Raw genomic sequence first — 56560 nt, forward strand, 5'->3', positions numbered from 1 at the left:
TCAACCAACCGTCCCGTCAGCGCAGGGAAAATGCCCAACCGGGGAAGCCCGCCGGTGTGGGCCGCCCCAGTGCGCGCGGTTGAGGCCGCGGGGTTGGGGCCGCGGGGGTGGCGCTGGCGCCAACCGCACCGCCAGGCCACAAGGGCCAGCGCGAGGCCGCGCACCAGATGCAGTCGGCGCAAACTCCGCCGCCGTGTGCAGGCCAACGCCCCAGACCTCCAGCAGCGGCACGGCGTTGCGGCATATCCGCTGGGAAGCAAGCCAACATGCAGGAATGCCATCCCCGGCGTTGATGTCGGTTTCGAATGGGTTCGGACAAGCCCATGCTATCGCGCAGCGTCCGAACGGCAGGTAGCAGATCTCATCGATGATCAGGAATTTCGGCTCTGCGAGATGGCGCCGTAGCTGTCCGGCAGCGCAGTCAGCTGATCGTCTCGGGTGGCGAAGGGTTGGAACTTCGCCGTAGCGTATGGCCAGTCGCCCTTGGCCAGTGGAGGCGGAACACATTGCGGCAAATCCGCTTTTTACATCCCGCTCCGGGAAGATGAAACGCACTGCCGTTGATGACAGCCGTGACGGCCGTCATAGTCCGCGCTGCAAACAGCAACGTGAGGACTTACACGGAAATGAGCAGCGAACGCATTGTCTTGAGAGTGGGTGAAAGTCTTGTGGCCGGTGGCCCGCCAGGCACGGCCGCTGAGCCGGAAGTTGCAATTGGTGAACTCGATGGACCACTTGGAACGGCCTTCGCGAACCTGCTGGGCAATCAGGTTGTCGGGCATTCGCGCGTTCTTGCGCTGCTGAATACCGACGTGATGATCCGGCCCGCTACAATCTGCGTGAGCAAAGTGACGGTGACCGACGAGCGCTACACCAACATTTTGATGGGCACCGTGCAGTATGCAACTGCGATGGGTGTTCTCGACAGCGTGCGAGCTGGCGACATTCCGAAGGAAAAGGCGAACGACCTCGGTATCATCGTGTCGCTGTGGCTGAATCCGGGCATCGTCGACGTGAAGGATCTGGATCACAAGATCCTGTTTGATATCCATCGTAAGGCGACGGCCCAGGCGATTCACAAGGCCATGAACAATCAGCCGTCAATCGATTGGCTACTCGAGAACCAGGACAAGATCGTTCACAAGTATTTCGAGCGTGGCCTGAAGGGCGAGATCTGATTTTGTCGGTCTTGCCAGAGCGTCGGGAAATATTTTCGAGCCGGTGAGCTCGCTCGGCGGTGAAACATTGCAGGCTGGATTTGCAGCGCGGAACTCGGTTGATGCCGAGCTTCGCGCTGTTCGTCTAATGGCTTACGTTGGCGCTGCAGTGAGCGCTGCTGAAGCGGTATGGCGTTGCTTGGTTTCCCCAACAAGACATGCGCAGCTGGTGTCCCCTGGAGTTACTTGTCGATAACGCACCACTCGCAAGGGTTGGTGTGTTGGAAAGATGCGCGCGGCGCGCTACTCGAAATTGGTTCCTACCCTGAGGGTTTATCAATTCGAGAGCGAGGGGCATGTGCATCAATCCCTAGGAATGTCAGCACCCACACTCGGGCAGAAAGCAATCATCGAATTTTCGCGCCGACTTGGCTTCGGAAATGGCGCGATCAGGAAATACGGCGGGCGTCTTGTACGCCAGTTGGGCGGGGAAAGAGTCGTCTACAAGTACCACGGGCTCAACCTGATACTCGATCCGTTGACCGGATCATCGCGCATCATGCTGATGACGCCATACTGGTACGACGCCAAAGAGCGTGAATTCATTCGGCATCGGCTGTCGAACGGCGGCGTGTTTGTGGATATCGGCGCTAACTCGGGCTTCTACTCATTCTTCGTCGCAGCGCACTGCCGGGAGGCGCGCATTTTTGCGTTCGAACCGATGCCGCATCACGCCGCGTTGCTGCAGGAGAACGTGGCGCTGAACGATTTGCAAGACCGTGTCACCGTGATGGAGATGGGGCTTTGCGATCGCGAGGGGGTGACGGATATCGACGGACACGCGGTTGCCTGCAACACGCTTCTCAATGCGGTGCAACGGCAAAAGCTCACGAGCATTGAATGTCTCAAGATTGATATCGAAGGTATGGAAGACAGCGTGTTGTTGCCGTTCTTTCGCGACGCGCCGCGCTCGCTCTGGCCCAAAGCAATTGTTGGCGAGCACATTTTTACCGATCAGTGGCGCGATCTGTGTCTGTCACTTGGCTATCGCCAGCACCTGCGCACCCAATACAACATTGCGTTGACGCTGGATTGAGCTTCGACTGCGTGTGCAGCGCATCGCTCGCGCCGGATGCGCACGGCGCAAGTCTGCCTGCGTAGCGTGAGTAGTGAGTGCGAATTATCTCGGACTGCGAGCGATCTTGAGCAGCCTGCGTGTTCGGGCGCGCGCAATCTCATGGGTGATGCGCAGGCCGGTGAGACCGCCGGTGACATTGCTGCGCAGAATATAATAGCGGAAGAACAGCACCGGATATTCAAACGGCAGCCGTGCGTAGGCATACCAGCGCGGCTTCTTCAGCTCTTTCGCTTGCAGATCGGTGTAGCGTTCCAGCTTGTCGCGAACATGTTTCAGGCTGCGCCACGAATAATGCAGCGCAATGCCTTTCAATTGGCCAACTGGGTGTGAGCCGGCGTCGACGGTGTCGTGCACCAGGCTATTGCGGAAACGTACTTTGCTGCGGTCGTAAAGCCGGATGTAGTTATGATAGTCTGCCCACAGACGCGGGCGTTCCTTGCCGGGATAGACTGTTACCTGACGGAACCTGTATGCGGGCAGACGATCAGCTTCCGGGATTTGCATCAGCGCGGTGATTTCCGCCGCAAGCTCCGGCGTTACGATCTCATCGGCGTCGAGGTTGAGGATCCAGTCATACTGGGCGCAATCCTCCGCGAAACGTTTCTGCGGACCGTATCCCACCCAATCGTTATGGAATATGCGCGCGCCCATGGCTTCGGCCTTGGCGAGCGTGTCGTCTATCGAGCCGGAATCGACGATGATGACTTCGTCGACGATGCCGCGAACAGCTTCGATACAGCGTTCGATGCGATCGGCTTCGTTGTGGGTAATGATGCAGCAGCTCAAGCCCATGCCATCAGCCCGACTGTTGGTCATTGCGTTTGAATGGCAGGCGCTTGGCAATCGAGCGCTTCAGGCGGGCAAGTAATGTCTTGGCGCGCTTGGGCTGGAAGGGATCGTGCGCGTGACGATCGTCGCCGATGTGATCGGCGATGCCGGGCACTACCATTGCGATGCGCATGCCGCGCTGCTTCAGGAACAGGCTGAGGTTTTCTTCCGTCACGAACTTGGCGAACGGGCCGACTTCGCGCCACAGCGACATCCGCGCGACCGATGGATTGAACGAATAGGAAAACCACTTCGGATGTGCGTCGGTATCCCAGACCAAGTAGTCGATGCCTTCGAAGGACTCCTGCCGCGCGCCCTTGGAAAAGCGCGGATCATAAATGCGGTGGGCGATGCAGACGACAGCAATGTCCTGCCGCGCTTCCAAAAAGCGCGTGACGCTGTCGAGGTCGATGCTGCGGGTGAAGCCCCAGTCGTCTTCGAGGTGCACGACGTAGGGCGTCGATAGCGTTGCGTAATGGGCATCGATGGAGCGCATCTGGCCCAGCTTGGGCAGGTTTACGCGGACATCGGCCACTGGATAGGCCTGCGCAAATTGCGCGGCGGTGGCGCTGTCTTCGGAATCCTCCGCAACGAGAATGCGATCAACTTCGAAGTGGCGCTGGAAAGAGGTGATTGTTTCGCCGAGCAGATCGAACCGACCGCAACTGGTGAGGAAGGTCGAGAATTTTGCCGGATCGATCTTGTATTTCATGGGGCCTGTCGCTGTCTGCACCCGCAGCGGCCAAGTCTGCGGCCGCCGTTATCGCCTCCAGCGTTAGTGGCTGAGCTGGCCGATGGCAAGCGCGGCGAGGCTGATGGCGCCGATCCACAACGCCAAGCGTGTCCAACGGTTGCGGCGTGCTTCCTCTGCCGCCAATGCGCGGACGGTATCGGGCGCGAGCCGCAGGCCATCGCGGGTCATGTCGGCCAGTGCCAGTGCGGTCTGCTGGCCCTGCGTCAGCAGATCCGGCAGGTCGGCCAATATGTTGCCGATTACGGATGCACCCTCGCCAGCTTCGCGCAGGCGGCCCATGGCGCCGAGGTTGCTTTCGATCCACTCCTTGGCCACCGGCTCGGCCGCGACCCACATGTTGAGCTCCGGATCGAGCCCGCGCGCAACGCCCTCCACAACCACCATGGTTTTCTGCAGCAGGATCAGTTCCGGCCGCGTCTGCATGTCGAACACTTCAGTGTAGGCGAACAACTGCCCGAGTAGGTCGGCCATCGATATGTCGCTGGCGGTGCGTCCATGGATCGGCTCGCCGATTGCGCGCAGCGCCTGGGCGAAGACTTCGACCGGATAGTGCGACGGCACGTAACCGGCCCAGAAATGCACGGCGGCAGCGCGTCTGTAGTCACGGGTGATGAGGCCGTAGAGGATCTCGGCGAGGAAGCGGCGTTCTTTGGTGCCGAGCCGGCCCATGATGCCGAAATCGACGGCGACCAGGCGGCCGCGATCGTCGACGAACAGATTGCCCTGATGCATGTCGGCGTGGAAGAAGCCGTCGCGCATCGCGTGCTTCAGGAACGACCGCATTACCGTGAGGCCAAGCGCCTTGCGGTCGATGTCGGATGCGGCAATGGCTTTGTGATCGGATAGCTTGATGCCGTCGATCCATTCGACGGTAAGCACGCGGCGCGTGGTGCGCTGCCAGTCTACCTGCGGCACGCGGAAATCGTGATCGTTGGCGGTATTCTCCGCCATCTCCGAAATGGCCGCCGCCTCAAGCCGCAAATCCATCTCAAGCTCTGTCGAGCTCTTGAGCATGTCGACCACAGCAACCGGCTTCAGCCGCCGCGACGGCGCGTGCCAGCGCTCGATCTGGCTGGCGGCGAAATAGAAGGTTTCAAGGTCGCGCTTGAAGCGGCGCTCGATGCCGGGACGCAGAATTTTGACGGCAACTTCCCGGCGCTGGCCGTTGGCGTCGATCACGGCGGCCCTGTGCACCTGCGCGATGGAGGCGGCGGCGACCGGCGGGCCGAATTCGGCGAAATGATCTTCGACCCGGCCGCCGAGGGATTCCTCGATGGCGCGGCGCGCCTCAGCCATTGAAAATGGGGGCAGGTTGTCTTGCAGGCCGGAAAGCTCGCCGGCGAGTTCGGGACCGATGACATCGGCCCGCGTGGCCAGGAACTGGCCGAGCTTGATATAGCTGGGGCCGAGGCTGGTCAGGGCGCTTGAAAGGCGCTTTTCGCGCGGCAGACGGGGGGCGGCCAGCCATCCGATCGGAGCGGTGAGCGCGCTGGCAAGGCGCAGCGGCAGCGGCACCGGCATGCCAGCGGGCACAAAGCGCACCCCATGCTGGGCCAGCACCAGACCGGCGCGGGCCAGTCGCAAACTGTTCTTGATGGATCCGGCCATCGGCGCGGTTCAGTCCTTCTGCATGGCTTTGGGCCGTTTACGGCACGGAGTCGGGCGCAGATTGCCCCTATCGCGTGCCCGGTCAAGTGGCGGCCGGCCGGTGAGGGGTGTCCGCGGCCAGTAACCACCCCGCACCTTACAGGAGAGGGAGTTTCGATCCGGCAACCGCGGCAGTGGGGCAATGCAACTTAAGGAGCAGGCAAAGGGGGTGGCCTAAAGCCGGTGCAGTGGTATTTTTGAAACGATTTACACTGCGCGTGTCGCATTGCGGATTGTTGGGGGGAGCCTCGCGATAATTCGCCACCTGCGGCCTCAACGCGGCCATCCAGGAGCCTACCCGTGCCGACCAACATTCTCATCGTCGATGACCATCCGCTGTTCGTCGAAGCGCTGGAACTGGTGATCCAGAACGCATTTTCAGATGCGGCGATTTCGAAGGCCGTTTCTATCGAAACAGCTCGCGCGGTGCTGGATGAGGAAAGCGGTTTTGATCTGGTGCTGCTGGATCTGTCGATGCCGGATACGCGCGGGCTTGAAGGGGTGATTGAACTGCGCACCCGCTATCCCAAGGTTCCAATCGTTGTGGTGTCGGCGCTGGAAGATGCGCGCATCATTCACGAGGTGCTTCAGTGCGGCGTGGCGGGCTTCATTTCAAAGTCGACCCGGGGCGGTGATCTGGCGCGGGCGCTGCAGGATGTGATGGACGGCGCAGTCGTGGTGCCGAAGGGCTATCAGCCGCCCGCCGCTGCCGGGTCGGATGCCAGCGAACTGGCCACGCGCATTGCAACGCTGACGCCGCAACAGGTGCGCGTGCTGCACATGTTGCGTCAGGGGCTGCTGAACAAGCAGATCGCCTATGATCTTGGCGTCGGGGAAACGACGGTGAAGGCGCACGTATCGGAAATATTGCGCAAGCTGAAAGTGTCATCGCGCACGCAGGCGGTTATCGAAGCATCGAAGATCGATTTCGATTCCATTCTCAGCAGTGCACGCGACGAGTAAGCTGGTGTTGTCGCGCGGTGAGCGCGATGCGGAGCCAAGCCAGCGCGGTTAGCTCAGCTGATGTTGAAATGGGATGCGCCTGACAGCAGGTGCACCATCAGCGCGCGCAGCTTGGCGGGTTTGGCCGGTTTCAGCATCAGCTCGCAATTGAAGCTGCGCGCCGCGTTGGCGATGCCCTCGGTGTGATCAGCAGTGATGACAATGGCGGGGATCTCGCGCCCCGATGCAGCCCGCAGTGCGCGCACGGCATCAAGGCCGGTGCGCTGATCGTCGAGATGGTAGTCGGCGAGGATGATATCGTGACGGTGCGGCGCTGATGCTTTCTGCAGCTCGACAAGGCTGCGCGCTGAAATCACCTCACAGCCCCATCGCTCGACCAGCGCATGCATGGCTTCCAGCACGCCGGGGTCGTTGTCGATGACTGCAACTTTGGCGCCGACCAGCTCAGCCCCGCCGAGAGCAACGGCTGTATTTGAAGCGTTGACGGCAGCGGATGACGAATGCGCGGCCAGCATCGGCCGGTTCACATAAGGCGCGGAAACGGAAAAGCGGGTGCCATGGCCAACGCGCGAGCACAGCTCAAGCTGGTGGCCAAGCGCTTCGGCCATGCGCTGCACGATCGACAGCCCAAGTCCAAAGCCGCCGATCGACGGCCGATCGGTGGCGGAGCCGCGCTGAAATTCTTCAAAGATGGTTTTGCGATCCGCTTCGCCGATGCCGGGGCCGGTGTCCCACACTTCAATGCGCACCTGTCCGCCGCGGCGGCGGGCCAGCAGGCGCACGCGTCCCTTGGCGGTGTACTGCACGGCATTGGCGGTGAGATTTTGCACGATGCGCCGAAGCATGAGCGGATCGGAAACAACGTTGAGATCGCAGGGGCGATAGGACAGCGACAGCCCCTTGGCCTTTGCCTGCGGATCGAGATCGACGCAAAGCGCAGCGAAAACTTCATCCAGCGCGACTGGCCGCAACGCCGGCGTGATGACGCCCGCTTCCAGCTTGGAAATATCCAGGATCGATTTCAGCAACTGCTCGATGGTTGTCAGCGCGTGCTCGATGCGCTCGGCGATGACGCGCTGTGCCGGTGAGCTTTCCGCTTCAGCAAGCGCGCTGGCGGAAAGGCGCGCAGCGTGCAGCGGCTGCAGCAGGTCGTGGCCGACTGCGGTGAAAAAGCGGGTTTTGAAACGGTTCGCCTGTTCGGACGCATCGCGCGCCGCGCTCAGTTCATCGTTCGTGCGCTCCAGCCGCGCGAGCGTGCTGGTCAATTCTTCAGTGCGCAGCCGAACCTGACTTTCCAGCGCGATAGCGGTCTGGAAAAGCGAATAGGCGCTGCCCTGCTGATCCATCGAACGCTCAACGCGCTCGATGAGCGCGGCGTTGATTTTCTGCAGTTTGACAATGCGGCGTTCGAGGTCATGAGGATTCGATCCATGCGGATCGTTCTCAAAAAGAGAAGCCATCTATCAGGCCTCCGAGGGGACCACGCGCTGCCCGAACGCAATGCCGGTCAACGTTTGATTGAGATGCATGGCGTTGAACTGCTCACCATAGGTATGGAAACCGGTAACGCCATACTTCCTGTACAATGCATCCATCTGATGTCGGATCTGCCGGGATTCAGCGTCAAGTCGGCGCAGGATGCAGTCGAAACCGACAACCAGATCGACACCACCGAGCGCCTGATCGAGCTCACTCAACGCCGCTTCGGTAGCACTGAGAATGTCGCGCGGCCGGGCGACCGTGAATACTAGACCTTCGTCGATAGCGCAGAAGAACGACAGGCTGCCGTCCGGATTCATGTTGCGTATCGAGCGGCAGTAATAGTCGCCGCCAACCTTTACGACGAGCGGATGCGAGGCAAAACTGAACGGGCCGAGGTCGTCAGTGCGGATGCCGATCGCAGCGGCATATTCACGCGCGGCGGGTTCGGCATTCAACTCATGTACAATGCGGTTCTCGCTGTCGGCACCGGTGACGACCAGCTTGGTGCCGGTGGGCTCGAAGTTCTGCGTCTTGAATACGCGGAAGGGATAATCAGTCTCGACAAGCATCAGCACTGCGGAGCGCTGTTCGACGCGGCCGTTATGGATCAGCGCCGTGCGGTGGAAGCAGATGCCGTCGCCCGCAGAACCGCCGATCAGCTCGACATCATCCAGCGCCCAGTTGATGGCAGCGACGATGTTTTCCTCGGCGTTGGAAAGTCCGTCGACCAGCAGCAGCGCGAACGTGGTGTCGCGCGACAGGCGTTCTGTGCCGGGCGAGAAGCGCGATTTGATCTCGCGCACCGCCTGGGTTGCACGCTCGACACCGAAGTGTGCGATGTCGGTGAGGAGCTCGCTATGGATGCGAAAGCCCTTATGCGGAAATGCGATCAGTATCAGCGCGCCTTGCATCATGCCGCTGGGGCCGATTTCACCCGCGGTAGAACAGCCGCAGACCGAGACGCCGGGAAAAGCTGCGGTGAGTGACTGCGACAGCGCTTCGGCATCATGGTCGATGCCGAAGAAAGCGATGATGTGCTGATAGTCGCCGGGGCCAAGCGCTGCGCGCGCTTCAAGCACGGCATCACGCGTTGACGGCAAGGCGCTTGCCGCAACCCGCACCCCGCAGGTGCTTTGCGTGACGTTTGTTAAAGCCGGGTCGATCATTTTCCTCCGCCGCGCCTTCTTTGTTGGGCGCTGCTTGCGACAGAAAGTGCCACAGCGCGGAGGGCGCGGCAAATTCTTCGGCGGGCGGGGCGTGGGGGGAGTGGTTCAGCCGCCGGAAAGAAGCGGGTCGTTGGGCAGCAGCGGTCGCGAGAAGCGGACACCGGCAGAACTGCCGCTGCACCAGGCTACGGAGCCAGTGAACCGGCGTCCGCTTGGCAGCTCGATTTGTACTATAGTCGTAGGGATAAGCTGAGGTACGCGCTCAAGGCCGAAGCCGCCGGGCGAGACGTCGCGCACGAACGCCTGACTTTGCTGGCGGTTGTACGTCAGGGTGCAGGGCTGGCACACCGTTCGGCGAGCCGACTGACGGCGCTGGGGCAGTTCGGGCAGTGCGATAGCGCCACGCGCATCAAGGCACGGCGAGCCACCCATGATTGCATCCTGCAGCAGATTGTTCAGCAGCTTTGAGTTGCTGGTGTATTGCGCAGGCAGACGGTGAATGTCGGATTGCAACTGCCGGACGGCCAGCAGAGCATCCTGGCACGAACGCCGCCAACTGGTGGAAAGCGTCAGCAGATTAAGCGTGACGGCCCGTTCCGCGCCGATGGCGTTGGCCTCGGAGAAATAGTGCTCAAGCGCCAGGCGCGCAGGGGTGAGATCGTCGAACAGCTGAATGACGAGACGGACGGTGTCGGCGTTGAGGTCTGTCTCCAGCATGCCGTTTCGCAACACCGAAACGATTGCCGGCTCGCCCGGAATGTAGGGCCGCAGCTCAGCCTCACCGAGACCGCCGTGGGTGCGCTTCATAGCGTTGATGGCACTGGCGATGGTTGCCGTCAGCAGTGCGGAGGAATGCACCTCGCACACCAGCGCCTCAAGCATGGGCATGCTTGCATCCGGGTAATCGTTGAGGCGCTCCCGGCTGTGCAGACCTTCAGGCGCCGAGGCGAAGGCCGGCCGGGGAAGTTTGCTGAATATCGGCACAGCATAAACCCAAGGCTGCTTTTTGGTTGGCTGGAGGGTAAGCGGCCAAGGGCTAACGTCGCGTTAGCCGAGACATGTCGAGTGGAAGGGCTATGGTAACCAAATCAGTGAGCTGATTTTTAATCGGGGCAATCGCTCGGCAGCTCGACGAGCGCTCAGAATTTGGCCACGCCAGAAGAAACCTGAGCCCGCGCTCCATTCAATGCCGGAGCAACTCAAAGCCGCGTGCGTACAGGCTGCGCGCTACTAAAAGTGCGCGGCCCGGTGTTGGCTTCAAATATGGCCGTGCGATTAACGGGTCAGCACGATGAAATCGGTGTACTCGCCCATTTCATAGCTGCGCGGGTGATCCGACACGATCAGCGATCCGCCGGTCCAAAGCAGTTCGCCGATCAGTTCCCTGGCTCCTTCCGGCATTTCAATGCGATCGAGTGCGCCGGTTGCGGTCTCGGGGGTGAATGCTGCTGAAGGCTCGCTTGCTTCAGCCTTGGAGCTCTTGCTGCCGCGACGGGCTGGTTGTTTTGACTTGGCGGTTTCCGGCGGCATGGAGATGGCGGTCCAATGAACCTTGGAGCCGTCCGTCTCGACATCGACAGCGGTATAGATGTGGGTGCCCAGAAGGCGCTCCGGATCGCGGATCGTGATGGGCGCTTCCCAGACAGCCTTCCAATCCTGGCGAACGAAAATCTTGCCTTCCTTCTTAGAAACAAACACCGAGACCTGTTTCCGGCGCCGCTCGGCCTCTGAGACACGCTCGGCCGCATCCTTCGCTGCTTCGTCAGCGCGCTTGTAAACCTCGACAGCCTCAAAGGCGGCCTGAGATTTCTGCGCGTCTAAGGTGCGCGCTTGCTCCAGCGCCGCGCGGGCCTTGTCCACATCGGCCACAAGCTCAGGTGCCGGCGCAGTTGCTGCACCTGTGGAAGCGGTGGTTTCCGGTGCCTTGGCGCCGTCCTCCTGCGAAGCGGCGGCAAGCTTTTCTTCGGCCTGCTTCAGCGCAGCTTCGGCGTTTGACACTGCGTCCGTAGCTGCCCGCGCCTCAGCGCCGGTTTTCTGTGCGGTCTCCAGCGCAGCCTTGCTGGTTGCGTCGGCCGCCGATCTTTCAGCCTCAGCCTGTTTCTTCAGGGCCGCGGCATAGGCGATAGGGTTGAGCAACGTGGGCTGCTGATGGGCGTTGCCACCGGGCGTCAAAGCGGGCTCGGCTGCGGCTGCCGCTGCGGTTGCATTTGCTGCGTCTGAGGCATCGCTGCTGGCCAGCTCAACGGCAGCCTTTTCCGGAGCTGCGGCCTGCTGGGCAGCGGTGGGGGCCAACTGCATCTTGGGCGCTGGCAGGATTGAGTGGGTGATCGGCTCGGGCTTGACGTCGCCCGGGCTCACGATGATGCGCGCACCCATGTCGGTGAGCGAATACAACTTTGGCGCAAACGCGTTCGGCAATCGGATGCAGCCGTGCGAAGCCGGATAACCGGGGATGACGCCTGCGTGCAGGGCAATGCCGGACCACGTGATGCGCTGCATCCACGGCATCGGCGCGCCGGAATAAAGGTTGGAGCGGTGGAAGCGCTTTTTGCCGATGACGCTGAACACGCCCGTTGGCGTACGCTTGCCGGCCTTGCCGCTTGAAATGCGCGATTGGGCGATGCGGCCGGTGGCGTCATACACGGTGATGTGTTGATCAGGCAGCGAAACGACAGCGTAGACGGTGCCTTTGGTTTCGTTGGCGGGCTTGCTGGCTTCTGCTGGAGCCGCCTGTGAGGCCGCAGGGGTGCGCTTTTGCGGACGACACGCTTTTTCGCGGGCTGGTTATAGCTGAAGAGATTGCCGAACCCTTGCTGCGCGGCTGCCGGCTGTGGCGCAGCTGTCACCAAGGAGACTGCGGCTATCGACAACCCAGCTAAAACGAGCCTTGGCAGCCGGGGCGTCTTGGACGGCGCTGAGCTGAGGATTGATCTGGCGGCAGGGGCGCGAAAATGGCTGGCGAGCACGGTAGCGAAGCTCCGAATCTTTTTAGATTGCAACGGTGAAAGTATAACTCGCGAAGATCCTTCGTGCGCGGATCTTTTTAATTGGCGTTGGCTAATGTGAAACATCTGTTGCAGCTCGGTTGCCCATTTATTGGGCTTTTATGTCGGCCAGGCATAAATGGTTAATTGGGCCAACTTGGAGACTGCATTTTGCGCACCATATAGGGGCGGGATATCGGCGCGAATGGACGATATGCAATCTGGTTGGCGCAGCAGCCGGATAAGCCGTGGCTTTGCAGGCGCGCCATGCCCCCAGTTCACGCCTCTGCGGCCTGTTCCAGCATCGCTGCAGAACCACAAAAAACGAAAGCAGTCTTTTGATGAAGCCGCTTAAGTCCGCTCCCCCAGCTTCAGCCACAGCCACCGACACCCCCGCAAAGCTTGGCGCAACTGCAACCGACGGAATTTCTGTCGGGGAATTTATCGCTCTGATCGCGGTGATGATGTCGCTGACGGCGATGGCGGTGGATGTGATGCTGCCGGCCTTGCCGCAGATCGGCGACGCGCTGGGCGTTACGGATCCAAACACGCGGCAGGATATCGTCATCATCTACATGCTGGGGTTTGCGGTTGGCCAGCTTGTGTATGGCCGCCTGTCCGACCGCTACGGACGTAAGCCTGTGCTGATGGTCGGTATGGGCGTTTTCGTAGTGGGGTCGTTAGCCGCCTCGTTCGCGTCCGGCTTCACGCTGTTGCTGCTGGCGCGTCTGGTTCAGGGGTTGGGCGCCGCCGCGCCGCGCGTGCTTGCAATCGCGATCGTGCGTGACCGGTTCTCCGGCCGAGAGATGGCGCGCGTCATGTCGTTCGCGATGGCATTGTTCATCATCATTCCCGTGCTGGCGCCTGGAATGGGGCAAGGCGTTCTGACGGTCGGCTCATGGCGTAATATTTTCGACCTGCTGTTAGCTGCGGGCGCCGTTGTCGCGTTGTGGGCCGCGCTGAGACTGCCGGAATCGGCACCTCTGATGGAAGAGCCAGTGCCCTTCGGCCGCTCGATCCGGATGGTGCTGGAAGACCGGCAGACCTTCGGATACGCGCTCGCCAGCGGGCTTATTTTTGGCTGCGTGCTGGCATACGTTGCTTCGGCGCAGCAGATATTCGTCGACATCTACCAACTCGGCGCAGCATTTCCGCTGGCGTTCGGTGCCATCGCCTTGGCAATCGGCACGGCATCGCTTGTCAACGCCAGATGGGTCGAGAGTCTCGGCATGCGCCGTGTTTCTCACTCGGCGCTGGTCGGCTTCACGCTGCTGGCGCTTGTGCTACTTGCGTTGGCGAAGTTTGGTGTTGCCGATATCGTGGTGTTCGCGGTGATGATGGCGGCGCTGTTCTTTCTGTTTGGACTGGTAGCGCCAAACTTCAATGCATTGGCGATGGAACCGCAGGGCGACAACGCCGGCATGGCATCTTCCATCGTCGGCTTCCTGTCGACTGCGGCTGGAGCGGCAGCGGGCGCGGTGATCGGTCATGCTTTCGACGGATCAATCGTCCCCTTGGCAACAGGCTTCGTCGCGCTGGGCGCCATGGCGCTTATTCTCGTTATCTGGATGGAAGGTGTGCGCGGCCTATTCCGCCACGGCAGCTGAGCGTTTGATGCTGCGGGCAACAAAGAGGGGAGCCTGCGAAGGCTCCCCGATTTGCTTGATGCTTCGTCGGGCGGTAGATCAGCGGCCCCAGTCGAACTTGTAGACGATCTCGCTGGTGGCTGTGCCGATAACCGGATCGAACTGCAATTCGAACACCGGGCTGATGCCAGTTTCCAAGCGTGCCTTCTTGCCGTAGTCGGCAAAGCGCGCTTCGGTGCGCCAGAACCAGCCGTCACGCATCGCAACTTCCAAGCCGCCGCCGATGAACCAGCCGCCGGCGCTGTAGCCGTGCAATTGCGCGCCCGGCAGTTGATCGCCCGTGTAGCTGTTATGCAGCGGAGCGCCGTCGAAGTGCGTGTGCGTGTAACCAACGCTCCAGTAATTCAGAACGTCAGGCGTCATCAGCCAGCCAAGGCGTGCACCGACGGCCCATGTTGAATCGTTGCTGGTCTTTGCAGTGGTGAATACCGCGTCGTTGGTGCGGCCCTGTATGTCGGAAAAGGCGTAGTTGAACAGCACGCCACCGACGATACGGTTTGAGAACTGATAATCGTATCCCAGGCCGACCTGCCCCAGCCAGCCTTTGCCGGAGTGATCCGTCTTGGCGCACGATACGCAGCGACCGCCGTCATGCGTGGTGGTCGATGCGCTCCACATGCCGTATCCGATGCCGGCGTTGGCGTAAAAGCCCGTCCATCGGGAAACTTCCACAAGCGCAGGAGCGCTGTAAGATGGCTGATAACCGTCGGCGCTGGCCACCTGTGTGGCGGCCATTGAGCAAGCAGCGATAACAACTAAAGCAAATTGCCGACGCATCTGTGTCTCCAAAATTCATCCGTCAGTGGACCATGCCCAAACGCTGGCGATTCTCGATTGGAGTCGATGGGAGGGGCCAACCATAGTTGGGGCTAAGTTTGCCCCGCTGACCCCTTGGAAAAATTTGTTTTGGAAAGCAGCGTCTTCGTCCGCTGCGTAAAATTGTGGATGCTGGTGGCAGGGGGCAATATGCAGGCGGCCGCAGAACGCGCTGCCACCGGGGCTCTGCGCGCGTGATCGACGCGAATCGATCTCGCGTAGAAAGGCGAGAGGTGGCATGAAATGGCAGGCGGCATTTCTGCCGCAATGGATCGTGCTCCTGATCACGATGGCAATTGGACAGCGTCGCTGCCGCCTGCCTCGTTCCTCTGGCGGCGTCGGTAACATTTGCGGCGCTGCTTAAATTCAAGATCGGGCGTCTCAACGTTTTGCTGACGAGGGAAGTGCTTGGCCAAGGATCACGACAGCAGCGATTGTGTTGATCCGATCATCGTCTGGTTTCGCGACGATCTTCGCCTTGCTGACAATCCTGCGCTTCACGCTGCAGCACAATCGGGGCGGCCTCTCATATGCCTGTTCGTTCACCAGACAGACGATGCCATCAGGCCGCTTGGCGGCGCCGCCCGCTGGTGGTTGCACGGATCATTGCTGGAACTTGACCGCGCCTTGCGCGCCATGGGCGGCGAGCTTCTCCTGTTCTCCGGCTCCGCAGCCGAATTGATTCCTCATCTCGCCGAAGTCTTCCAGGCGCATTCCGTCTTCTGGAACCGGAGATACGGCGCGGCGGAGCGTAAAGTTGACGAGGACATCAAGTCAAAGCTGAAGGCTTCAGGCATTGAGGCGAAAAGCTACAATGGCCATCTGCTTTACGAACCTTGGACAGTCGCCACTAAGGGCAACACTCCTTTTCGCGTCTTCTCGGCATTCTGGCGCGCCGCGTTGGCTGGCGGCGAGCCCGGGTCACCTTTGCCGGCGCCGTCCCGACCGGACTTTTTCAGCCGAGTCGGCGTAAGCGAGCCTAGAAGAACCAAGCTCACCGACCTCCATCTCGAGCCGACAGCGCCGGACTGGGCAAAGGGGCTGCGCGCGAACTGGCAACGTGGCGAAGGGGGCGCACAAAAACGCCTGGATGAGTTCCTGGAAGAAGGGTTCTCAAGCTACGCCGCTGCTGAGGATCGACCTGACCGGCCTGCTACATCCCGGCTTTCTCCTCATCTGCGCTTCGGCAACATTTCCGTTCGCCAGGTCTGGCACGCTGTTGCAGCACAGGCGATGGGATCGGGATCGGTCGAACGCGCATTCGAGAAGTTTCAATCCGAACTCGGCTGGCGCGAATTTTCCTACCATCTTCTCTATCACAACCCGGATATGGCTGAGCGCAATCTCCAGCCCAAGTTCGATAACATGCCGTGGCGCGACGACCGCGACGCGCTCAAGGCATGGCAACGGGGCATGACCGGCTATCCGCTGGTGGATGCCGGAATGCGCGAACTATGGGCGACGGGCTGGATGCACAACCGTGTGCGCATGGTCGTGGCCTCGTTTCTGATCAAAGACCTTCTGATCGATTGGCGGAAAGGCGAAGCTTGGTTCTGGGACACGCTGGTCGATGCCGATGCAGCGAACAATGCTGCGAGCTGGCAATGGGTCGCCGGATCAGGCGCCGACGCGGCACCCTTCTTCCGGATCTTCAACCCCGTGCTGCAAGGCGAAAAATTCGATCCGGACGGCGCCTATGTTCGCCGCTGGGTGCCGGAGCTGGCAAAGCTGCCGAATAGTATCATCCATCGCCCCTGGGAGGCGGCACCGAAGGACTTGCTTGGAATGGATAGCCCCGCCGTCAATTACCCGGCGCCCATCGTCGATCATCGGCTGGCGCGGGAGCGAGCCCTGGAGGCATTTAGAAGTCTTGGTTGATAGCTGCTAACGTGGCGGCGTGGTGATGACCCGATGGACAGCGGTGCCTTCGTTCAGCGCGTTGGGGTTGCCGACGATGAAGTCCGCATTATTTGAGTGTCACGCCGAGCCGTGATTACAGGCAGCTCTGGGAAGAAGCCGGGGTTAAAAAGCTGCCCACCTCCCTCGTCATACGGCGTTCGGGAAGTGCTCGACATGAGTCGCCGCCGTGCGCCCAAAATAGACCACCCGGCGCCCGGAAAATGAGACGATGTAGCCGGCGCAACCAGCGGCTTTCACCTTCCGGCAAAATCCCTTGTAGGTATAACCGGCTGCCCCGCTCTGGGCCTCGCGGATCGCCGCCTTGACAGTCTCGCCAAGAAACTCGGCTGCCACCGTCTCATCATCGGGCGGCAAGGGGAGTTCGATGCTGTCGCCATTGGGAAGATAATAGACGCATGCCTCGCGACGATAATCGACGGTGTATCCCTCAAAGCCTGCGGCGACCAGCGCTCCGACGATGGCAGGAAAATCCATCGTCGCATCGTATGCCGCGGCTAGGGATGCTTTGGCAGTTGTCGCCTGTTGCTCATTCATAATCTCCTCCTGGTTGGTCAGTGTCATTCCGATCAATCAACCGGGGTCTCATTCAGGCCATGGCGTTTGGCGATTTTTTCCAAAGCTCGCCGTAGCGCCGCCTGTTCTTCGGAGCTCAGCACGCCGAAAAACGATGCGTCGTTGGCGTCGGCCAATCTCGCCAGTCTGGGAACAAGCGCCCTTCCTTTCACCGACAGCCGGAGCGTGTGAGCCCGGCCATCGTCGAGGCTGTCGCTCCTCTCGATCAGGCGCTTGGCCAGTAATCTGTCGGAGAGCTTGCTGATCGCTCCGCGCGTCATACTCATGACGGTCGCGAGCTTGCTGGGAGCAAGTTCATCAACATCGAAAAGCGCCCGCAAAACAACCCACTCCGCAACCGTCACCTCTTCCGCCTCCAGCCTGCGCGCGAACGCAGTCGAGACATTATTGGAGACCAGCCTCAGCCAATAGCCGAGGTGATCGGTCAGTTCGGACACGGAAGTCTTTCGAGGCATCGTCCCTCAAGTAAGTTTACATGGAAACTATATCGCCAAACAGATTTCCTTGTAAACTACATTGGCGACGCACTTGCGGCGAAGCGAAGGCCGGCTTCCGGATCACGATTTGATTGATGCTATGCTGCGGTCAAATGGCCGACTGGCGCACCCGATAGGATTCGAACCTATGACCTCTGCCTTCGGAGGGCAGCACTCTATCCAGCTGAGCTACGGGTGCTTACACCGCGCTTGATAGCGCATTCGCGGGGTGCGGGCAAACCCGCAGACGCCCCGGTCCGACCGTTTTGCGTGCGCTTCTTCGTCTCCGCTCCGCCTTCGGAACCTGTTGCCGAAAGCCTGCACGGGCCGCAGCAAAGACGGCGTTGGGCAAATATTGCGCATGTTTTGCAATGACTTCGCTTGTCAGAATGCCTGTGCGACATGGCGTTGCGGGCGCGGATCTCGGCCCATGCCATCCCCATATGAGTGGTGCGCGCGGGCTGACCCGGCAGGACCGGGGCCCTATAGTCGGCGCTTGAAGCCGGGGCTCAAGATCAGATCCATGACCGAACCGCAAAACAACGCCGCCAAGGCCGCAGTATGCAGCGTGCCTGCGGGCGAACCGACGCCGATTATCAAGGGTAGCCATGTCTACCTCGTCGATGGCTCGGGCTATATCTTCCGGGCTTTCCACGCCCTGCCGCCGCTGACGCGTCCATCGGATGGGCTACCGGTCGGCGCCGTGCATGGCTTCTGCGCCATGCTTTGGAAACTGCTGCGCGAGTCCAAGGCTGCCGAGGCACCGACTCATCTGGCGGTGATCTTCGACGCTTCGCGCGATAATTATCGTAATGAGATCTATCAGGCCTACAAGGCGAACCGTCCGCCCGCACCGGAAGAGCTGGTGCCGCAGTTTCCGCTGATCCGCGATGCGGTGCGCGCGTTCAATGTCGCGTGTCTTGAGATGGAAGGCTTCGAGGCCGACGACCTGATCGCAACCTATACGCGGCAGGTGGTTGCAGCCGGCGGCGATGTTACGATTGTCTCATCCGACAAGGATCTGATGCAACTCATCCAGCCGGGTGTCGTGATGTTCGACGCCATGAAGAACAAGAAGCTGGGCCGGGATGAGGTGGTCGAGAAGTTCGGTGTGCCGCCGGAGTTGGTGGTGGATGTGCAGTCGCTTGCGGGTGACGCGGTCGACAACGTGCCGGGTGTGCCGGGCATTGGCATCAAGACGGCGGCCGAGCTCATCAACGAATATGGCGATCTCGATGCGTTGCTGGAGCGCGCGAGCGAGATCAAACAGCCCAAGCGACGTGAGCGGCTGACGGAATTTGCCGATCAGGCGCGTGTCTCGCGCGAACTGGTGCGGCTGAAGGATGATGTGCCGGATCTAATTTCCGCAGACGCGCTGGGCGTGCAGGACCCTGATCCGGCGCCGCTGTTGAGCTTCCTGCGTGAGATGGAATTCAACACCCTGACGCGGCGGATCGCCGAGGCGCTGGGCACAGAGCCCCCCGCGCCGGTTGCCGTGTCGGTGGGCAGCACGGTTGCATCGAAGCGGAAAGCCAGTGCGATTTCGGATGGTTCTGCTGGGGCGGGCGACGCAGATGCGCCGGTTGCGGAATCGCCCGCTGCTGGTGCGGAGCTGCTTGCCGCTGCAGCGCGTGCTCCGTTCGATCGCTCGAAGTATAAGACGATCACGACGCGTGAAGAGCTGGAAGCGTGGGTGACGCGCGCCTATGAAACCGGACGCGTTGCGTTCGACACCGAGACGACTTCGCTCGATCCGATGCAGGCGGAGCTTGTGGGTGTGTCGCTGGCGGTTGCGCCGGGCGAGGCGTGTTACATTCCGCTGGCCCATCGCGCCAGCGCCGACAGTTTCGATTTCGGCAGCCATGACGGCATCGAGCAGCTTTCAACCGTTGAAGCGCTGGCGCTGCTGAAGCCGCTGCTGGAAGATGCCTCGATCCTGAAGATCGGTCAGAACGTGAAATACGATCTGAACGTGCTGGCGCAGCATGGCATCGCGGTGACGCCGATCGACGACACGATGCTGATGTCGTACGCGCTGGATGCGGGCAAGGGCTCGCACGGCATGGATGATCTGGCGCTGCGCCATCTCGGTCATGTGTGCATGACGTTCGATCAGGTCGTCGCGACGCTGCCGGGCAAGAAAAAATCCGAGCGTACATTCGCGCAGGCGCCGCTCGATAAAGCGACGGAATATGCGGCCGAAGATGCGGACGTGACGCTGCGTCTGTGGCTGGTGCTGAAGCCCCGCCTTGCGGCGGAGCGCGTCGCCACCGTGTATGAAACGCTGGAGCGTCCGCTCATTTCCGTCATCGCGGGCATGGAGCGTGAAGGCATCCGCGTCGATGGCGGGATACTTTCGCGTCTGTCATCGACGTTCGCGCAGGCAAGCGCGCGGCTTGAGGAAGAAGTGAACGGCCTCGTCGGCCACAAGTTCAATCTCGCGTCGCCACGCCAGCTTGGCGAGTTGCTATTCGACCGGCTGCAACTGCCGGGCGGCAAGCGCACCAAGAGCGGCCAGTGGGAAACGCGCGCCGGGCTGCTGGACGATCTGGCGGCGAATGAAGATCTGCCGGACGATGCGCGCCGGCTGATCAACACGATGCTGGAGTGGCGCCAGCTGACGAAGCTACGCTCCACCTACACCGATGCGCTGCCGGGCTATGTGCACATGCGCACCGAACGCATCCATACCAGCTATTCGCTGGCGGCGACGACGACGGGGCGACTGGCTTCATCCGAACCCAACCTGCAGAACATTCCGATCCGCACCCGCGAGGGCCGCGAGATCCGCACTGCGTTCATCGCTGAAGCGGGCAGGCAGCTTATCTCTGCTGACTACAGCCAGATCGAGCTGCGCGTGCTGGCGCACGTTGCCGACATCCCGCAGCTTCGCAAAGCGTTTGACGACGGCCTCGACATTCACGCGATGACGGCGTCGGAGATGTTCGGCGTGCCGGTGGAGGGTATGCCGAGCGAAGTGCGGCGCCGTGCGAAGGCGATCAACTTCGGCATCATTTACGGTATCTCCGCGTTCGGTCTCGCCAATCAGCTTGGCATCTCGCGCGAGGAAGCCGCCGCGTACATCAAGACGTACTTCGAGCGCTTCCCCGGCATCCGCGCCTACATGGACGAGACCAAGCGCGTCGCGCATGAACGGGGTTTCGTGGAGACGATCTTCGGCCGCCGCATCCATTATCCGGAGATCAACACCAAGAACCCGTCGATGCGCGGTTTTCTGGAGCGCGCGGCCATCAATGCGCCGATCCAGGGCTCGGCTGCCGACATTATCCGCCGCGCAATGGCGCGCATGCCAACGGCACTGGAAGAAGCGGGCCTGAAGACGGCGAAGATGCTGCTGCAGGTGCACGACGAACTCGTGTTCGAGGTGGCGGACGCCGAGGTTCCGGCGACATTGGCGACGGTGAAGCGGGTGATGGAAGGCGCGGCGCTGCCGGTGGTGAAGCTCGCCGTGCCGATCCGGGTTGACGCCAAGGCGGCCGGAAACTGGGAAGCGGCGCATTAACGCGGGTTAGTGCCTCCGCACCGGCGGCGGCGGCTGGCTCCGCGGAGCGGAGTCGCCGGTGCGGATAAAGCGATCAAATCTGCATCAGCCACGCTTATGTGGCCTTCAACTAAAAGCGATTGGCGCTTATCCGTCTGATGGCTGCATAATCGCCGCGGTCGGGCGAATGGGCGCTCGACTCTAGTGGAGGAATACACATGAAGGTTTGGACCAAGCCCGCAGTACGCGAGCAGGAAGTTGGCCTTGAGGTCACCTCGTACATGCCCGCAGAGATCGACATCATCTGATGTCGCTTTCACCGTCTTCTGACGGAGCAGACGGCGGCCCTTCGGGGCCGCCGTTTGTTTATGGGTTCGAGTCGCGTGAAATTCGCCCATGCCGGGGCGGGCAGAAATCCTGCTCTGTTGGAGGATCAGCGGTCGTCGGTGACGTCGCCGATACCGGGATCAGGCACGACATCCGCGCCGCGCACATAAAGGACTGAGCCGTCCTCGCGCTCGGCTTTCATATATTTGTTGAAGCCCAAACCGAACTCTGGCTGTTCCAGCAGGCGCTCGCCGGAAAACAGGATGATGCAACCTTCCGGCGCCTGATCTTCGCGCCGCGAGTCTGCGGGCGCTTCGTCGGCATCGATCAAAGTCTGACGTTCATGGCACGCCAGCACGTTGCCGGACTTCACCATCCAGACGCTGTTGGCGTGGGCTGCGGCAGTGAGCGTGCAAAGAGCGAGCGGGATAATGGCCGCTCGCACAAGGTTTGCGTGTTTCAGGCGCTTCATGGCTGGGCCGATCACACCGGCGAAACGGCAAGCGCCGGATGGTGCACGCGGCGGGCCGTGCGCTCCGTTGGCGTTGAACCGCGCTCATATTCAACTGTGCGGATAAATTCGCGAATGCGCGGCTGAATTTCCGTCCGCCAGCGCGTGCCGTTGAACACGCCGTAGTGGCCGACGCCCTCCTGCATGTAATGCAGCTTCATGTCGTCGGGGATGTTCTCGCACAGGTCGTGCGCAGCCTGCGTCTGGCCGATGCCGGTGATGTCGTCGCGCTCACCCTCGATAGTCATCAGCGCGGTGTCGCGGATTTCTGAGCAGTCGACCCGCATATCCCGATGCATCATCGTACCTTGCGGCAGCGCATGATCCTGGAACACCGTTTTTACGGTCTGCAGATAGAACTCCGCAGTCAGATCCATCACCGAGAGGTATTCGTCGTAGAAGGTCTGGTGCTGCTTGACGCTGTCGCAGTCGCCCTGAACGAGATTTTTGAACAGATCGACGTGCGCATTCATGTGGCGCTCAAGGTTCATTGTCATGAACCCGGTGAGCTGCATGAAGCCCGGATATACGGGGCGCATGAAGCCTGCATGCGGGAATGGCACCGTGGAAATGACGTTCTTCTCGAACCACTCAATCGGGCGATCTTCAGCCAGCTTGTTGACAGCAGTGGGGTTGCGCCGCGTGTCGATGGGGCCGCCCATAAGGATCATCGATGCGGGCTGGCACGGATCGTCCGTTGCCGCCATGTGCGCAACGGCGGCCAGTGTCGGCACCGCGGGCTGACACACGCCCATGATGTGCGTATCGGGGCCGATGACGCGCAGGAACGAGACCAGATGGTCGATGAAGTCGTCGAGATCGAAGCGGCCCATCGCCAGCGGAATGTCACGGCAATCGGTCCAGTCGGTGATGTAGACCTCGTGCTCGGGCAGCATCGCCTGCACGGTGCCACGCAACAGCGTTGCATAGTGGCCGGACATCGGCGCCACGATCAGCACCTTCGGATCGTAGCGGCGGCCGGTGAGCGCGTTTTCCTCACGCTCGAAGTGCAGCAGGTTGCAAAACGGGGTCGATGCCACAACATGCTCGCGCACAGACACCTCAACACCGCCGACGTGCGTTGTCTTGAGGCCGAAGGCGGGCTTGCCGTAGCGTCGCGTGATGTTCTCGAACACTTCGCAGGCGGCGGAGAGATGTTTGCCGTAGGGCGTGGCGGCGAACGGGTTGAACGGCCAGTCGAGCGCACTGCGCAGCCCGCTTACGCCGAAGCGCATCGGAGAAAGGACAGCGTGGGCTAGCTCATAGGCATAGTAGTGCATCGCCGGGCCTCCTGCTGCAGTGCAGCGTCATTTCAGAGCTCCGCATGTCTCACGACATGGAATATGCATTTTAGAAAAGCATCACACTGGAGCTACTGCCAAGCGAAAATCATATAAGTTTTTTGTAGCCATGCTGTTTCTTTTCAGACACTTCCCGCAGCGCGGTGATATGGCGCTGTTACAACCAGGGGTGATGGTCGCCAGCGTCGCACCGCGTGGCCGCATCCCAAAAGTGCCGTTTAATTGTGGTTTTGTGCGCTGCCCGATCGGATTGCTGCGTTCGCTGCGTCCGCTTTCGACAAGCCAACAGAGGCCAATATGACGAACACCAGGCCGCCCGGCAGGGGCTCCCCGCATCATCCGCAGCGACCGGTTTATCCGGCTAATCCGCGTGGACAACAGGCCTACGGTGCAAACCTGCCCCATGGTTTTGCGGGTGAACGGCGCCCAATCCAGCCACCGCCGCCCCGTCGCGGCTCGCCGATTCGCTCGCTGGCGATCTTTGGCGGCCTGGCTTTGGTGGTGGTTGGCGGCGGCGCGGCGGCGTTTCTGGCCATGTCGCCACCGACGGATCTGCTGCAGCGGGAGATCATCGCGGCCGTGAAGCGCGAGACCGGCCGCGATCTGGTGATCGGCGGCGGCGCTTCGTTCACCCTGTTCCCCTCGGCCGGCGTGCGTCTTAACGATGTCAGCCTGTCGCCGCCCCCCGGCATGGAGGGCGAGCCGCTGGTGCGGATGACGAGCTTTGACGTCGGCGTGCGCCTTCTGCCGTTGCTCAGCCAGCAGGTGGTAGTGGACCGGGTCGAGCTGAACAATCCGGTTTTCGTGTTGCGCGTTGATGCCGATGGGCGCCGAAGCTGGGATATGGCAGCTGTTTCCGGGCATGACGTTCCGGCGTTGCCGGGCTCGGAAGGGCGGCGGCTGCGGTTCGGCGGCCCTCTGATGCGCAGCGGCGGTCTGATGGATCTGATTGTCAGCCCGGCGCATGCGGCTGCCCCCGGCCCGGCGGCGATATCGCTGAACGAGATCGTTATTCATAATGGCGCCCTGCGCTATCAGGACGATCGCAACGGCGCTTGGGGCCGGTTCGATGGGTTGAACGCGCACTTTTCCATGCCGGCCATGGATGCGCCGCTTAACGGCTCGGGTCTGCTGATGGCAGATGGCGAGAAGTTTTCATTCAAGACGCAGTTGACTACTCCGGCTGATCTCGCGGCCCAGAAGCCCGCCAAGCTGGCGCTTTCGATTTCCGGCACGCCGTTGAGCCTCACCTATGATGGCACGGTTGGCGGCGAGCAGGGCGCGGGCAGCATCGTCGCCAGTTCGCCTTCTCTTTCGGCCTTTGCCAACTGGTGGAGCAACGGCAACGCGAAGCTGCCGCCGCAGCTTGCATCCGGCGAAGTAACTTTCAGCGCCAACATGAATGCCAATCCGCAGGGCGTGGCGTTCTCAGCGATTGAGTTCAAGGCTGGTCCGGCTGCCGCCAAGGGGTCGGCAAGCTTTGCGGATCGTGCAGGCGAGAGGCCGCTTGTTACCGCCGATCTGGCGGTTTCCGGGCTGGACTTCGCGGTGCTCTCCCTCGCCGCTGACCTGCGCCAGACGGGCAGCGGTGCAGCTCAGGCTGCTGCGCCCCGGCCGACACCGCTAAGCTTTGATGACTTGCTTGGGCCGGGCGAGAAAGCCGGCGAAGAGCAAGGCTCGCCGCAGTCCATTGAGGAACTGCTGAATGCGCCGCATCCGGGCCCCCGCGTGCAGGGCTATACGCGCCGGGCAGGCTGGAGCGATGAGCCGATCGATATCAAGGCGCTGGGGCTTGCGGACGCGAATGTGCGGCTGGCGCTGGCGAACGTCACCTATAAGGAGACACGTATCGACCGCGCCCAGGTGAACATATCGGTCCGCGATATGGTGGCGAAGGTTAATCTGGCCGACGCGCAGCTCTATGGCGGCACCGGCAAGGGTGTGATCACGCTTGATGCCTCATCTCCGCAGCCGGCATTTTCATCCAATATCGATCTGGCGGGTGTCGATGCCGGGCCGATGCTGCGCGATGCGGCGGAAGTGGATTGGGTGAGCGGCCGGGCGAATGTGGCCTGGAATGTTTCGGGCACGGGCAACACCGAGGCGGCGCTGGTGGCCTCGCTCAATGGCACTTCACAGGCTTCGATCCGCGACGGCGCGGTGGCGGGCTTCGACATCGGCAGCGCGCTGGGTGCTCTGGCTAACGGCAGCGTGCCGAACCTTGAGCGCGATCCGTCGCGCCGGACACCATTCCGGTCGCTGACAGGAACGTTCACCATTACCAACGGCGTCGCCAGCAACAACGATCTGCAACTCGACAGCCCGCATGTTCATGCGAGCGGCGATGGCACGGTGAACCTGTCGCAGCGAACGCTGGACTACACGCTGCGCCCGAAGCTGGTGGCAGATCTCGGCGGCGATGGCGGCGAACGCAATGCGCTGGGTATCGAGGTTCCGGTGCGCATTACTGGCCCTCTGGATGAGCCGCGATTCGCACCCGATATCGCCGGCGCGCTGAACAGTCAGGGCACTGTCGACGCGGTAAAAGAGATCGGCCGCCAGTTGAAGGGAAAGAACGCGGGCGAAGTGGTGAAGGACCTGTTCGGCAAGGAAGAGGGCGGCGGTCCGTCTAAGGCCGAAAAACTGCTCGAAGGGCTCTTTGGCAGGCAGTGAGCCTCTCATGAGCCACATGGGCGGAAAGGGCCTAAAACAGGCCTCTAAATGGCTTTTTCGACCACTGAGCTTTACGGGCGAAACTGCGACATAGAATTTTTCGATTAGGGGCAAAATTTCGCTTGCGTAGGGGGGGGGTTGGCCTCATATGACCCCTCTCCGTTCGTCCACCTGCCCCTAAGGTCGAGGTTTTCCAGAACCCCCAAGGTAAGGAGCGGACGGGTCACCTCTATCTGCTGGTTGGGGAGGGTCATATGGCCTTTAATGACACCCTCTTCCAATTGGGGATGGACTTGACTCGTTCAAGCACCGCCCAAGAGGAAGATCATCGTGTGCCTGCGCCTGTTGTAGCGCACGACGATAGGAAAGACTATTTCATCGAGCGTGACGGGATGCGCTACGCAGGAACCCACCTTCTGGTGGACCTGTTCGGCGGTCGTCGTTTCGATGACATCGAGCACATTGCAAGCACGCTCAAGCGTTGCGCGGACGCAGCGGGGGCAACCCTTCTGCACACGCATCTGCACCACTTCTCGCCGCAAGGCGGAGTGGCGGGCGTTGCCGTTCTGGCGGAGAGCCACATCTCCATTCACAGCTGGCCCGAGGCTGATTATGCAGCCCTCGACGTCTTCATGTGTGGGAATGCTCAGCCGGAAAAGTGCATCGAGATCCTGCGCGAAGCCTTCAGCGTCCGCGAAGTCGTGGTGAAAACCCACCATCGCGGCACTGAGCTGGAAGACCGTAAGTGGCAGGCTGTCCGGCCCAAGCTGGCTCCTGTACAGATGAAGAGCGCGAGGCGATCGAAGCGCGCAGCCTGACGGCTGTCTGCTCGGATTGGCCCTCCCCGCTCTTCCGGCCTTGTTTCTGCCTTGTCCTTGGGCGACGCAGCGGTGAAAATGCCGCTGTGTCGCTCAGGATTCGGGTGGGTGGCCAAGCGCAGGGGACGATGGTCGTGATTCGCGCTCTCCTTATTGCCGTATTGTGCGCGCTGTTCAGCAGCGCGCCTATGCTGTTGCGCGTGCCGATCGCTTCGGCGCAGGAGCCGGGGCTCGGCGGCAGTTTCATCACGCCATTCCCAAGCAACGACATTTATCAGGTCCAGATCGTCGGCGATTGGCTGGCCGAAGGTGTGCTGGGCGGTCTCGCCGGCACGTTCAACGGTGGCCCAGGCGTATCGATCTCGCGCCGCCGCTATCCGTTGATGGGGCTGATGAGCCGTGGCGCGGCCTCCGAGCTTGCATCGCTTGAGCAGACATTTGCCAGCGATCCCAGCCATATCGCCATCGTCATGCTGGGCGTGCAGGATCGCTACAGCCTCAATCGCACCCGCAGCACCGCGGGCCTTGAGGAATGGCGTTCGAACTATGGTGCCCAGGTCGACCGCGTGATGAAGCTGCTGAAGCGGGGCAATCGCGCGGTTTATTGGGTCGGACTGCCGAATATGCGCCGCTGGCAGGACAACGAGCGCGCGCAGCGCATCAACGATGTCATCCGCGAGCGCGCATATATCAATGGCGTCCGCTACATCGATGCCTATGCCATTTTCCTGGATGAAGGTGGCGGCTACAGCGATTGGGGCCCGGATATCACCGGCAAAAGCGGCCGTTTGCGCGACCGTGACGGCGTGCATTTCACCCAGGCCGGTTATCTGAAGCTGGCTCACTTTGTTGAACGCGAGCTGAAGCGCGACGTAACGCAGGCGCGCAATGAGCGCGCAATTCCGCTGGCGGGCGATGAGGCCGAGCAGTCCAGGGTCAATCCTGACAAGGCCCGTCTGCGCGCCGAAACCGCCAAAGCAGAGGCTCGGGCGAAGTTGGCCAAGGGTGGCGCTACCGGCAATCAGTTGCTGGCCATCGCTGCCGATGATGGCGCGCGCGATCAGAAGCAGGAAACGGGCAAGGTCGATCTCCGGGTGACAGGGCCGGACGGCACCGAGCAGGTGGTGACGGTTGAGATTGTTCGCCCGGCCATTTCGGCCTCGGTTGTTGCTCTGGTCACGCGCAAGCGCAGCGACGACAAGGCCGCGCACATGGGCGACGTGCTGGTGGATCAGATCCCCGGTGGCCTGACAGTGATGAGCTCGATCGTTCCGCCGCGAGGTATGGACGGCACGCGTCGGCGTCTGTCTCCGACGCAGAGCCCCTATTTCCGGGTTTTGGAGCGCGGTGAGCGGTTACAGGCCAAGCCCGGCCGGGCCGATGATTTTGTCTGGCCGCGGCCTCAGTTCACCGCTGAGCTGCGCGGTATTGGTGATGAGCCGCCGCCGATGGCGGTTGTGCCGGGCGATGGTGCCACCGGCAGCGCTGGGCCCTGATCATTCTTTTCTGGTCTATTCTTCGTGGTGCTGTCCGCCCCACGGGCTATGCACGCGCATGCTCGCCCAGTTTAACGGCGGAGCTGGCGTCGGTGTCGGCGGATGCAGCCATCAAGCGAGCCGCGCCACTCATGCATCTGCGAAGAGCATGCGTAACTGGCGTGGATCCCGGCCGTCGTCGGGATGACGGTGCGGAGAGGGTAACGTGGGGCGCGCACCAATCAGCGCTGGCGGCCAGCTGTGCGGAGCACAGTCGCCAGCATCACCTAAAAAGCGCCAGCGGCCGGCTCCGCGGAAGCGGAGTCGCTGGCGCCAGAGAAGAAAACAATGGCGGCACACAGGCAGACTGCCCCCGCAGTTGTAACATTGCCTGCGGCCGCCACTGTCTCCGCGGCCCTGCCGGTGGCTGGACCGCGAAGCTTGAAACCTTGCCGTGCCGCGGGCGGGAGATTCCCGCCGTGGGTTCGTTAGCGCTGGCTCGGCAGGCGGTGCGCGCGCGATCAACCAATCATCGCGCGCTGCCGCCGCTCAGCGCGGCAGCGTGCTCGTGCCCATCAGGAACGTATCGATCGACTGCGCTGCCTGACGCCCCTCGCGGATCGCCCACACCACCAGAGACTGGCCGCGCCGGATGTCACCGGCTGCGAACACCTTCGGCTGGCCCGGCACGCGGTAGTCGCGCTCGTTGGCATCGATGCCCTTGAAGCGACCGCGCGGCACTACCGGCAGGCTGAGATCGCTTACGACGTCATCTTCGAGAGGGCCGGAGAAGCCCATGGCGAACAGCACGAGGTCGGCTGGCAGTTCAGCTTCGGTGCCGGGGATGGGCTGCATGCGGGCATCAACCTGCACGTAATGCAGTTTCGTCACCCGGCCGTTCTCGCCGGAAAAGCCCGTGGTCGAGACGGAGTATTCAACCGCAGCGCCTTCCGCCTGGCTGGTGGAGATGCGCAGCTTGAGCGGCCAGTGTGGCCACGACAGCGTTTTGTCCTCGCGCACGGGTGGCTTGGGCATGATCTCAAGCTGCGTGACCGACTTCGCGCCCTGGCGCAGCGACGTGCCGATGCAATCCGATCCGGTGTCGCCACCACCGATGACGATGACGTGCTTGTCCTTGGCGAGGATGTCGCTCGGATCGGTGATCGCGGGCGGGATCTCACCGGAGACACGGCGGTTCTGTTGTGGAAGGAAGTCCATCGCAAAGTGTAGGCCGGCAAGCTCGCGGCCCGGCGTGCTGACGAAGAAATCGAACGGCCGCTCCGAACCGCCCGCAAGCAGCAGCGCATCGTGCGTGTCGGCCAGCTCCTGCGTCGTGATGGTTTTGCCGACGTGCACGTTGCAATGGAACGTGACGCCTTCGGATTCCATCTGGCGCACGCGGCGGTCGATGACATCCTTTTCCATCTTGAAGTCAGGGATGCCGTAGCGCAGCAGGCCGCCCGGCTTGGCGTGCTTTTCGTAGACGTGCACTTCGTGGCCAACGCGCGCGAGTTGCTGCGCGGCTGCCATGCCAGCGGGGCCGGAACCAACGATGGCGATACGCTTGCCGGTGCGGCGCGCGGGCAGGTCCGGCGTCGTCCAGCCTTCCTCAAACGCGCGGTCGGCGATGGCGCATTCGATGGTCTTGATGGCCACCGGAGAGTCGTCGATGTTCAGCGTGCATGCGGCTTCGCACGGCGCCGGACAGATGCGGCCGGTGATCTCCGGGAAGTTGTTCGTGGAATGAAGGTTCAGCGCTGCCTGCTTCCAGTCGCCGTGAAAGACGAGATCGTTCCAGTCGGGGATCTGGTTATTGACCGGGCAGCCGGTATGGCAATAGGGCACGCCGCAATCCATGCACCGCGCGGCCTGCGTCTTGGTTGCGCTTTCGCCCAACGGTTCAACGAATTCGCCCCAGTGCTTCAGCCGTTCGGCGACCGGCGCATACTTGCGCTCCATGCGCTCGAATTCGAGGAAGCCCGTTACCTTACCCATGATCCCGCTCCTTTGTGCGGTGCCGAGCCCTTCGGGCTTCAGGCAGTGATGCCGGGCTCTGCGCCCGATTGTTGTTAGCGCGTGTACTTGCCGAGCCGGCTTCAGGCCTTGGGAGCCTTGAAGCCGATCTCGATTGTCTCAAGTCCATCCGCGTCTGCGGCCTGTGCCTTCGCCATCTCCGCCAGTGCCTTGCGATATTCCACCGGCATGACCTTGCGGAACTTCGACAGATACTCGCGCCAGTTCGCGAGAATGGCCTGCGCCTTCGACGAGTTGGTGTAACGGGCATGGCGCGAGATGAGCGCATGCAGGCGCTCGGCATCGTTGCGCGTCATGTCACGCATCACTTCAACGAGGCCGTGACTTTCAAGGTCGCCCTGCTGACCCATCAGCCGTTCCATGATCTCTTCTTCAGCCTCAATCGGCTCAAGTTCGACCATCGCCATGTTGCACTTGGTTTCGAAGTCGCCCGTTTCATCCAGCACGTAGGCGATGCCGCCTGACATGCCGGCAGCGAAGTTGCGGCCGGTATTGCCAAGCACGACGATGCAGCCGCCGGTCATGTATTCGCAGCCGTGATCGCCGGTACCTTCAACGACAGCCGATGCGCCGGAGTTGCGAACCGCGAAGCGCTCACCCGCAACGCCGCGGAAGTAGCACTCGCCGGTGATGGCGCCGTAAAGCACCGTGTTGCCGACGATGATGCTGCTTTCTGGCTTGATGCCGGAGTTGGGATCGGGCCGCACGATGATCTTGCCGCCGGAAAGGCCCTTGCCGACATAGTCATTGCCTTCGCCGACGAGATCGAGCGTCACGCCCTGCGCGGTCCAGGCGCCGAAGCTTTGGCCGGCCGTGCCCTTAAGCGTCAGCCAGATGGTATCTTCCGGCAGGCCCGCATAGCCGAAGCGCATGGCAACTTCGCCCGAAAGCATCGCGCCGGCGCTGCGGTTGACGTTGGTGATCGGCACATCGTGCTTCACCGGTTTACGCGTTTCCAGCGCCGGACGGCAAAGCTCGATCAGCTTCCGGTCCAGCACCTTCTCAAGCCCGTGGTCCTGACGCTCGGTGTGATAGATGCCGACGTCATCGGGCATGTGCGGACGATAGAAGATCTTCGAGAAGTCGAGCCCCTTCGCCTTCCAGTGCGCGATGGCGTTCTCCTTGTCGAGCACTTCGGTCTGGCCGATCATCTCGTCGAAGTTGCGGAAACCGAGCGCCGCCATGTACTCGCGCACTTCTTCGGCGATGAAGAAGAAGTAGTTGATGACGTGCTCGGGCTTGCCCTGGAACTTCGCACGCAGGACTGGGTCTTGCGTCGCGACTCCGACAGGGCAGGTGTTGAGATGACACTTGCGCATCATGATGCAGCCAGCGGCGATCAGCGGCGCGGTGGAGAAGCCAAACTCATCGGCACCCAGCAGCGCGCCGACGATGACATCGCGGCCGGTGCGCAGGCCGCCGTCAACCTGCACCGCGATGCGGCTGCGCAGTCGGTTCAGCACTAGCGTCTGATGCGTTTCGGCAAGACCGATCTCCCACGGCGAACCCGCATGCTTGATGGAGGTGAGGGGCGAAGCGCCCGTGCCGCCTTCAAATCCGGAGATCGTCACATGATCGGCACGCGCCTTGGCGACACCGGTTGCAACCGTGCCGACGCCCACTTCCGAGACCAGCTTCACCGAGACGTCGCTCTTCGGGTTGACGTTCTTCAGGTCATAGATGAGCTGCGCCAGATCCTCGATGGAGTAGATGTCGTGGTGTGGCGGCGGCGAGATGAGACCGACGCCCGGCGTTGAGTGGCGCACCTTCGCGATCACCTGATCGACCTTGTGACCGGGCAACTGACCGCCCTCGCCGGGCTTGGCGCCCTGGGCCATCTTGATCTGGATCATGTCGGCGTTGACGAGATATTCCGTCGTCACACCGAAGCGGCCGGAAGCGACCTGCTTGATGGCGGAGCGCATGGAATCGCCGTTGTCCATCGGCTTGAAGCGATCCACTTCCTCACCGCCTTCGCCGGTGTTCGACTTGCCGCCGATCCGGTTCATGGCGATGGCCAGCGTGGTGTGCGCTTCGCGGCTGATGGAGCCGTAGCTCATTGCGCCGGTGGCGAAGCGCTTCACGATGTCGACGGCGGGCTCCACTTCATCCAGCGGCACCGGCGTGCGGCCAAGCTCTTCGGCGGAGCGGATGCGGAACAGCCCGCGCATGGTCATGAGCTGCTCGGCCTGATCGTTCACCTGCTTGGCGAACGCGCGATACTTGTCCGGCAGGTTGCCGCGCACGGCGTGCTGCAGATCCGCCACGACACCTGCACGCCAGACATGCGCTTCGCCGCGCACGCGGAATGCGTATTCGCCGCCCACTTCCAGCGCGTTCTCCAGCACCTGACTGTCGCCGAACGCTGCCTTGTGGCGATCGACGGTTTCCTGGGCGATTTCGCGCAGGCCGATGCCTTCAATCTGCGTGTGCGTGCCGGTGAAGTAGCGCTTCACGAACGACGAACGCAGGCCAATGGCGTCGAAAATCTGCGCGCCGCAATAGGACTGGTAGGTCGAGATGCCCATCTTCGCCATCACCTTCATGATGGCCTTGCCGATAGCCTTTATGTAGCGCTGCTTCAGCTCATCGGCCGTGACGCCATCGGCGAACTCCGGCAGCAACTGCTCCAGCGTCTCGAACGCGAGATAAGGATTGATCGCCTCGGCGCCATAGCCCGCCAACGTGCAGAACTGATGCACTTCGTTGGCTTCGCCGGTTTCGACGACAAGCCCCACCGAAGTGCGCAGACCCTGCTTGATCAGGTGGTGGTGCACGGCGGACGTCGCCAGCAGCGAAGGAATGGGGATGCGGTCCGGCCCGACGGCGCGGTCGGACAGAATGATGATGTTGTATTCCTTCGAGCGAACGGCTTCTTCGGCTTCCGCGCACACGCAGTCCAGCGCCGGGGCCATGCCTGCAGCGCCCTGATCCGCCGGATAGGTGATGTCGAGCGTGATGGACGAGAACTCGTTGTCCTTCACCTCGCCGATCTGGCGCACGCGCTCCAGATCCTCGTTCGTCAGGATTGGCTGATACACCTCAAGCCGCTTCTGGCGCGACGTGCCCTCAAGATCGAGGATGTTCGGACGCGGGCCAATGAACGACACCAGGCTCATGACAAGCTCTTCGCGGATCGGATCGATCGGCGGGTTCGTCACCTGCGCGAAGTTCTGCTTGAAGTAGGTGTGCAGCAGCTTCGACTTGGACGACAGCGCCGAAATCGGCGTGTCCGTGCCCATGGAGCCGATGGCTTCCTGGCCGGTCTGGGCCATCGGCAGCATCAGCACCTTGATGCTTTCCTGCGTGTATCCGAATGCCTGTTGCAGATCGAGCAGGCTGACATTGGGCTTCGACGCAGAACCGCGCGGCGTCGGCAGCGGCAGATCGGAAACATGGATCTGCGTGCGCTTCAGCCACGTCTCATAGGGGTTGGAAGCCGCGATCTCAGCCTTCAGTTCCTCGTCGGAAACGATACGGCCCTTTTCAAGATCGATCAGCAGCATCTTGCCCGGCTGCAGGCGCCACTTCTGTACGATGGATTCTTCCGGCATCGGCAGCACGCCAGATTCCGACGCCATCACGACCAGATCGTCCTTGGTGACGAAGTAGCGTGCTGGACGCAGGCCGTTTCGGTCCAGCGTTGCGCCGATCTGGCGACCGTCCGAGAAGCACATGGCGGCCGGACCGTCCCACGGCTCCATGAGGCATGCGTGATATTCGTAGAAGGCGCGGCGCTTGCGATCCATCGTCGGATTGCCGGCCCACGCCTCCGGGATAAGCATCATCGCCGCGTGCGGCAGCGAGTATCCGCCCATCACAAGGAATTCGAGCGCGTTGTCAAAGCAGGCGGTATCCGATTGTCCTTCGTAGGAAATCGGCCATAGCTGCGAGATGTTGTTGCCGTACAGCGGAGACGACACCGAAGCTTCGCGCGCCGCCATCCAGTTGACGTTGCCGCGCAGCGTGTTGATCTCGCCGTTGTGGGCGACCATGCGATAGGGATGCGCTAGCTTCCACGACGGGAACGTGTTGGTCGAGAAGCGCTGGTGCACCAGCGCCATCGCCGAGATGACGCGCGGGTCGGAAAGATCGGTGTAGTACGCCTTCACCTGATACGAGAGGAACATCCCCTTGTAGACCAGCGTGCGCGACGACAGCGACACCGTGTAATGGCCGATGTCGCGATGCTTGTAGGCATCTTGAATGGCGTTCGAAACGATCTTGCGCGCAAGATAAAGCCGGCGCTCGAAATCGTCCTGGTCGAGGATTGACGAAGGCCGTCCGATAAACACCTGACGGTGTACCGGTTCGGTCTCGCGCACCATTTCCGACAGCGATGAATTGTCGATCGGGACGGAACGCCAGCCAAGCAGTGAAAGCCCCATTTCCTTGACGATGCGCGTCCACACACGCTCGCAGTGCGCGCGCAGACGTGCTTCGCGCGGCATGAAGATGTGCCCGACAGCATACTGGCCCGCTGGTGGCAGCGTGAAGCCAAGCTTGCGGCATTCATCCTTCAGGAAATCGTGCGGGATCTGAATAAGTATGCCGGCGCCATCGCCAGCGAGCGGGTCGGCACCAACAGCGCCGCGATGCTCAAGATTTGCGAGAATTTTCAGCGCATCTGATACGATGTTGTGCGACTTGCGCCCCTTGAGATCGGCGATAAAGCCAACGCCGCACGCATCGTGCTCGTGCGCGGGGTTATACAGCCCCTGAGCTTCGGGCATTCCACTGGCGGAAACGGACACACCACGGCTGTTTTGGTGACTCTGCGTCATTGCAGCGACCTTTCAAGGTTCGCAGCAGTTAAACACTGCTCGATCAGACGGAAGTTATTGGAGCCGCGTCAATCGCAATTATAGCGAGGCGGCGAATTCAGCGTCAGATTTTAAACGAGCTGATCCGGCGGCTTGCTTGTGAGCAGCGGCCGTTTGAAACCCAGCAGCGATTTAGCGGATTCAAACCGCATTCTCGTTAAACCTCGCTCGATCCCATCGGGACGGCGAACTGAGCCGAGCGTTTGCGCTCAACCCAGAGCAAGACAGAAAGGACAGCAGCACTGACCTTTCGACTGACATTGACAGATTTCTAATCGCTGCACAAGCACCAATGAACATGCGCACATTGTCCCTGCCTTCAATTTAGGCAGTACGCCGAAAAACTAATCAACACGCGCATAAAAGAACGGCCGCGGTGGGAACCGCTGACCGCTAAGTTTAAGGGGAGGGAAGTGTACGCAAAGGCTAGTGTCGTATCGCTTGTCGTGTGTTGGCTTAGACGGAAGTCGAAGCCTCGATCTGCTTTGGCGATGAGCCGATGGCGACTGTACGCGGCTTCATGCGCTCGGGGAGATTGCGAACGAGATCGATGTGCAGCAGTCCGTCAGCGAAGTCGGCGCCTTCGACCTCGACGTGATCGGCAAGCTGGAAGCGACGCTCAAACGAGCGAGCTGCAATGCCCCGATGCAGGAACACGCGCTCTTTCTCGTCCGGCTTCTTGGTGCCGGAAACCACGAGCATCTGCTCTTTCACCTCAATCTTGAATTCATCCTTGTTGAAACCGGCGACGGCCATTGTGATGCGATACTGGTTATCGCCAAGCCGTTCGATATTGTACGGGGGATAGGCATCGCCGTCATATCCGCTAGCGCTATCGAGCATCTGTGCCAGTCGATCGAAGCCGACCGTTGAGCGGAAGAGAGGAGCAAAATCGTACTGTCGCATAGAACATATCCTCCAGAGATTGAGCGACATGCGTTGCACCTGCCTAAGCGGCCAAGTGACAACCAAATGACTTATGTGCGCACCCCAATCGGGCATGCGTCACAGTTTTTCATTTAGGAAGCGGCCAGGGCGGTTCAAGGGCGCGTGAAACCCCCCCGCTGCTCCCCTAACAGAAATGTGAATAAGCTTTCAGCGGTGTGCCGTGGCGCGACAAACGGCAGGGCGGCGATGCCGAACAGCGGTTGAGCGCGGATGAGGCCATCGCCTCCGGCGTCATATGACTGTTGCGCCGTAACAGATCGTGACAGCCGTTTCATGTGCGGTTCATCCGCAGTTTGCCACATTTGCGTCCGTTGCTGTCTTCTCCATTCGCCCCAGACTCTCCAGTCTCTAAGGAGCTTTCATGCTTGCGTGCGCCCGTTCAGTAGCGGCATCGGCGCTTGCCGCCACGTTTGCGATTGCTGCGCTCCCCGCATCGGTCAGTGCGGCTGACCTTTATCCCTATGAAGCTTATGGCGGCGGTGAGCCCTGCGAGCGCTACAGTCAGTATGATGACGACGCGCTGTATGATCCGCCTGCGTACGGTCGCGGTGGATGTATCCCGCGAGAAGTCGCGCGCGACCGGCTGCGCGATGCCGGCTGGCGTGGCTTCCACGCGATTGAGCCACGCGGTGGCGTCGTGCTGGTGAAGGCGCGCCGTCCGGACGGACGGATGTACGATCTCACCATCGACCGCTGCTCCGGCGAAGTGGTGGATGCCAAGCCTCTCTATGGTCGCCGGGCTGCCGGTTATGGCTGGGGGCCGCCGCCCCGCCCAGAGCCGTGGGGGCGGGCCTATTGGGGCCCGCCGCGCTACTGACGCTCGCTGAATGCTCCCCTGTGCGACGCAGCGGTTAGATTGCCGCTTGCGTGGTCGGCGCGTCGCGACGCCTGTATGGTGAACATTGCAGAATCAATGTCGTCATACGGCGTTGCAGGCGCCGTCCCCGCAGGGCTGTGCCGCGTCGGCGCATCCCGGCGGTCGCTTGCGAGGAGCACGGGGCTGACATGGAACTCGTATCACTGGCCAAGAATCCGCTTCCAAGCGGAGGCATCGTTGGCACCTTCAGCGGTTATGACGGCGCTGAACTGCGCTTTGCGCGCTGGGATGCAACGCGCCATCCACGTCGCGGCACAGTGTGCCTGTTTCCCGGCCGGGCCGAGTTTATCGAAAAGTATTTCGAGGTGATCGCCGACTTGCGTCGTCGCGGATTTGCTGTTGCAACGCTGGACTGGCGTGGGCAGGGCGGATCGCAGCGCATGCTGGCAAATCCGCGCAAGGGCCATGTGCGCGGCTTCTGGGAATATGACCGCGACCTCGTTCGCTTCATGAAGGACGTGGTGCTGCCGGATTGTCCGCCGCCGTTCATCGGGCTCGGTCATTCGATGGGCGGCAACATCCTGTTGCGTAATGCCACGATGCCAGGGCTTTGGTTCGAGCGGATTATCCTGACGGCGCCGATGATCGCCATATCCGAGGCGACGTTAGGCACCACTACCGCCAAGGCGCGCATTTACGCCGAGCTGGCATCGCAGCTTGGCATGTTCACGGCCTACGTGCCGGGCGGGTCGGACGAGCTCTATTCCACGCAGAAGTTCGACGGCAACGTGCTGACGTCCGACCACGAGCGTTGGCTGCGCACCAAGGCCGTGCTGGAGCAGGCGCCCGGGCTGGGTCTTGGCTCGCCCACGGTTGGCTGGCTGCGCAGTGCGTTGCGGTCCTGCCGGATGCTCTGTGGTCACGACTATGCCGGTCGGATCAATGTGCCCTTGCTGCTGTTTGCCTCCGGCAACGACAAGCTGGTTTCCACGCGCGCCATCGAGGACTTTGCCGTCCGGGCCAAGCTGTCGTCGTGCATTCTTATGCCGGGCGCGCAGCACGAGATCCTGCAGGAGAACGACACGGTCCGGCTGCGCTTCTGGGCTGCGTTCGACGCCTATATGGGCGTCGAGGAGCCGGGGGCGTGAACTGGCCTGAAGTGGCCAGGCGGGCGATCAGCCCGCAGCGAGAACAGCCATGGCCTTGGCATGCAATTCCGGGTCGCCGGCCGCGAGGATGCGTCCGCCTTCGGTGGCCGGGCGGCCGTCCCAGGTGGTGATGACGCCGCCAGCGCCTTCGATGATCGGTATCAGCGCGACGATGTCGTAGGGCTTCAGTCCGGCTTCGACGACCAGATCCACGTGCCCGGCCGCCAGCATGCGGTAGCCGTAGCAGTCGCCGCTATAGCGGGTCATGCGAACGCGGGGGCGCAGGGCAGCAAAGCCGGCCGCCTCCTCGCCCGCTGCAAAGAGCTCCGGATGGGTGGAGGTGAGAATGGCCTGATCGAGGTCGGAGCAGGTGCGGGTGCGGAGCTGTCGCTCGCCATCCGGGGAACGGCCAAAGCTGCCGCTCTCGTCGGACCAGAACCGCTCGCGGGTGAATGGCTGATCCATCATGCCCAGCACCGGCGTGTTGCCGTCCATCAATCCAATCAGGGTGCCCCATAGTGGCCAGCCCATAATAAAGGCGCGGGTGCCGTCGATTGGATCGACCACCCAACGCAGGCGCGCATCGGGATTGCGCGTGCCGTGCTCCTCGCCGACGAAACCATGCTCCGGCCAGTGGGCGGCAACGAGATCGCTGATCACCTTTTCGGCGCCGCGGTCAGCTGCGGTAACGGGGTCAAATGCGCCGTCGCCACCCTTGTCAGCGACACTGATGGGCGCGCGAAAGTATGGGCGGATGGCCGCACCGGATGCGTCCGCCAGACTATGTGCAAAATCGACATAACGGCGAAGTTGGCTTTGAGATGGGATTGTCACAGTATTAGCCACGCTCCTTGGCAGTCATAATGCAGTAAAATTGGCGCTTAAATGACGCTTAGACATACTGTGTAGTGCAGTTGTTTCATGTTGTGGCCTAAATCCGCCAACTGTTGCGGCCTTGATACAGAGTAACTGTAATGCGCGACCAATTCGCCCTCGTTGGTTGATGGGCAGGCCGAACCGGCTCATATCTCGATAGCGCGGTAGCGTTGGTCGATCCAGGCTACCGTATTGCCCACTTGGGCGTTTCCTCCCTAGACTTGGGCCGTTCGCATGCGAACGGCCTTTTTTCCTGCCCAAAACGCTTCAAGTCATCTTGTCACTTTGTGCAGAGCCTATGTCGAGCTCGCCGAATGACACTTTCTTTGCCGCTATCGCGCTCAATAAAACAGACGCAAATGGCCTGATGTTGCGCGGGCACGCAGCGAAAGCTTGTGTATTGAGCAGTGGAATTGAGTTTTCACTCGCTTTTCTGCTCATATCCCTTTGTTTGGGCTCGCCCTATTTACGGTTTTGGCACTTGCTGCTGTCATTATAGGCAAACTGCTAATGCGATCTCTGATTTTGGTGGATCAGCCATGCAGAAAACGCAGTTGTCTTTGTTGCGGCGCACTAGTAGTTTTGCGATGCGACATGATGAGCTCTGCTCTCTGTCGTAGCCCTCCTTGGGCGTTTCCTCCCTAGACTTGGGCCGTTCGTGATCCGAACGGCCCTTTTTTCTTGCCAATTTCACAATGCGGCACAATCGCCCAGCAAAAGCGACTGGTTTGATGTCAGTCATGTTGGGGTTGGTGACATGTCGCAAGTGATGACATCGATCAATTGACCGACCAGATCGATCGTCAAGATGCGAAATGCTGCGGCGCAGCAAGGTGCTTTTTGCATGGCTGGAATAAGTATTGCAGCCATTGCGCATATGGCTTCACCGGCCTGCTATCGCCGGCCGGGCCCATGGGCAAGCCGACAATACCTGCACATAAGCCATCGCCTGAGAACACTGGTCACAAAAGCTGCGAAACTTATTCAGCTGCGGCGCGATATTCCAGCATTGCTGGCAATTCGTTCAATAGAGGCACAGCCAAAGTCTGCAAATCTCTTTGCAGCGTCGCGAAGCTCTTCTTGAGCCGCAAGGTGCGCTCATCAATGTAAAGGCCGCGATTGATCTCAATCTGCACGGCGTGGACGTTGCGGGCGGGGCGCCCGTAATGTTCGGTGATGTAACCGCCAGCATAGGGGCGGTTCATGTGCACTTTGTAGCCGAGATTGGTGAGCGTATCGCGCAGGAAGCGCGAGATTTTATTGTCGGCCGAGGCACCGAAGCGATCGCCCAGCACAATATCCGGCCTTGGTCCGCCGAACGATGCCATCGAAGATGACGGCATCGAATGGCAGTCAATCAGGATCGCATAGCCAAACTGCTGCCGTGTCGTTTCCACCAGCTCGCAAAGGGCGGCATGGAAGGGAATGTAGAGCTGTTGCACCCGTGCCAGCGCGTCGGCGAGTGAAATCTTGTGGCGGTAGATTTCTTCGCCGTCGGCAACAATGCGCGCGATGGTGCCGAGGCCGCCTGCGACGCGGACCGATTGCGTGTTCGCATAGTCCGGCAGTGGCTCATCAAAGATCTCGGGGTCGAACTCATAGGGTTCGCGGTTGACGTCCAGGAATGCGCGCGGAAATCGCGCGGAGATAAGCGGCACGCCAAGCTCTGCAACCGGAGCGATCAACTCATCGACGAAACAGTCTTCAGATTTTCGCAGGCATAACGGGGTCAGCCGCGATTGCGCGATGAAGCTCTGCGGATAGATGCGGCCTGAATGGGGTGAGCAGAATACAAACGGCGCGACCTGGCGCTCTGGCTCGCTGATCGTGTAGGGCGGCAGTAATTCCGCCGGTATTATTGGGATGTCGCGGGCAGGCATGCTTTTTGCGAGGTCTCTCTCCGAAGTGATCGGAAGCCTACATGGGCCTAACACTGCCCGCCGGACAGATTTCGTATGCTCAAAAAACGCGCTGTCGGGACAATGCGTCCCAACTCTTATCGTCAGCCTTGCTCACTGTGCCAAGGTCGTCTCAATATGTCCACTGGGGGACAGTAAGCTAGCAGTCTTGCTGGAGGGGGAGGGCTCTGTTTTGCGGGCCAAGTTCACCTCCCGTTTACCGTAGTAGAACCAAAGTCGCGCCGATGCAGACATTCGGCCGACGCGTCGAACCGATAGTTCCAGAGTAATCAATGACCGCAAAGCCTTCCAGCGTAACGCTTTCCCGCATCCTTCTCGCCGAAGACGATGATTCGATGCGTGGCTTCCTTGTCCGGGCTCTCAAAAAGGCCGGCTACGATGTCATCGCCTTCCCGAATGGCGAGGACGCCTTTGAGCGGCTTAAGACCGAGCCATTCACGCTTCTGCTCACAGATATCGTCATGCCGAAGATGGATGGCATCGAACTGGCGCGCCGGGCCAGCGAACTCGATCCCGATCTCAAGATCATGTTCATCACCGGGTTTGCGGCCGTTATTCTCAATAACGACGAGGCTGCGCCCAAGGATGCGCGGGTGCTGTCAAAGCCGTTCCATCTCAAGGATCTCGTCCGCGAGGTCGACCGTCTGCTGGCGGCCTGAACGCGACCTCACGCCGCGTCTGGGATTGTCCCGATCGATCGGAATGAGGTTTTCCGATCAAATAATGTCTGGAGCCAATCCGAGCTCTCACAAAAAATGGATTGGCTCGAGGTAATCTTCTCAAACACTATTGACCTTGGCGGGGGCATCAGCCTAGAAACCCGCCTCTGGGGCACTTAGCTCAGCGGTAGAGCACTACCTTGACATGGTAGGGGTCAGAGGTTCGATCCCTCTAGTGCCCACCATTCACTTTTGATTGGTGTGGAAATGAAAGTCCGGAACTCGTTGAAGTCACTGCGTACCCGTCATCGCGCCAACCGTCTGGTTCGTCGCAAGGGCAAGGTGTACATCATCAATAAGGTGCAGCGTCGTTTCAAGGCACGTCAGGGCTAAGGCTTTTCCGCAAGTCACGCTTTGACGCTGCCTTTGTCGCATCCTATGTTGAAGGGATGCGCAAGTTTCGATCCCTCGCCACCGCCTCCGTTGTCGCCTTAGGCCTGCCGCTTATTGCCGGGCCTCTCGTTGCGCAGGATGGCATGCCATCGCTTCACACAGGTGATGGAGCATTACCCGGCATTGAGGGGTTGAAGCCGCTTCCTGCACCCAGGAGCATTTCGCCATCGGCGCCGAGTGGTCCGGCCGCCGGGCTTCCGGCTGGAAAAATGCCTCCGCCGACCGACGGCGTCGCGCAGCCTATTCCTCAAACGCGTGAGGAGCTGCTGGCCGAGCTGCTGGATCTCCTCGCTAAATCACCGAACTCCACCGAGGCAGCCCCTATCGCCGAAGCTGTCGAGGGCCTCTGGCTGCAGAGCGACAGTGATACCGTTTCGCTGCTGATGAGCCGCGCTGCCAAGGCCATCAATGACGAGAACAACGATCTGGCGCTCAAGTTTCTGGATGCGGTGATTGAGATCTCGCCCGATTTCGCCGAGGGCTGGAACCGGCGCGCCTATGTCTATTTCCTTGAAAACGACTACGACAACGCGATGAACGACCTGCGCCGCACGCTGGCGCTGGAGCCCAAGCACTTCAAAGCCCTGGAGGGGCTGGCCCGCATCATGAACGAGAGCGGGCAGAAAAAGGCTGCGTTGCAGGCCTATCGAGAAGTGCTGAAGATCAATCCCAACTACGACAAGGCCAAGAAGATGGTCGACGACCTTTCGGTTGAGGTCGAGGGCCGCGGCATCTGACGGCTTGCTCGCTGGCCGCAGCAAGGTGCCGAGCGGACGTGCTCAATCCGCGTAGCGTCCGCAGCCAGTATTGCGAAAAATTCCTGACGTGATGATGGGCCGATGCCGTCGGTAACAGCGGTGCCCCGCGGCTAGGCTGATGTGCGGCTGGCCGGGTGTGTGTCAGCCGATGCGTGCTGCAGCAGCGCTCTGACACCTTGTTTCGGGAGCGCGCCAAGCTGTGTCCGCGCCGGGTCCAAGCAGGGCTGTGGGGGTGCTCGGTCGCCGCCACCAACGCAGAGCTCGATTGCTGTCTGAAGCAATTGTTACGGCTGCCTGCTCGCCGAGGGCGGACTTCCGCGATCGACAATCAGCAACAGCCGCAAATAAAAACGGCACCATCGCAGCGCATTGCGATGGTGCCGTTTGATCTTCTTGAATTGACGCCCGGCAGCGGCCGATCAGCGGACTTCCGCGATCGGGGCGCCGTTTTCATCCACGAAGGCAATGCGGATCATGTTGGTGGCGCCGGGCGAGCCGAAGGGCACGCCAGCGGTGATCAGCACCCCGCAGTTGGGCTGCACGAAGCCCTCGTCGAACGCGATGCGGCAGGCCTTGCTGACCATGTCTGTCAGTGTGGCCGGATCAGCTGTCATCACCGATTGTATACCCCAGACCAGCGAAAGGCGCCGGGCCGTGGACTCGATAGGTGTCAGGCCCATGATCGGCAGGCCGGGACGTTCGCGCGTGACGCGCAGCGCTGTCGAGCCGGTGGCGGTGTAGCAAACGATAGCCGATAGCTTCACGGTGTCGGCAATGGCGTGGGCCGCAGCAGCGATTGCGTCGGCGCCCGTGGGCTGCGGCGTGGTGTGCGTAGCGTGCACCATCGCGTCGTAGCTCGGATCGGATTCCACCTCGATGGCGATGCGGTCCATCATCTGGATCGCCTCGATCGGGAACTGACCGATCGCCGATTCAGCGGAAAGCATCACGGCGTCGGCGCCATCGAACACGGCAGTGGCCACGTCCGAAACCTCAGCGCGCGTCGGAACGGGCGACGAAATCATGCTTTCAAGCATCTGCGTGGCGACGACCACCGGCTTGCCGGCGGCGCGAGCCTTGCGCGTGATCTGCTTCTGCAACCCGGGTACGCGCTCAACCGGCATCTCAACGCCGAGGTCGCCGCGCGCAACCATGATGCCGTCCGATGCAGCGATGATGGCGTCGAGATCTCCGATCGCCGATGGCTTTTCGATCTTGGACAGCAGCGCTGCGCGATCGCCCACGATCTCGCGCACGTTGAGAACATCTTCGGCGCGCTGAATGAACGAGAGTGCGATCCAGTCGACGCCGAGCTTCAGCACGTGCGCCAGATCCGCACGGTCCTTCTCGGTCAGCGGACCGATCGGAAGCAGCGTATCGGGCAGGCTGATGCCCTTGCGGCTACCAAGCGAGCCGCCAACAATCACTTCAGCGGTGATGACGTCCTTGGTCTTTTCCGTAACGCGCATGCGCAGCTTGCCATCGTCAAGCAGCAGCATGTGGCCCGGCTCGACGCCCGCGAAGATCTGCGGATGCGGAAGATGTACCGACTCCGACGATCCCGGCTTCTCAGCGCGTTCGAAGCGGAACGTGGCGCCATCGTTGACGAAGGCGCGACCACCGGCAAATTCGCCGACGCGGAACTTCGGGCCCTGAATGTCGGCAAGCACGCCGATCGGATGCCGATGGCGTTTGGCAACCCAGCGGACGGAATTGAGCAGCGCACGCGCGGTGTCGTGCGATGAGTGGCTCATGTTGATGCGAAATACGTCGACGCCAGCCAGAAACAGGCGCTCGATGATTTCAGTTGCCGAGGTAGCCGGCCCTAGGGTCGCGACGACCTTGACCCTTCTTTGACGTCTCATTTTTCACTCGCCTCGGGGTCGGTGAGGCGGATGGTCCATTCCTGCGACTCGCCGGTGTCCACTTCAAAAAAACCAGTACGTTTGTGGCCGCGTTGCTGACAATCCTGCACGCCGCGGATGGCAAACGATTTGTCGTCGGTGCACATGAAATTGTCACCGGCCCACTCACCACCCCGATCGTAGTCTAGGGCGTGAATGTAAATAAAACGGCTGGGGACAGGACCCTTTAACAGCGTCTCGCAGGTTTGCGAGGCGATGTTCCACCAGCCTTCGGTAGCCCACCCCGTGGCATCTTGATAGCCAACGGCTACGCCGACGCGGCTTGAGGTGGAGTTGCACAGTTTGAGATCTGCATATGCGGATGAAGAAAAGACGAGCATGCCGGGGATCAGCACCACACCGGCCAGAAGGCCGGCCCGCTGCAAAAATCCATCTCGGCCCCGTGATGCCACGCCCGCCCGCTCCGCTCGGTTATGCAGTCCAAACCTGTTCCCCCGCTGCGGCGCCGGTAAAGGCGCCCCATCGCTTCGCCGTTGCATCGGATGTGAGGCTTCCCAGAAAGGCAGGAGGGAAGTGCCGAGTGTCCGAAGCGGACAGGGACAGCACATATTTTGCACGAACTTGGCGGCATTGCGATGGTGTGGGGAAATAGGGCGTGGGAAATGACAACACCTGGACCGCAGCGTTGGAACGAACCAGCCTGACACCTTTGATCGCCGGGCTCTGACGTGTGCCCAAAATCTCGGTACAGTCCGCCGAACCAGCGGTTACTGCCATTGAAATTCCCCATGCAAGTTCTCAATGGTTGGTTTGCTCAATCGGCTCGCCTGCGTCAAGCGGCGCACCGACGCGGGTAGTTTCGATTCACCGCTTCCGAGGCTATATTAGAGATATGTTGCACCTCGATGGCTGCGGGCCATCTGCGCTCGCCGTTTCACCCGACCCTGAAAGCTACGAGCTGATCCCTGGCAGGGATGATGCCGGTTTGATCGTGCTGTGCGATCACGCCACCAACATCATCCCCGAGGGCTATGGTTCGCTCGGCCTGCCCGCCGCTGAACTGCAGCGCCATATTGCCTACGATATTGGCGCCGCCGCCGTGACGAAGCATCTGGCTTCACGCCTGAGTGTGCCGGCCATTTTGACGCGGTTTTCCCGGCTGCTGATCGATCCCAACCGCGGACTCGATGACCCGACGCTGGTAATGCGCATCTCCGATGGCGCGGTTATCGCTGGCAACCGGCACCTGGATGAGGCCGAGCGCGAGAAGCGTGTCGGCCAGTACTATGAGCCCTACCATCGGCGCATCGACCAGTTGATCGAGAGCTGCGTGGCTGCAGGCGTGCCACCGGTACTGCTGTCGGTGCACAGCTTCACCGATAACTGGAAAGGCGTCGCCCGGCCCTGGCACGCGGCAATCCTGTGGGATCGCGACTATCGCTTTGCCGTGCCGCTGCTGAATGCGCTGCGTACCGATTCGGGCATCGTGGTAGGCGAAAATGAACCCTATGATGGAAAACTTGCGGGCGACAGCATGTGGCGGCATGGCACGCGTCGCGGACTGGCCCACGCCATCATTGAGATCCGGCAGGATCTGATCACGCATCCGGAGGGCCAGCAGGCCTGGGCGGAGCGGATCGCGCAAGCCATCGAAAGCATTTTTGCCGAGGCGGAGCGGACCGAGGAATTGCATCAGGTGCGCTACTTCGGCTCCCATACCGATACGGATGAAGCACCGCCCTACACCAGTCCAGCTGAAAGGAACGCCCGATGACCGGCATCGACAGCGACGACACGACGACGAAAATCGAGGCCGCTGCGTTTCGGCGTCTGGTGCAGCATTTGCAGCGGCGTACCGACGTGCAGAACATCGACCTGATGAATCTGGCCGGGTTCTGCCGCAACTGTCTGGGCAACTGGTATCAGGAAGCGGCCGCCGAACTGGGCACGCCGCTGAGCAAGGATGAGGCGCGCGAGATCGTATACGGCATGCCCTATGCCGAGTGGCGTGCGCGCCATCAGACCGAAGCATCGGTTGACGCGCAGGCGAAGTTCGCGCAGTCCGAAGCCGCGCACGGCAAGGATTGAGGCGTGGGCGCTTGAACGCTCAACGTTGTGGCGGCACTCCGGCTGATGTCGCCACTGGTGTGACGTCAGCGCCGCAGGGGACAAAACAAGATTTCTCTGGATGGTTCTGCCACTCGCCTTGAAGGGGCAAGACGGCATCGATAGCGTCAGTCTCTCAAGTTTCAGTATCGCGACGGGAGATAGAGGGATGACGACGCTACAGGCCTCGGCGCAGAAGCAATTGCGCCAGCTCGTCGAGCAGATCGAGCGGCTAGAAGAAGAGAAGAAGGCGCTCGCCGGCGACATTCGCGACAAGTATCTGGAAGCCAAGGGTATTGGCTTCGATGTGAAGGTGCTGCGTCAGGTGGTTCGCCTGCGCAAGAAGAGCACAACCGAGCGTCAGGAAGAGGACGCAGTGCTTGAGGTATATCTGCACGCGCTGGGCATGCTTGGCCCGTCCGATTCCGAGCACGACGCGATGGTCGACCAGATGATCGCCGCCGAATAAGCGGTTGTAACGATGGCCCATCGCCTCTGATCAGGTGACGGGCCGTTTGGCCGTTCGGGCATCTTCACAAACAGCAGGCGCTTCTCACACCGCCTCGACCGGCAATTGTTGCGACGGTCGAAGCGGTGCGTAGACGTTTATTGAGTGCTGACATCCGTGCGCGAGCGCTCGATCACTTCGGGATCGAGCACCGGCATGAGTTCTGCGCGGTCATTGCTGCGGCGGACGCGGCCGTCGAACTGGGCGCCTTCGTCAATGGCGAGGTTCTGGTGGGTCACGTCGCCATCAACCTTCGCGGTTGCGTGCAGCTTCACCGTGACGGCGCGAATTGCGCCGCGCACGCCGCCACGCACTTCGATTTCCTCAGCGCAGACGGTGCCGGTTACCGAGCCTTCTTCGGTGATCACAACCTGCTTGCCGTGCACATTGCCGCGCACGTCGCCATCAACCTGCAGACGGTTGGCGGAGATGATGGTGATCCGTTCTCCCAGAATGGTGAGATCGGTTCCGATCACGGAGGTGCCGGTGCTGGCCGACGATGAGCGATCGAACGGCGATTGGCCTGGAGTCGGTGGGATCTGACGCGGAGGCTGCATACCGCCCGATGCGAGCGGCAGCGGGCCGGGCTTGGGTTGCAACAGTCCGTTCTTGCTATCCGAATTGAACACGCGATTACCTCCTGCGCGACCGGCGCGCCTTCCCACCACTAAAATGAATGTCCCACAGCAACGATGGAGGCTCACATACGCGGCTATTTTTTGTCGATATTGAGAAGGTCGGCCATGAATCGGACTGGTCTGTTTTTTGCTGGGCGTACTGTTTGGCTTTCTGCCAAAACTTGGCACTAGTGTTGTGTAATCGAATGATAGACGTGGCGCTTGCGACATTCCTTGCGCGCGATGCCGGCATAGAAAGGCGAGCATGTATCCCAACGACCCGCGAACTCTGGTTGAGCAGACGATGGCTTCGATCCAGCGCATTGCGCTGAAGATCGCCTCGCTGCCCGTGGAAGAGCGCGCCGCTGCACTCCAGGATGCACATAACGTGTATGCCGATGCGATGCATGATCTGGGCGAGAACGATGCCGCTGCCGCGCAGTGGGTCGAGACTGTCATGGGTGCAATTCGCACGCTGGTGGATCGCATCGATCAGGACCGGGCCCACTAGCAGTTTGCGAAATCGTTTTTCCTGAGCCGCATCTACACTTCAAAAATATCGGCGCTGATGTCGGTTCAATGTGTCTGGGAAGTTGAACAGTCGCGCAGATGCGTTCACTATCGAAGGTATAGCAAGCGCGAGCTATGCCATGCGTTCCGGGCATCGACAGAAGCTTTCCAGGCCGGCGAGTTCCTTCGCCGAACTCGACAGGCTTGAGCTTGGCGCAGCGCTGCTTGAGCGCGATGCAATCAACAATCGCGCATGGCTGACGGAGCTGGGCAAGCGCCCGCCGTATCACATTCCGCGCTGGGTCAGGTTCTCGCGGCGAGGGCAAAAGCTCTGGATCAGTGCGCTCGAGTACGCCGACTGGACCGGTGAAACGGCCGTAGCAATTTATAAAAATCGCAGGTTGCGCTGGGCGCTTCGAACGGGCTTTACGTTCGTGCTGGATCTGGTGTGCGTGGTAGCGGCGCTGGGCTTTATTCTGGCTGCTATCGCCGTCGCCTATGCGCTGTTTGTGCCACCGATCTGATCGGGGTTAGCGCCAAACAAAATCACAGGCTGGAAGGCGTTGAGGGTGCCGCGTCTATGCTCAGCCGCGCTCGTACACGGCCGCGCAGATGCGATCGTCCTCAAGCTTCTTTGCAAGGTCGGTTGCGCCGCCCGGTGCCCTTCCAGCCTGATGATCGATGTGGCGCTGCTCGCACCAGCGCCAGCGTGGGTCATCGCGCGAGGTAACGGGTTCGACGGCGGCGGGCTCTTCAGCGGGAAGCCGCGACTCCTGCTTGGGCGGCACAACAATGCTGTCGCCGCTATCGATAGCCTGCGCGCCATTTTCATCGTCGGGCTTCTTGGCGTCGATCGAACCGGTTTCAATTCGTGAGGTCGGGCCTGAAGTGGGAATGGCAACGGCTTTGTCGACGGACGCATTGTGCACGCGGGCGGGCTTGTGCCGGCGGGCTACCTTCTTGTTGTTGGTCTGGCGGTAGTGCTTGGTGCTGGATGGCGACGAGGACGACATGATGAGGCCATCGGTGGTGGCGCATCCCGCGATCAACGCACACATGACAATGCAGCTAACGACCAATGCACTGCGGCTTACCGACGACATTACCCCACCTCCAAGAATCAGACGGAGCGAGTCCATCTGGAACTATCTATTCGGCTAGCTGACTCGCGGCGGGGGCGACAGGCTATGGCGGCGAAAGCCTGTTAAAGCGGCATCTTTGATGTGCAAATCGTTTGGAAGAATTGCGTCGGGCCGATAATTTTCCCCATCTGCATGCGATAGGGGCCCAATATCTTAGGCACTGTTGCTCAGCGCGCCCTTTGCGTGGAGCGCCTGATTCGGCGGCAAATGCCGAATTTTCTGGTGCATCAGCAGGCAAATCAGAGAATTAATTGTTGCGGAGATCACGTTCAGCGTGTTCGCGGGCGGGGAGGGATACGCCATGCAGCACAGACGCACGCAGGCATTGGAAAGTCTGACTGAGAGTGCCTTTATCTGGTTCTTGATCGGGTTGGTGATGATCGGCACGATTGCCTGCGTTCTCAGCCTCATCGTGCCAGACTGATAAGCTTGCTAACAGCTCGGCCAGCTATCGCTGCGACCATGTTTTCGCCGGGGCCGCCAGACTGACCGATCCTGCGAAGTAAATGCGATCGGCCGGCGGATTTTGACGAAATTGATAGCCGTGCCCGTTAGTCTCGCGTCGCGATGCAATATGGGATGCGGAGACAACAATGAGCCAAAACATCATCGTCGAGACGCGCCAGAAGCTTGATGAGCTGGAGCAGCGGATTCACGCGGCCCGGAACTCGATCGGCGCGGCCGGCAACTTCAGCGCTGAGGCGCAGAAGGATTGGGACGACATGGTCGCCAAGCACAGCGATATTCGTCGCAAGCTTGACGCGCAGCCGGATCATCCGGTCGGTGTTGTCGAGGGCCTGCGCTACGACGTCGACACCCTGAGTGGCGCCTATGAGAAGTGGGTGGCCAAGATCGAAGGCAAGTTCAGCGCCTGAGGCCGCGTGGCCTTGGTTCGGGTGTCTGCTAAGCAGCGAGCTGAGGTGCCGAGAGCCGATCTCGCCCTGAACCCATTTGGACAAAAAAATACGGCGGTCGAAATTTCGACCGCCGCATCTCTACCGCAGTAGAACGACAATCAGATGATGTCGATCTCGGCCGGCATATAGGAAGTGACTTCGAGGCCAACTTCCTGCTCACGCACCTGCGGCTTGTTCCAGGTCTTCATGGGTAGTTTCCTCCTTGATGGGAGGACGTCGGCATGGGCCCGTCCCCCACCATCCGGTATAGGTTGACGCATGGGGCCCTGCAACTGGATTCTGCGATTTTTGGTTATGTCTTGAGGTAGTTGCGTGTCTTTTTGGATGCCGCAGCGCAGCAAAAAATTCATCCGTTGGCGGTTTTTTGCGCAACGAAACGGCCGACATAAAAATTAACCGTCGCCGGGCGCGCAGGAGCGTCCGGAAAAGCAAAATTCAGGTGAAAGTGTTGGGTCGGAGTGAGAGCGTCACTCCTCGGCGTCGCCGCTGTTCCACTTCTGGATGGCGGTGAGCACCGACTTGCGGCACGGGCCGAGCGGGCCTTCGACATGGGCCACTTCATCGCCGCGGATGCCGGCATCGCGATAGTGCTTGTCGCAATAGGCCTGCTGCTGCGCCTGAAGCTCGGCCTGCGAGCGCTTCTTGGCGACGTCCGGATCGTTGATAGCGAGCTGCGGCTGCTCCGGCGCGGAACCGGGAGCGGGCAGGCGATCGAGCGTTGGCGGAACCACAAGCGGGGCACGCTCGGCAAGCTGCGGTTGCGCCGATTTCTTCGCGTCGCCGCCAATACCGACTGCGTTGAAGATGCCGCCGTTAAACTCGACGTCGTCCATGGAGCAACCTGCAACCGCAACAGCCGCACACAGCGGCAGCAGAGGCATAAATGCTCGAACGGCAAAGGATTTCGGCGGCATGTTTTCCCCCGTGGCGTCCCTGCCAGCATGACGATGGCTAGGTGCGGCGCAACGCTAATCTACTGCGCTACAACGGCTTTGCGGCGTCTTTGCGACTCGCCACGATCGAGTCATATAACAGCCCTATGACCCCTGCAACTATCGCTACATCTGCGATGTTGAAGACATACCAGTAGTATCCAAAGGCGTGCATCGAGAAGAAATCTGCAACGCCGCCTAGCACCAGCCGGTCGATGGCATTGCCGATGGCGCCACCCATGATCAGCCCCAGCGAGACCGCCAGCAGTTTGCTGCCTCCGCCGCGGGCTACCCATAGCCAGAGCGCCAGCGTGGCCACAGCTGCCATCGCGGCCAGCATGATCTGACCGCTGTAGCTCTCCTGATCGAACAGGCTGTAGCTGATGCCGATGTTCTTCACGTAGACGAGATCAAGGAACGGGTTGATGTAGACCCGGCCCTTATCGGCGATGCCGTAGATTTCCAGCATCCACCATTTATGCGCCTGATCCAGCACCAGCGTGATCAGGAAAACGATCAGCGCCAGGCGCGAGTAGGGCCCCCAGAACCAGCTTCCGCGTGCACCTGTTTGCGTTGTCTCGCTCATGCGGCACCTTCTGCGCGGGCATCGAACTCTCGTACGGCTTCGGCATCGCGGGCGGACAGATCGGGGAATGCCGGATCGGAGCCGACGTCGGTTACGATGCGCCAGGACCGGGCGCACTTTTTGCCTTCAGCCAGCTTCGGCACCACGCCGACATTCGGCACGTCTGGCAGCGTGAACGCTCCTTCGGGCGGCGCCTTGGCGATCAGCCGCGCCTGACTTGTGATGGCGACCTCTTCCAGATCGACGCCTTCCAGCGCGCGCAGTAGCTTTTCATCGGCGACATAAACCTCCGGCGCGGCCTCAAGGCTCGAGCCGATGCGCTTGCCCGCGCGCTCAAGCTCCAGGGCGCCGTTGATGACGCGACGCACTTCACGCACCTCGTCCCACTTGGCGGCCAGTTCATCATCGCGCCAGGCCGGGTCAATCTCGGCGAAGCCTTCCAGGTGGATCGAGCCTTCGCGACCGGGCTGCCGGGCAAGCCAGGCTTCCTCGGCGGTGAACGACAGGATCGGCGCCAGCCAGGTGACAAGCGCGTTGAAGATTTCGTCGATCACGGTCAGCGCAGCGCGGCGGCGCGTGCTGGAATGTGGATCGCAGTAAAGCGCGTCCTTGCGGATGTCGAAGTAGAACGCCGACAGTTCGGTGTTCATGAACTGCGACAGCACTGCCACCACCTTGCGATAGTCATATTCGGCGTAGGCGGCGCGCACTTCCCAGTCGAGCTCGGTCAGCCGGTGCAGCATCAGCCGCTCAAGCTCGAATTCGCGCATGTCGCGGAACTTGACGCGCTCGTCGTGATCCAGATGCGCAAGTGCGCCCAGCATCCAACGTAGCGTGTTGCGCAGCTTGCGATAGGATTCAGCCGCCGACTGCACGATGGCCGGGCCGAAGCGGATGTCATTGGTGGTGTCTGCTGATGCAACCCACAGCCGCAGGATGTCGGCGCCGGAGGTCTTCATCACCTCCTGCGGTGACAGCACGTTGCCCTTCGACTTCGACATCTTCTCATCCCCCTTTTCGTCGAGGATGAAGCCGTGTGTCAGCACGATGTCGAATGGAGCGCGGCCGCGCGTGCCGCACGATTCCAGCAGCGATGACTGGAACCAGCCGCGATGCTGGTCGGAGCCCTCAAGATACATCACGCGGTCGAATGGGCCGTCTTCCGCGATCAGTTCTGGTGTGGCGCCCAGCGGCTCACGCTTGATGCCAGCCAGCGTTGGGAAGTGCTTGGGATCTTCCAGCGTAAAGGCGTGCGTCGATCCGGAATCGAACCACACATCGAGGATGTCCCGCACCTGTTCCCACTCGGCCGGGTTTTCGACCAGCCCGGTGAGGAAACGCTCCTTCGCGCCTTCGTCGAACCACACGTCGGCGCCCTTTTCAGCGAACGCAGCGGTGACGCGGCCGATGAGTTCCTTCGCCTTCGGAAACTTGGCTGACGGAATGACCTCGCCGGTTTCGGTGTTGCGGAACACGGTGATCGGTACGCCCCAGGCGCGCTGGCGCGAGACCACCCAATCCGGGCGGCCTTCCACCATGCTGCGGATGCGGTTCTCGCCAGTCTTCGGCACCCATTCGGTGTCGTCGATGGCCTTCACTGCAAGCTGGCGCAGCGTCTGATTGGCCGCCTTCGGCACGCCCTTCACCGGCTTGTCCATGGCGATGAACCACTGCGGCGTGTTGCGGAAGATCACCGGCTTCTTCGAACGCCACGAGTGCGGATACTGATGCTTGATACGGCTGCGCGCGATGATGTTTTCAGCTTCGGCCAGCGCCTTGACGACGGAATCGTTTGCGTCGCCACGGTCGCCCTTTTCGGTGAGCACACGGCGGCCTTCGAAGCCGGGCGCTTCGGATGTCAACACGCCGCCGGCATCGACGGTGAAGGGGATCGTGGTGTCGATGTCGCGCTCGTGCAGCGCCTTCTGGTTGGCAACCCAGATGATGTAGTCGTCGGCGCCATGGCCCGGCGCAGTGTGCACGAAGCCCGTACCCGCGTCGTCGGTGACGTGATCGCCGTTGAGCAGCGGCACGGTGAAATCGTAGCCGAGCGCGTGCAGCGGGTGCTGCGCGACGAGGGTCGCCAGAACGTCAGCGTCAACGCCGGCGCGACGTTCGAACGCTTCGACCTTCGAAGCCTTCATCACATCGGCTGCAAGCTTGTCGGCGAGGACGAGCTTGTCCCCTACCTTGGCCCAGTTGCCTTCCGGTGCGGCGGTGATTTCATAAAGACCGTAGTCGATCTTCGACGAGAACGAGATCGCGCGGTTGCCGGGGATGGTCCACGGCGTCGTCGTCCAGATGACAACCGATGCTCCGGCCAGTTCGCCTGCATCGCTCGCCACAGGAAACTTCACCCAGATCGCATCCGACGTGTGCTCGTGGTACTCGACCTCGGCCTCGGCCAGCGCGGTCTTCTCAACCACGGACCACATCACCGGCTTGGAGCCGCGATACAGCGTACCGTTCATGGCGAACTTCATCAGCTCGCCAGCGATGATCGCCTCGGCCGCGTAGTCCATCGTCTTGTAAGGGTGGTCCCAGTCGCCGATAACGCCGAGGCGCTTGAACTCCTCGCGCTGCACGTCGATCCACTTGGCAGCGAACTCGCGACACTCGGCGCGGAATTCGTTGATCGGCACCGCATCCTTGTTGCGGCCCTTGGCGCGATAGGCTTCCTCGATCTTCCATTCGATCGGCAGGCCGTGGCAGTCCCAGCCCGGAACGTAGTTGGAGTCGAAGCCCGCCATGCTCTGCGATTTGACGACGAGATCCTTGAGGATCTTGTTCAGCGCATGGCCGATGTGGATGTTGCCGTTGGCGTATGGAGGGCCGTCGTGCAGCAGGAACTTCGGCCGGTTGCGGCCCTGTTCGCGCAGGCGGTCATAGAGGCCCAGCTCGGTCCAGCGTTCCAGCAGGCGCGGCTCCAACGCGGGCAGTCCGGCACGCATCGGGAATTCGGTCTGCGGCAGGAACAGCGTCTTGCCCCAGTCGCGACCGCTTGCCCCGCCTTCCTTTGCGTCGATTGCCGCTGGCCCGGTCGCATCTGTCTGCGCGCTGCCGTTGCCCTTGGTGCCGTTGTCCGTTGCCATGCTCTTGATCTTTCCAGTTTCGAGCCGGGGTTCTAGCAACATGCGGCCGCCATATCTAGGCGGTGGTCCGGCTCACCAACATGGGTTCACGCTGCACGCTTTTACTTCGCTCAGGCCGAACCGGTAGCGAGGATGGCCTGAACGCGGGCGATATCCTCCTGCATCTGCGACACCAGCTCTTCGCTTGAATCGAATTTCCGGTCGGGGCGAATGAAGTCCACGAACTCTACTTCTATGGTGTGGCCATAGAGATCGCCGTCGAAGTTCAGCAGGAAGACCTCAAGCACCGGCTTGCCGTTGTCGTAGGTGGGCCGGGTGCCGAGATAGGCCGCGCCGTCATAGTGGGCGCCCTCGAAGTGGACGCGTACGGCGTAGATGCCATGGCCAAGGGTGTTTCCCTTCGCCAGCGGGATGTTGGCGGTGGGAAAGCCTAGTCCGGTGCCGCGCTTGGCGCCGCCAACCACCTGTCCGATAACGCTCCAGTTGCGCCCCAGTCGGCGGGCCGCGCCCTTCACGTCGCCTTGAGTGATGCGCAGGCGGATGTTGCTGGACGAGAAAACCTCGCCATGTTCGGCCACGGGCGAGATGATCGTGACGCCGAAGCCATAGCGTTCCCCCGCCGCGCGCAGGGTTTCGGGAGTGCCGATGCGCCTGCAACCGAAGAAGAAGTTATGGCCGACAATGACATGGCGCACACCAAGCCCTTCGACCAGAACCTGCTTGACGAAGTCGTCAGCTGAAAGGTCGGCCATTGCCTGATCGAAGTTCAGCACGACGGTGAGGTCGAGGCCGATCCGGTTGAACAGCGCGATCTTGGCGGGCAGCGTCGTCAGCCGGAAGATCGGCTCTTTCGGCTCGAAGAATTCGCGCGGGTAAGGCTCGAAAATCAGCGCCCCGGCCGGAGCGCCGATTTCCTGTGCTATTTCAACCGCCTTGTGGAGCAGGGCCTGATGGCCCCGGTGCACGCCGTCGAAATTGCCGATGGTCAGCACGGCACCGCGCGCGTTCGCGGGTACATCCTTATAGCCTTGAACGACCAGCATCGTGTCTCCCCGGCCCGGTGCCGAATGTCGGCTGCTCCTGCAGCGCCTTACAAGGCGCCGGATCAGGTCAGGCCGGACGCGAAGGTACCATCAGCACCGCTTCTCCCGTGACGACCGGTTTGCCATTGATGGTGCACACGCAGTCGAACCGGGCGCGCTTCTTTTCCGGCACCAGCTCCGCCACCTTGACCGTGGTGACCACCTCGTCGCCGATTTTCACCGGCGCTTTGAAAGCCAGCGTCTGAGATATGTAAATGGCGCCGGGGCCGGGCAACTTCATGCCAAAGACCGCAGAAATATAGGCGGCTGACAGCATGCCGTGGGCGATGCGCTCCTTGAAGATGGTGCCAGCGGCATAGTCGGCATCGACGTGCACAGGATTATGATCGCCGGAAACATCCGCGAAAACCGAAATCACATCGGCAGTTACGGTGTTGGAGGTCGATGCTTCCAGTCCGAGGCTAAGGTCTTCAAAGTAAACGCTGTTCGGCGTATCGGCCATAGTGCTGTGGCTCCCGTCAATCTTTCCCGTCCGTGATTGGTCGCGACACTATCCGCGCCGCACCCCAGGGGCAACCGGGCCGGGTGGACGCAGGGGGCGACGCAGCAACGGGGGAGAAGCCATGGCGTTAACGGGCGCGGGCGTATGG

The 56560-nt window shown here is 61.2% G+C and carries 48 protein-coding genes, 2 tRNA genes and 1 pseudogene; 22 read left to right on the plus strand and 29 right to left on the minus strand.

Annotation, left to right across the window (positions count from 1 at the left end; translation table 11 throughout):
• Positions 1-626: 626 nt before the first annotated feature.
• Positions 627-1178, plus strand: coding sequence for a formaldehyde-activating enzyme (locus QEZ49_RS08565; RefSeq protein WP_280386024.1), 552 nt, complete (start codon positions 627-629; stop codon positions 1176-1178).
• A 268-nt stretch (positions 1179-1446) separates the two neighbouring features.
• Positions 1447-2253 carry an FkbM family methyltransferase gene (locus QEZ49_RS08570; RefSeq protein ID WP_280386026.1) on the plus strand — a complete coding sequence of 269 codons (807 nt, stop codon included), beginning with the start codon at positions 1447-1449 and terminating at the stop codon, positions 2251-2253.
• A gap of 84 nt (positions 2254-2337) precedes the next feature.
• Here the strand turns inward: QEZ49_RS08570 and QEZ49_RS08575 are convergent, their stop codons facing one another.
• From QEZ49_RS08575 to ubiB, 3 genes are all read right to left on the minus strand, one after another.
• Positions 2338-3111, minus strand: a complete 774-nt coding sequence (locus QEZ49_RS08575; protein ID WP_280386028.1) for a glycosyltransferase family 2 protein — start codon at positions 3109-3111, stop codon at positions 2338-2340.
• Positions 3092-3835, minus strand: a complete 744-nt coding sequence (locus QEZ49_RS08580) for a hypothetical protein (RefSeq protein WP_280386030.1) — start codon at positions 3833-3835, stop codon at positions 3092-3094. The genes QEZ49_RS08575 and QEZ49_RS08580 overlap by 20 nt, the downstream gene beginning before the upstream one ends.
• A gap of 63 nt (positions 3836-3898) precedes the next feature.
• Positions 3899-5485: a 2-polyprenylphenol 6-hydroxylase gene (ubiB, locus tag QEZ49_RS08585; RefSeq protein WP_280386032.1), complete on the minus strand. Its 1587-nt coding sequence runs from the start codon at positions 5483-5485 to the stop codon at positions 3899-3901.
• Between the two features lie 339 nt (positions 5486-5824).
• Between ubiB and QEZ49_RS08590 the strand changes: the two genes are divergently transcribed.
• Positions 5825-6487, plus strand: a complete 663-nt coding sequence (locus QEZ49_RS08590) for a response regulator transcription factor (RefSeq protein WP_280386034.1) — start codon at positions 5825-5827, stop codon at positions 6485-6487.
• Between the two features lie 53 nt (positions 6488-6540).
• Here QEZ49_RS08590 and QEZ49_RS08595 read toward each other — a convergent pair whose 3' ends face one another.
• From QEZ49_RS08595 to QEZ49_RS08610, 4 genes and pseudogenes are all read right to left on the minus strand, one after another.
• Positions 6541-7947 carry a hybrid sensor histidine kinase/response regulator gene (locus QEZ49_RS08595; RefSeq protein WP_280386036.1) on the minus strand — a complete coding sequence of 469 codons (1407 nt, stop codon included), beginning with the start codon at positions 7945-7947 and terminating at the stop codon, positions 6541-6543.
• 3 nt (positions 7948-7950) lie between these two features.
• Positions 7951-9069, minus strand: a complete 1119-nt coding sequence (locus QEZ49_RS08600; protein WP_280386038.1) for an FIST N-terminal domain-containing protein — start codon at positions 9067-9069, stop codon at positions 7951-7953.
• A gap of 171 nt (positions 9070-9240) precedes the next feature.
• Positions 9241-10023, minus strand: coding sequence for a PilZ domain-containing protein (locus QEZ49_RS08605; RefSeq protein WP_280386040.1), 783 nt, complete (start codon positions 10021-10023; stop codon positions 9241-9243).
• Positions 10024-10410: 387 nt separating this feature from the next.
• Positions 10411-11832 (minus strand): annotated as a pseudogene (locus QEZ49_RS08610) (L,D-transpeptidase family protein); the annotation flags it as partial.
• A gap of 628 nt (positions 11833-12460) precedes the next feature.
• On the opposite strand from QEZ49_RS08610, the gene QEZ49_RS08615 reads away from it, so the two are divergent.
• Complete coding sequence (locus QEZ49_RS08615) at positions 12461-13726, plus strand: multidrug effflux MFS transporter (protein ID WP_280386042.1); 1266 nt, start codon at positions 12461-12463, stop codon at positions 13724-13726.
• A gap of 78 nt (positions 13727-13804) precedes the next feature.
• Here the strand turns inward: QEZ49_RS08615 and QEZ49_RS08620 are convergent, their stop codons facing one another.
• On the minus strand, positions 13805-14542 hold the full coding sequence (locus tag QEZ49_RS08620; protein ID WP_280386044.1) for an outer membrane beta-barrel protein: 738 nt from the start codon (positions 14540-14542) through the stop codon (positions 13805-13807).
• Positions 14543-14989: 447 nt separating this feature from the next.
• Between QEZ49_RS08620 and QEZ49_RS08625 the strand changes: the two genes are divergently transcribed.
• Positions 14990-16459 (plus strand): deoxyribodipyrimidine photo-lyase, encoded by a 1470-nt coding sequence (locus QEZ49_RS08625; protein ID WP_280386046.1) that lies wholly within the window; start codon positions 14990-14992, stop codon positions 16457-16459.
• A gap of 168 nt (positions 16460-16627) precedes the next feature.
• Here the strand turns inward: QEZ49_RS08625 and QEZ49_RS08630 are convergent, their stop codons facing one another.
• The 3 genes from QEZ49_RS08630 to QEZ49_RS08640 all read right to left on the minus strand — a co-directional run bounded on the left by QEZ49_RS08630 (position 16628) and on the right by QEZ49_RS08640 (position 17749).
• The gene (locus QEZ49_RS08630; protein WP_348534801.1) at positions 16628-17062 is read right to left on the minus strand and encodes a DUF1398 family protein; all 435 of its coding nucleotides are present in this window, start codon (positions 17060-17062) and stop codon (positions 16628-16630) included.
• Between the two features lie 5 nt (positions 17063-17067).
• Positions 17068-17511, minus strand: coding sequence for a MarR family transcriptional regulator (locus tag QEZ49_RS08635; RefSeq protein WP_348534802.1), 444 nt, complete (start codon positions 17509-17511; stop codon positions 17068-17070).
• A gap of 161 nt (positions 17512-17672) precedes the next feature.
• Positions 17673-17749, minus strand: a tRNA-Arg gene (locus QEZ49_RS08640).
• Between the two features lie 324 nt (positions 17750-18073).
• Here QEZ49_RS08640 and polA point away from each other — a divergent pair.
• Together polA and pqqA (QEZ49_RS08650) are read left to right on the plus strand one after the other, a co-directional pair.
• The gene (gene polA / locus QEZ49_RS08645; protein ID WP_280386048.1) at positions 18074-21073 is read left to right on the plus strand and encodes a DNA polymerase I; all 3000 of its coding nucleotides are present in this window, start codon (positions 18074-18076) and stop codon (positions 21071-21073) included.
• Between the two features lie 197 nt (positions 21074-21270).
• The gene (gene pqqA, locus QEZ49_RS08650) at positions 21271-21360 is read left to right on the plus strand and encodes a pyrroloquinoline quinone precursor peptide PqqA (protein ID WP_068459450.1); all 90 of its coding nucleotides are present in this window, start codon (positions 21271-21273) and stop codon (positions 21358-21360) included.
• A gap of 125 nt (positions 21361-21485) precedes the next feature.
• On the opposite strand, the gene QEZ49_RS08655 is transcribed toward pqqA (QEZ49_RS08650), so the two are convergent.
• Together QEZ49_RS08655 and phaZ are read right to left on the minus strand one after the other, a co-directional pair.
• Positions 21486-21851, minus strand: coding sequence for a hypothetical protein (locus QEZ49_RS08655; RefSeq protein ID WP_280386049.1), 366 nt, complete (start codon positions 21849-21851; stop codon positions 21486-21488).
• A gap of 11 nt (positions 21852-21862) precedes the next feature.
• A complete protein-coding gene (gene phaZ / locus QEZ49_RS08660; protein WP_280386051.1) occupies positions 21863-23170 on the minus strand; it encodes a polyhydroxyalkanoate depolymerase in 1308 nt (435 codons plus the stop codon).
• A 318-nt stretch (positions 23171-23488) separates the two neighbouring features.
• On the opposite strand from phaZ, the gene QEZ49_RS08665 reads away from it, so the two are divergent.
• The 3 genes from QEZ49_RS08665 (at position 23489) to QEZ49_RS08675 (ending at position 28178) form a co-directional block, all read left to right on the plus strand.
• Entirely contained in the window at positions 23489-25864 is a 2376-nt protein-coding gene (locus QEZ49_RS08665) for an AsmA family protein (RefSeq protein WP_280386053.1), read from the plus strand.
• Between the two features lie 254 nt (positions 25865-26118).
• Positions 26119-26682, plus strand: coding sequence for an adenosylmethionine decarboxylase (gene speD, locus QEZ49_RS08670; protein WP_280386055.1), 564 nt, complete (start codon positions 26119-26121; stop codon positions 26680-26682).
• Positions 26683-26816: 134 nt separating this feature from the next.
• Positions 26817-28178, plus strand: coding sequence for a GDSL-type esterase/lipase family protein (locus QEZ49_RS08675; RefSeq protein WP_280386057.1), 1362 nt, complete (start codon positions 26817-26819; stop codon positions 28176-28178).
• A gap of 528 nt (positions 28179-28706) precedes the next feature.
• On the opposite strand, the gene QEZ49_RS08680 is transcribed toward QEZ49_RS08675, so the two are convergent.
• From QEZ49_RS08680 to QEZ49_RS08690, 3 genes are all read right to left on the minus strand, one after another.
• Positions 28707-30152 (minus strand): glutamate synthase subunit beta, encoded by a 1446-nt coding sequence (locus QEZ49_RS08680; RefSeq protein WP_280386059.1) that lies wholly within the window; start codon positions 30150-30152, stop codon positions 28707-28709.
• 101 nt (positions 30153-30253) lie between these two features.
• Positions 30254-34975, minus strand: a complete 4722-nt coding sequence (gene gltB / locus QEZ49_RS08685; RefSeq protein ID WP_280386062.1) for a glutamate synthase large subunit — start codon at positions 34973-34975, stop codon at positions 30254-30256.
• Between the two features lie 495 nt (positions 34976-35470).
• Positions 35471-35920: an Hsp20 family protein gene (locus tag QEZ49_RS08690; RefSeq protein WP_280386064.1), complete on the minus strand. Its 450-nt coding sequence runs from the start codon at positions 35918-35920 to the stop codon at positions 35471-35473.
• A gap of 403 nt (positions 35921-36323) precedes the next feature.
• Here QEZ49_RS08690 and QEZ49_RS08695 point away from each other — a divergent pair, with 403 nt between their 5' ends.
• Together QEZ49_RS08695 and QEZ49_RS08700 are read left to right on the plus strand one after the other, a co-directional pair.
• The gene (locus QEZ49_RS08695; RefSeq protein WP_280386066.1) at positions 36324-36779 is read left to right on the plus strand and encodes a hypothetical protein; all 456 of its coding nucleotides are present in this window, start codon (positions 36324-36326) and stop codon (positions 36777-36779) included.
• Between the two features lie 188 nt (positions 36780-36967).
• Positions 36968-37927: an alpha/beta hydrolase gene (locus QEZ49_RS08700; RefSeq protein WP_280386068.1), complete on the plus strand. Its 960-nt coding sequence runs from the start codon at positions 36968-36970 to the stop codon at positions 37925-37927.
• Between the two features lie 27 nt (positions 37928-37954).
• Here QEZ49_RS08700 and hisN read toward each other — a convergent pair whose 3' ends face one another.
• Both hisN and QEZ49_RS08710 read right to left on the minus strand, forming a co-directional pair.
• On the minus strand, positions 37955-38761 hold the full coding sequence (gene hisN, locus QEZ49_RS08705) for a histidinol-phosphatase (RefSeq protein WP_280386070.1): 807 nt from the start codon (positions 38759-38761) through the stop codon (positions 37955-37957).
• Between the two features lie 1022 nt (positions 38762-39783).
• Positions 39784-40683 (minus strand): N-formylglutamate amidohydrolase, encoded by a 900-nt coding sequence (locus tag QEZ49_RS08710; protein WP_280386072.1) that lies wholly within the window; start codon positions 40681-40683, stop codon positions 39784-39786.
• A gap of 311 nt (positions 40684-40994) precedes the next feature.
• Here QEZ49_RS08710 and QEZ49_RS08715 point away from each other — a divergent pair, with 311 nt between their 5' ends.
• From QEZ49_RS08715 to QEZ49_RS08730, 4 genes are all read left to right on the plus strand, one after another.
• Complete coding sequence (locus QEZ49_RS08715; RefSeq protein WP_068459409.1) at positions 40995-41381, plus strand: response regulator; 387 nt, start codon at positions 40995-40997, stop codon at positions 41379-41381.
• Between the two features lie 170 nt (positions 41382-41551).
• A tRNA-Val gene (locus QEZ49_RS08720) sits at positions 41552-41626 on the plus strand.
• Positions 41627-41648: 22 nt separating this feature from the next.
• Positions 41649-41774 (plus strand): type B 50S ribosomal protein L36, encoded by a 126-nt coding sequence (gene ykgO / locus QEZ49_RS08725; protein ID WP_068459411.1) that lies wholly within the window; start codon positions 41649-41651, stop codon positions 41772-41774.
• A 269-nt stretch (positions 41775-42043) separates the two neighbouring features.
• Positions 42044-42571: a tetratricopeptide repeat protein gene (locus QEZ49_RS08730; protein WP_280386075.1), complete on the plus strand. Its 528-nt coding sequence runs from the start codon at positions 42044-42046 to the stop codon at positions 42569-42571.
• Between the two features lie 440 nt (positions 42572-43011).
• Here QEZ49_RS08730 and pyk read toward each other — a convergent pair whose 3' ends face one another.
• Both pyk and QEZ49_RS08740 read right to left on the minus strand, forming a co-directional pair.
• A complete protein-coding gene (gene pyk, locus QEZ49_RS08735; protein WP_280386077.1) occupies positions 43012-44457 on the minus strand; it encodes a pyruvate kinase in 1446 nt (481 codons plus the stop codon).
• Positions 44454-44909 carry a DUF1036 domain-containing protein gene (locus tag QEZ49_RS08740; protein WP_348534803.1) on the minus strand — a complete coding sequence of 152 codons (456 nt, stop codon included), beginning with the start codon at positions 44907-44909 and terminating at the stop codon, positions 44454-44456. The genes pyk and QEZ49_RS08740 overlap by 4 nt, the downstream gene beginning before the upstream one ends.
• A gap of 440 nt (positions 44910-45349) precedes the next feature.
• Between QEZ49_RS08740 and QEZ49_RS08745 the strand changes: the two genes are divergently transcribed.
• From QEZ49_RS08745 to QEZ49_RS08755, 3 genes are all read left to right on the plus strand, one after another.
• The gene (locus tag QEZ49_RS08745) at positions 45350-46231 is read left to right on the plus strand and encodes an N-formylglutamate amidohydrolase (protein ID WP_280386079.1); all 882 of its coding nucleotides are present in this window, start codon (positions 45350-45352) and stop codon (positions 46229-46231) included.
• The gene (locus QEZ49_RS08750; RefSeq protein WP_280386081.1) at positions 46228-46545 is read left to right on the plus strand and encodes a DUF1244 domain-containing protein; all 318 of its coding nucleotides are present in this window, start codon (positions 46228-46230) and stop codon (positions 46543-46545) included. Before QEZ49_RS08745 ends, QEZ49_RS08750 begins: the two co-directional genes overlap by 4 nt.
• Before the next feature lie 187 nt (positions 46546-46732).
• A complete protein-coding gene (locus QEZ49_RS08755; protein ID WP_280386083.1) occupies positions 46733-47032 on the plus strand; it encodes a DUF2312 domain-containing protein in 300 nt (99 codons plus the stop codon).
• Between the two features lie 137 nt (positions 47033-47169).
• Here the strand turns inward: QEZ49_RS08755 and QEZ49_RS08760 are convergent, their stop codons facing one another.
• A complete protein-coding gene (locus QEZ49_RS08760; protein WP_280386085.1) occupies positions 47170-47700 on the minus strand; it encodes a polymer-forming cytoskeletal protein in 531 nt (176 codons plus the stop codon).
• A 253-nt stretch (positions 47701-47953) separates the two neighbouring features.
• Between QEZ49_RS08760 and QEZ49_RS08765 the strand changes: the two genes are divergently transcribed.
• Complete coding sequence (locus tag QEZ49_RS08765) at positions 47954-48199, plus strand: hypothetical protein (protein ID WP_280386087.1); 246 nt, start codon at positions 47954-47956, stop codon at positions 48197-48199.
• A 139-nt stretch (positions 48200-48338) separates the two neighbouring features.
• Complete coding sequence (locus tag QEZ49_RS08770) at positions 48339-48722, plus strand: hypothetical protein (protein WP_280386089.1); 384 nt, start codon at positions 48339-48341, stop codon at positions 48720-48722.
• Positions 48723-48782: 60 nt separating this feature from the next.
• Here the strand turns inward: QEZ49_RS08770 and QEZ49_RS08775 are convergent, their stop codons facing one another.
• A complete protein-coding gene (locus tag QEZ49_RS08775; protein WP_280386091.1) occupies positions 48783-49301 on the minus strand; it encodes a hypothetical protein in 519 nt (172 codons plus the stop codon).
• A gap of 192 nt (positions 49302-49493) precedes the next feature.
• Entirely contained in the window at positions 49494-49727 is a 234-nt protein-coding gene (locus QEZ49_RS08780) for a hypothetical protein (RefSeq protein WP_280386094.1), read from the minus strand.
• Between the two features lie 206 nt (positions 49728-49933).
• Here QEZ49_RS08780 and QEZ49_RS08785 point away from each other — a divergent pair, with 206 nt between their 5' ends.
• Entirely contained in the window at positions 49934-50215 is a 282-nt protein-coding gene (locus QEZ49_RS08785) for a hypothetical protein (RefSeq protein ID WP_280386096.1), read from the plus strand.
• A gap of 140 nt (positions 50216-50355) precedes the next feature.
• Here the strand turns inward: QEZ49_RS08785 and pqqA (QEZ49_RS08790) are convergent, their stop codons facing one another.
• The 6 genes from pqqA (QEZ49_RS08790) to QEZ49_RS08815 form a co-directional block, all read right to left on the minus strand.
• Positions 50356-50445: a pyrroloquinoline quinone precursor peptide PqqA gene (pqqA, locus tag QEZ49_RS08790; RefSeq protein WP_068459431.1), complete on the minus strand. Its 90-nt coding sequence runs from the start codon at positions 50443-50445 to the stop codon at positions 50356-50358.
• A 279-nt stretch (positions 50446-50724) separates the two neighbouring features.
• The gene (locus QEZ49_RS08795; RefSeq protein WP_280386098.1) at positions 50725-51090 is read right to left on the minus strand and encodes a hypothetical protein; all 366 of its coding nucleotides are present in this window, start codon (positions 51088-51090) and stop codon (positions 50725-50727) included.
• A 148-nt stretch (positions 51091-51238) separates the two neighbouring features.
• A complete protein-coding gene (gene lspA / locus QEZ49_RS08800; RefSeq protein WP_280386100.1) occupies positions 51239-51775 on the minus strand; it encodes a signal peptidase II in 537 nt (178 codons plus the stop codon).
• A complete protein-coding gene (ileS, locus tag QEZ49_RS08805) occupies positions 51772-54867 on the minus strand; it encodes an isoleucine--tRNA ligase (protein WP_280386102.1) in 3096 nt (1031 codons plus the stop codon). Before ileS ends, lspA begins: the two co-directional genes overlap by 4 nt.
• 110 nt (positions 54868-54977) lie before the next feature.
• Positions 54978-55910: a bifunctional riboflavin kinase/FAD synthetase gene (locus QEZ49_RS08810; RefSeq protein WP_280386104.1), complete on the minus strand. Its 933-nt coding sequence runs from the start codon at positions 55908-55910 to the stop codon at positions 54978-54980.
• Between the two features lie 67 nt (positions 55911-55977).
• Positions 55978-56412, minus strand: a complete 435-nt coding sequence (locus tag QEZ49_RS08815) for a MaoC family dehydratase (RefSeq protein WP_280386106.1) — start codon at positions 56410-56412, stop codon at positions 55978-55980.
• Positions 56413-56560: the final 148 nt, after the last annotated feature.

The organism is Hyphomicrobium sp. D-2 (assembly GCF_029872155.1).
Taxonomy (GTDB): Bacteria; Pseudomonadota; Alphaproteobacteria; order Rhizobiales; family Hyphomicrobiaceae; genus Hyphomicrobium_A.

What these genes read in the sequence shown, in the direction of transcription:
- QEZ49_RS08565 (WP_280386024.1), top strand. Translation starts at nt 627, where the DNA reads ATGAGCAGCGAACGCATTGTCTTGAGAGTGGGTGAAAGTCTTGTGGCC.
- QEZ49_RS08570 (WP_280386026.1), top strand. Translation starts at nt 1,447, where the DNA reads ATGCGCGCGGCGCGCTACTCGAAATTGGTTCCTACCCTGAGGGTTTAT.
- QEZ49_RS08575 (WP_280386028.1), bottom strand. Translation starts at nt 3,111, where the DNA reads ATGACCAACAGTCGGGCTGATGGCATGGGCTTGAGCTGCTGCATCATT.
- QEZ49_RS08580 (WP_280386030.1), bottom strand. Translation starts at nt 3,835, where the DNA reads ATGAAATACAAGATCGATCCGGCAAAATTCTCGACCTTCCTCACCAGT.
- ubiB (WP_280386032.1), bottom strand. Translation starts at nt 5,485, where the DNA reads ATGGCCGGATCCATCAAGAACAGTTTGCGACTGGCCCGCGCCGGTCTG.
- QEZ49_RS08595 (WP_280386036.1), bottom strand. Translation starts at nt 7,947, where the DNA reads ATGGCTTCTCTTTTTGAGAACGATCCGCATGGATCGAATCCTCATGAC.
- QEZ49_RS08605 (WP_280386040.1), bottom strand. Translation starts at nt 10,023, where the DNA reads ATGCCCATGCTTGAGGCGCTGGTGTGCGAGGTGCATTCCTCCGCACTG.
- QEZ49_RS08615 (WP_280386042.1), top strand. Translation starts at nt 12,461, where the DNA reads ATGAAGCCGCTTAAGTCCGCTCCCCCAGCTTCAGCCACAGCCACCGAC.
- QEZ49_RS08620 (WP_280386044.1), bottom strand. Translation starts at nt 14,542, where the DNA reads ATGCGTCGGCAATTTGCTTTAGTTGTTATCGCTGCTTGCTCAATGGCC.
- QEZ49_RS08630 (WP_348534801.1), bottom strand. Translation starts at nt 17,062, where the DNA reads ATGACACTGACCAACCAGGAGGAGATTATGAATGAGCAACAGGCGACA.
- polA (WP_280386048.1), top strand. Translation starts at nt 18,074, where the DNA reads ATGACCGAACCGCAAAACAACGCCGCCAAGGCCGCAGTATGCAGCGTG.
- pqqA (WP_068459450.1), top strand. Translation starts at nt 21,271, where the DNA reads ATGAAGGTTTGGACCAAGCCCGCAGTACGCGAGCAGGAAGTTGGCCTT.
- QEZ49_RS08655 (WP_280386049.1), bottom strand. Translation starts at nt 21,851, where the DNA reads ATGAAGCGCCTGAAACACGCAAACCTTGTGCGAGCGGCCATTATCCCG.
- phaZ (WP_280386051.1), bottom strand. Translation starts at nt 23,170, where the DNA reads ATGCACTACTATGCCTATGAGCTAGCCCACGCTGTCCTTTCTCCGATG.
- QEZ49_RS08665 (WP_280386053.1), top strand. Translation starts at nt 23,489, where the DNA reads ATGACGAACACCAGGCCGCCCGGCAGGGGCTCCCCGCATCATCCGCAG.
- speD (WP_280386055.1), top strand. Translation starts at nt 26,119, where the DNA reads ATGGCCTTTAATGACACCCTCTTCCAATTGGGGATGGACTTGACTCGT.
- QEZ49_RS08680 (WP_280386059.1), bottom strand. Translation starts at nt 30,152, where the DNA reads ATGGGTAAGGTAACGGGCTTCCTCGAATTCGAGCGCATGGAGCGCAAG.
- gltB (WP_280386062.1), bottom strand. Translation starts at nt 34,975, where the DNA reads ATGACGCAGAGTCACCAAAACAGCCGTGGTGTGTCCGTTTCCGCCAGT.
- QEZ49_RS08690 (WP_280386064.1), bottom strand. Translation starts at nt 35,920, where the DNA reads ATGCGACAGTACGATTTTGCTCCTCTCTTCCGCTCAACGGTCGGCTTC.
- QEZ49_RS08695 (WP_280386066.1), top strand. Translation starts at nt 36,324, where the DNA reads ATGCTTGCGTGCGCCCGTTCAGTAGCGGCATCGGCGCTTGCCGCCACG.
- QEZ49_RS08700 (WP_280386068.1), top strand. Translation starts at nt 36,968, where the DNA reads ATGGAACTCGTATCACTGGCCAAGAATCCGCTTCCAAGCGGAGGCATC.
- QEZ49_RS08710 (WP_280386072.1), bottom strand. Translation starts at nt 40,683, where the DNA reads ATGCCTGCCCGCGACATCCCAATAATACCGGCGGAATTACTGCCGCCC.
- QEZ49_RS08715 (WP_068459409.1), top strand. Translation starts at nt 40,995, where the DNA reads ATGACCGCAAAGCCTTCCAGCGTAACGCTTTCCCGCATCCTTCTCGCC.
- ykgO (WP_068459411.1), top strand. Translation starts at nt 41,649, where the DNA reads ATGAAAGTCCGGAACTCGTTGAAGTCACTGCGTACCCGTCATCGCGCC.
- QEZ49_RS08730 (WP_280386075.1), top strand. Translation starts at nt 42,044, where the DNA reads ATGCCTCCGCCGACCGACGGCGTCGCGCAGCCTATTCCTCAAACGCGT.
- pyk (WP_280386077.1), bottom strand. Translation starts at nt 44,457, where the DNA reads ATGAGACGTCAAAGAAGGGTCAAGGTCGTCGCGACCCTAGGGCCGGCT.
- QEZ49_RS08745 (WP_280386079.1), top strand. Translation starts at nt 45,350, where the DNA reads ATGTTGCACCTCGATGGCTGCGGGCCATCTGCGCTCGCCGTTTCACCC.
- QEZ49_RS08750 (WP_280386081.1), top strand. Translation starts at nt 46,228, where the DNA reads ATGACCGGCATCGACAGCGACGACACGACGACGAAAATCGAGGCCGCT.
- QEZ49_RS08755 (WP_280386083.1), top strand. Translation starts at nt 46,733, where the DNA reads ATGACGACGCTACAGGCCTCGGCGCAGAAGCAATTGCGCCAGCTCGTC.
- QEZ49_RS08765 (WP_280386087.1), top strand. Translation starts at nt 47,954, where the DNA reads ATGTATCCCAACGACCCGCGAACTCTGGTTGAGCAGACGATGGCTTCG.
- QEZ49_RS08770 (WP_280386089.1), top strand. Translation starts at nt 48,339, where the DNA reads ATGCGTTCCGGGCATCGACAGAAGCTTTCCAGGCCGGCGAGTTCCTTC.
- QEZ49_RS08775 (WP_280386091.1), bottom strand. Translation starts at nt 49,301, where the DNA reads ATGTCGTCGGTAAGCCGCAGTGCATTGGTCGTTAGCTGCATTGTCATG.
- QEZ49_RS08785 (WP_280386096.1), top strand. Translation starts at nt 49,934, where the DNA reads ATGAGCCAAAACATCATCGTCGAGACGCGCCAGAAGCTTGATGAGCTG.
- pqqA (WP_068459431.1), bottom strand. Translation starts at nt 50,445, where the DNA reads ATGAAGACCTGGAACAAGCCGCAGGTGCGTGAGCAGGAAGTTGGCCTC.
- QEZ49_RS08795 (WP_280386098.1), bottom strand. Translation starts at nt 51,090, where the DNA reads ATGGACGACGTCGAGTTTAACGGCGGCATCTTCAACGCAGTCGGTATT.
- lspA (WP_280386100.1), bottom strand. Translation starts at nt 51,775, where the DNA reads ATGAGCGAGACAACGCAAACAGGTGCACGCGGAAGCTGGTTCTGGGGG.
- ileS (WP_280386102.1), bottom strand. Translation starts at nt 54,867, where the DNA reads ATGGCAACGGACAACGGCACCAAGGGCAACGGCAGCGCGCAGACAGAT.
- QEZ49_RS08810 (WP_280386104.1), bottom strand. Translation starts at nt 55,910, where the DNA reads ATGCTGGTCGTTCAAGGCTATAAGGATGTACCCGCGAACGCGCGCGGT.
- QEZ49_RS08815 (WP_280386106.1), bottom strand. Translation starts at nt 56,412, where the DNA reads ATGGCCGATACGCCGAACAGCGTTTACTTTGAAGACCTTAGCCTCGGA.